Source organism: Streptomyces sp. ISL-10 (assembly GCF_018614575.1).
GTDB lineage: Bacteria > Actinomycetota > Actinomycetes > Streptomycetales > Streptomycetaceae > Streptomyces.
On sequence record NZ_JAGGOJ010000048.1, the window covers coordinates 1 to 56,843 of the forward strand.

The window sequence follows — 56,843 nt, forward strand, 5'->3', positions numbered from 1 at the left end:
CGCCCGAGAACACCCCGTCGGTCTCGCAGACGCCGACCACGCCGGACGAGACGCCGACGCCGACCGACGAGGAAACGGACCCGTCGCAGGAGCCGGACACCTCGACCGGGGGCAACCAGCAGCCGTCCTGGACGCCCTCGTACAGCCAGTCCTACCCGCCGACCACTTCGCAGTCGCCCTCCGGCGATCCGACGTCCGGCAATCCGACGGACGACCCGACGAACGACCCCACGGGCGACCCGACCGGCGACCCGACCGACATCCCGACCGACCCGACGGATGTTCCGACCGACCCGGCGGGCGGCGCCGACGGCGGGAACGGCGACACCTCGGGCCCCGAGGGCGGCTGACGCGGCGGGCACGGGCACACCCGCGGGCCGACGCGCCGGTCGTCCCGCGAGGGGACTCGTTCCGCGGAGGGCGCGGTCGTCCCGCGAACGGCGCCCGATCGTCCCTCTCGAAGGCACCGGTCATCCGGTGAAGGCGTCGCACACCGCCTCGTACTCCCGTGTCCACCAGACCGCCAGGGCCGACGCCGCAGGAAACTGCGGGTCGGCCCTTCGGTCGTGGAGCTGATAGCGCCAGCGCAGTATCCAGAAGTCGTTGAGCCGCTCCCACCACACCCGGTGCACGGCCGCGGCCAGTTCCGCCGCGTCCGCTCCCGCCGCGCGCCGGTAGGCCCGCGCGTACGCCCGGACCTTCGCCAGCTCCAGCTGCCCTGCGGGCTGGACGAAGAAGATCGCCGCGGCCCGTACCGCCTCCTCGGCCCGCGGCTGGACGCCGAGGCGGTCCCAGTCGACGATCGCCGCGGGCTCGGCACCCCGGTACAGCAGGTTCAGCGGATGGAAGTCGCCGTGCACCCAGCCGCCCCCGCCGCCCGGCGGCGGCCTGCGGCCCGCGTGCTGCTCCAGCAGCGCCCGCCGCTGGAGCAGCCGGTGCTCGGCCAGGGTGTCGAACGAGTCGCGCGGACGGCTGCCGCGGGCCAGCTCCAGCAGCTCGTCGATGAGTGCGAACGTCTCCCCGGGGTCGGCGCTGTCGTAGGCGGTCCCCCGGCTCGCCGCCCGGTCCATGACCTGGGCGAGGCAGGTGTGCACGAGCCCCAGCAGGGAGCCGAGCCGCCGTGACTGGGCGGTGCTGAGCTGGGCGCCGTCGCGGTGTCTGCCGTCGATCCAGGGGTGCAGGGCGTAGCAGCGGCCGCCGATGACCGCGACCGTGCCGCCGCCCGTGTCCTGAAGCGGCGGCGCGACCGGGACACCGAGCGCCTGGAGTCTGCGGGTGGCCTTGTGCTGGCGGGAGATGGCGTCCCGGTCGCCGTCGAGGTGGTGCTTGAGGAAGTACGCGCCGCGCGTGGTGGAGAGGCGGTAACCGCGATTGAGGAGGCCCTGGGTGACGGGGCGGCAGGAGAGCGGATCGCCCACGGTGTCGTAGCGGCGCAGAAGGTCGTCGACGGGCGGAGCGGTTGCAGATGAGCGCGGCACCCGCCAGATGTTAGATCACGCTGCGTGGCGCGCCGGTTGCTCCTTCGCGAAGTCGATCGTGTGCACGGCGACGAACCGGGCGGCGATCCGCAGGGGGACCGGCTCGAAGCCCTGGCCGTCGATCCTGGCGGCCGGGGCCCCACCAGCGCCGCCCGCTCGTCCGTGATCTCCACGATCCGCGCCGTGCCGGTGAACCGCACGGACCACAGGACCGGAGGGCATGCCTTCCGCTCTTGGCCACAGGCGGCATCGGCAGAGGTGCCGATGCCCACCGCCAGGGGTCCTGGGTCCCGGCCGACGGTCCCGACGGGTCAGCCCGAACGGGTGAACCGGCGGCCGTGCGCCACGATGACGCGACCCCCGGCAGGCCCCGCCGGCACCCGCGCGTGCCCGCCGGGGAGGCTCGGCGCCGTCCCCCGCTCCGCCTGCATCCGCGCCCCGTACGCGGCCGGCGGTGAGCGCCACTTCAGCCCCGCTCTGACGGCAGGCCGGACAAACATGGCTCTTGATGGCCTTCTCGGCGAGACCAGCCGTCGCCGAGAGCCCGGCTCTGCCCATGCCTTCGCCGGTCAAGTCCGGCGTCCCGCGCTCCCGGTCGGTGAGGTTCGCCTGCCGGTAGTTCCCGCCGGGCTCGTCGCCGTCGCGTAGCCGCTTCAGTACGCGGGCGGTCCCGGCGGGGTCGAGCAGCGAGTCGGGCAGCGACCTGCACGGCCGCCGCAGCGCGAACGGAGCCGATCAGTTCGCTGCCGCGGACGGCCTTGAGGGCATCGCCCGAGGCACCGGCATGATCGCGTCGTAAAGAGCCTCGTCGAGCGCGAACGCGGTGAGCGTCGGACATGTGATTTCTCGTTCTGCGAACGGATCTCGCCGCACACCTTCACGCCGCTCCCGGCGGGCAGGCGCATATCGGAGAACGCCACGTCAGGAGCCCGTCGCGGTGATCCTGACCAGGGAGTCTTCCGCCGTACCCGCCTCGCCCCCGACCTCGATGCCGGGTCCGGCCGAAAGCAGTTCATGGGCATCGCGCCGCACGACCTCGTGGCCGTCGAGTAGGAATACTGTGATTTTTCCTGCTTTGTGCACCTGGCAGTCTCACATATTGGCTCTTCCCGTGCCCGGGGTGTGCGGGATACCGTGCCTTCGTTCCGGCGTCCGCAAGGCCCTGACCAGTGGCGTTCCCGCATTTCCTCGATTTACTTGGAAATCCAAGCAAAATCGCAGGTCAAATGGGGTTTCGCAGTAATGCTGCGCACTGGGTAACGTGCCTTTGACAGGACGTTCGCCGGGGCACCTGTCACGCCTGAATCCGGCCGCGCGGCACACACCCCCGTGCACCGGTTCGGACCCAGGCGAGCCGCACTGGCCACACCGGCGGACCCCGGGGGCCGGACCGACGGAGGAGCACGCACGTGACCGTGGAGAGCACTGCCGCGCGCAAACCGCGACGCAGCAGCAAGCGCGTCAGCGCCGCCAAGAAGCCGCAGAATCCCGAGCCCCAGCTCGTACAGCTGCTCACCCCCGAGGGTGAGCGCGTCCAGCACCCCGACTACGACATCGACCTGAGCGCCGAGGAGCTGCGCGGGCTGTACCGCGACATGGTCCTCACGCGCCGCTTCGACGCCGAGGCCACCGCCCTGCAGCGCCAGGGCGAGCTGGGCCTGTGGGCCTCGCTGCTGGGCCAGGAGGCCGCCCAGATCGGTTCGGGACGCGCCCTGCGCGACGACGACTACGTCTTCCCGACCTACCGCGAGCACGGCGTCGCCTGGTGCCGCGGGGTCGACCCGACGAACCTGCTGGGCATGTTCCGCGGTGTCAACCACGGAGGCTGGGACCCGACCACCAACAACTTCCACCTGTACACGATCGTCATCGGCTCGCAGACGCTGCACGCCACCGGCTACGCGATGGGCGTGGCCAAGGACGGTGCCGACTCGGCCGTGATCGCGTACTTCGGCGACGGCGCGTCCAGCCAGGGCGATGTCGCCGAGTCCTTCACGTTCTCCGCGGTCTACAACGCCCCGGTCGTCTTCTTCTGCCAGAACAACCAGTGGGCGATCTCCGAGCCGACCGAGCGCCAGACCCGGGTGCCGCTCTACCAGCGTGCGCAGGGCTACGGCTTCCCCGGCATCCGCGTCGACGGCAACGACGTGCTCGCCTGCCTCGCCGTCACCCGCTCCGCGCTGGAGCGCGCCCGCCGCGGCGAGGGCCCGACCCTGGTCGAGGCGTTCACCTACCGCATGGGCGCCCACACCACCTCCGACGACCCGACCCGGTACCGGCACGACGAGGACCGTGCGGCCTGGGAGGCGAAGGACCCGATCCAGCGCCTGCGGACGTACCTGGAGAACGAGGGGCACGCCGACGCGGAGTTCTTCACGGTGCTCGACGAGGAGAGCGACGTGCTCGCCAAGCGGGTGCGCGAGGCTGTACGGGCCATGCCCGACCCCGACGACATGGCGATGTTCGACCATGTGTACGCGGACGGGCACGCGCTCGTCGACGAGGAGCGCGCGCAGTTCGCCGCCTACCAGGCGTCGTTCGCCGAGGAGGGCAACTAGTCATGGCGGTACAGAAGCTTCCCCTCGCGAAGGCGCTCAACGAGTCGCTGCGCAAGGCCCTGGAGACCGACCCCAAGGTCCTGATCATGGGCGAGGACGTCGGCAAGCTCGGCGGCGTCTTCCGTATCACCGACGGGCTGCAGAAGGACTTCGGCGAGGACCGGGTCATCGACACCCCGCTCGCCGAGTCCGGCATCGTGGGCTCCGCGATCGGTCTGGCCCTGCGCGGCTACCGGCCGGTCGTGGAGATCCAGTTCGACGGCTTCGTCTTCCCGGCGTACGACCAGATCGTCACGCAGCTCGCGAAGATGCACGCCCGCGCGCTCGGCAAGATCAAGCTCCCCGTCGTCATCCGCATCCCCTACGGCGGCGGCATCGGCGCGGTCGAGCACCACTCCGAGTCCCCCGAGGCGCTCTTCGCGCACGTCGCGGGTCTCAAGGTGGTCTCCCCCTCCACCGCATCCGACGCGTACTGGATGCTCCAGCAGGCCATCCAGAGCGACGACCCGGTGATCTTCTTCGAGCCGAAGCGGCGCTACTGGGACAAGGGCGAGGTCGACACCGAGGCGATCCCCGGGCCGCTGCACAAGGCCCGCGTCACCCAGGCCGGCACCGATGTCACGCTCGCCGCGTACGGCCCGATGGTGAAGGTCTGCGTCGAGGCCGCGGCCGCCGCGGCCGAGGAGGGCAAGTCGGTGGAGGTCGTCGACCTGCGCTCGATGTCCCCGATCGACTTCGACACGATCCAGACGTCGGTCGAGAAGACCGGACGGCTGGTCGTGGTCCACGAGGCCCCGGTCTTCTACGGCTCCGGCGCGGAGATCGCCGCTCGCATCACCGAGCGGTGCTTCTACCACTTGGAGGCCCCGGTGCTGAGGGTCGGCGGCTTCCACGCCCCGTACCCGCCGGCCCGCCTGGAGGAGGAGTACCTTCCGGGTCTGGACCGGGTGCTGGACGCCGTCGACCGCTCGCTCGCGTACTGAGGATGCCGTGACCATGACCGCAGACACTTCCCTGCGCTTCCGCGAGTTCAAGATGCCCGACGTGGGCGAGGGACTCACCGAGGCCGAAATCCTCAAGTGGTACGTCCAGCCCGGTGACACCGTCACCGACGGGCAGGTCGTGTGCGAGGTCGAGACGGCCAAGGCGGCCGTCGAGCTGCCGATCCCCTACGACGGGGTCGTCCACGAGCTGCGTTTCGCCGAGGGCACGACCGTCGACGTCGGCACGTCGATCATCACGATCGACGTGGCTCCCGGGACGGCACCGGTCGAGGAGCCGCCCCCGGCGGCGACCGAGCCCTCGCTCGCCGCCGCCGAGCCGAAGGCCGAGCCGGAGACCGAAGCCGAGGCCAAGCCGAAGGGCCGCCAGCCCGTTCTGGTGGGCTACGGCGTGGCCGAGTCGTCCACCAAGCGCCGCCCGCGCAAGCAGACCGCCGCCGTCCCCGAGCAGGGTGCCGCGGCCGCGATCCAAGCCGAGATGAACGGACACGGCACGGCCGCACTGCCGGCCCCCGGGCGTCCGCTCCCGCTCGCCAAGCCCCCGGTGCGCAAGCTCGCCAAGGACCTGGGCATCGACCTGGAGACGGTCACGCCGACCGGCCCCGACGGGATCATCACCCGCGAGGACGTGCACGCCGCGGCCGCCCCGGCCCCCGCCCCCGCCGTCGCCGTCGCCGTCGCGGAGCCGGCCGCCGAGGCGCCTGCGGCAGCCCCGGCAGCGGCCGGTGCGCGCGAGACCCGCGTCCCGATCAAGGGCGTACGGAAGGCGACCGCCGCCGCCATGGTCGGCAGCGCCTTCACCGCGCCGCACGTCACCGAGTTCGTCACGCTCGACGTGACGCGCACGATGAAGCTGGTCGAGGAGCTGAAGGCCGACAAGGACATGGCGGGGCTGCGGGTCAACCCGCTGCTGCTGATCGCCAAGGCCCTGCTCGTCGCCATCAAGCGCAACCCCGGCGTCAACGCCTCCTGGGACGAGGCCAATCAGGAGATCGTCCAGAAGCACTACGTCAACCTGGGCATCGCCGCGGCCACCCCGCGCGGTCTGATCGTGCCGAACATCAAGGACGCGCACGACAAGACCCTGCCCGAACTGGCCTCGGCACTGGGCGAGCTCGTGGCCACCGCCCGCGAAGGGAAGACCACCCCGGCGGCGATGCAGGGCGGCACGGTGACCATCACCAACGTCGGCGTCTTCGGTGTCGACACCGGCACGCCGATCCTCAACCCCGGCGAGTCCGCGATCCTCGCGGTCGGTGCGATCAAGCTCCAGCCGTGGGTCCACAAGGGCAAGGTCAAGCCGCGCCAGGTCACCACGCTCGCGCTCTCCTTCGACCACCGGCTGGTCGACGGCGAGTTGGGCTCCAAGGTCCTCGCGGACATCGCGGCGATCCTGGAGAACCCGAAGAAGCTCATCACCTGGGCCTGAGGCGCCCGACGCGCCTGACGTCCTGTTCCAGGTGAAACATCCCCGGTGAATCCGCCGGGCACAGGAGCCCCGTCCATATCGCGGACGGGGCTTTCTGGTTGAAGTCTGTTGTATCTATGCTGTGTGCATGCCCGCCTCCGCCTCCGTGTCCACCGTCAGACAGCCCCCCGCCGCCGACCGCGTCTACACCCACATCAAGCAGGCCGTCCTCGACCGGCAGTACGCAGGGGGGACGCTTCTCACGGAAGGCGAACTGGCCGAGGCCGTCGGCGTATCGCGCACCCCCGTGCGCGAGGCACTGCTCAAGCTCGAGGTCGAAGGGCTGATCAAGCTCTACCCGAAGAAGGGCGCGCTGGTCCTCGCCGTCTCCGCACAGGAGATCGCCGACGTCGTCGAAACCCGGCTGCTGATCGAGGAGTTCGCGGTGCGCAAGGCGGTGCCCGCCCCCGCGTCCCTCATCGCCCGCCTCGAAGAGGTCCTCGACGAACAGCATCGCCACGCCGAGACCGGAGACCTCGCCGCCTTCGCCGTCAGCGACCGCTGCTTCCATGCCGAGATCGTCCGGCACGCGGGCAACGAAATCCTCTCCAGGCTCTACGACCAGCTGCGCGACCGCCAACTGCGCATGGGCGTCGCGATGATGCAGGCACTCCCGGACCGGGTCACCAGGAACCACACCGAGCACGCCGAGATCCTCGAGAAGATCAGGGCCGGTGACGCGGACGGCGCCGCCGAGTGCGTGCGTACCCACCTCGGCCGCGTCAAGGTGCTGGCCCGGGGTGAGTCCAGGTGAGCCCGGCGTCCCCCGGGGTGTCGCTTCCCGGCGATCCCCCCGGCGGCCGGCGTGCCGCCGCAGTCTGGGGCATCGGCGTCGCCGTCTACTTCGTCGCCGTCATCTTCCGTACGTCCCTGGGCGTGGCCGGACTCGACGCCGCCGACCGCTTCGACGTGAACGCCTCCGCCCTGTCGACCTTCTCCATCCTCCAGCTGCTCGTCTACGCGGGCATGCAGATACCTGTCGGCCTGATGGTCGACCGGCTCGGCACCAAGAAGGTCCTCACCATCGGCGTCGTGCTGTTCACCGTCGGCCAGCTGGGGTTCGCCCTGTCGCCCTCGTACGGCACGGCCCTCGCCTCCCGCGCGCTGCTCGGCTGCGGTGACGCCATGACGTTCATCAGCGTCCTGCGCCTCGGCACCCGCTGGTTCCCCGCCCGGCGCGGCCCCCTCATCGCACAGGTCGCCGCCCTGTTCGGCATGGCGGGCAACCTCGTCTCCACCCTCGTCATCGCCCGCATGCTGCACGGCATGGGCTGGACCGCCACCTTCGCGGGCAGCGCGGCGGCCGGCCTGGTGGTCCTCGTCCTGCTGGCCCTCTTCCTCAAGGACCACCCCGAGGGCCACGAGCCGCCTCCTGTCCAGCACGCCGGAGGCGCGTTCGTACGCCGGCAGATCGCCGCGTCCTGGCGGGAGCCGGGCACCCGGCTCGGGATGTGGGTGCACTTCACCACCCAGTTCCCCGCCATGGTGTTCCTGCTGTTGTGGGGAATGCCGTTCCTGGTCGAGGCGCAGCACCTCACACGGGAGACCGCCGGCGCCCTGCTGACCCTTGTGGTGGCGTCCAACATGGTCGTCGGCCTCGTCTACGGCCAGATCATTGCGCGCCACCATGCGGCACGCACCCCGTTGGCGCTCGGCACCATTGGCGCCAGCGCCCTGCTGTGGGCCGTCACCCTTGCGTATCCCGGCGACGGCGCCCCGATGTGGCTGCTGATCACCCTGTGCACGGTCCTCGGCGCCTGTGGCCCCGCATCGATGATCGGCTTCGACTTCGCCAGGCCCGCCAACCCGCCCGAACGCCAGGGCACGGCGTCCGGCATCGTCAACATGGGCGGTTTCGTCGCCTCCATGACCACGCTGCTCGCCGTGGGCGTACTGCTGGACGCGACCGGGGACGACTATCGGATCGCGTTCTCGTCGGTGTTCGTGCTCCAGGCGCTCGGGGTCGCGCAGATCCTGCGGCTGCGCGCCCGCACGGTGCGACGCGAGCGGGAGCACCTCGTGGCCAGCCGCGTGGAGGCCGTGCACGTGCCGGTCTGATGCGTCGCCCGGAAGGCGTCGACCAGGGCGTGGGCCGGGACGCCGACCGGGACGGGTCCCGCACCCGTTCCGGGGCCGGGGCCCGCCCGCGGAACGCCGCCGACGTCCCCGTGAGGACCGCGCCTCAGGGCGTGACGGCGATGACCCGCAGGATCGCCTCGGCCATCTCGGCGTCCCCGTCGAACTTGATCCGGTCCGCCACCGCCGCGGGCCGCACCCGTCCGCACGTCAGCCTGTAGAACGTCTCCCAGTCCGTCGCGAACGTCACCAGCGGGCCGAGCGAGGGCGAACCGTCCACCGAGCCACGCCCGTCGGCGTCCACCCGTACGGTCCGCAGGAACTCCACCGGCCCGCTGACGTCGAAGACCACCGCCGAATTCGGTGGCGCGCCCGCGTCCTTGGCCACCGCCTTCGGCAGAGCCTGGAGGAGGCAGTCACGCGTGACATACGCACCGGGCGAGTCGAGGTTGCCCGGCCTGCCGAGCGCGGCGCGCAGATCCTGCTCGTGCACCCAGGTGTCGAACGCCCGCATCCGGTAGGCCAGTTCGAGGGTCTGCTCGGCGCCCAGCGGGGCGCGCACCAGGGTGTCGGGGCTGCGGCTCTCGTTGCGCAGCTGACGGGCCCGGCGGATCAACGTGTACTCGAGCTCGGCCGTCATCTCCGGAGACGTGTGGTGCCGGCGCACATCGACCTGCATCTCCATGTAGCGGGCGAAGTCGCTCTGCACATGGTAGAGATCGCGCGGAAGGGAGTGGATGGGGCGTGGGTCGCCGAGCATCTCGCACTCCATGCCGATGACATGCGACACGATGTCCCGCACCGACCAGCCCGGACACGGCGTGGCGCGGTTCCACGCACCCTCGACGAGCGGCTGCACCAGCTCGGCTATCGACTCGACTGCATGGGTCCAGGCATCGGCGTAGTTCTGGAGGCTGGGATGGACGGTCACGGGACCCCTCGGCGGTCGTACGCGGGCAAACTGGACTGGCAGCGGTCTGTGGGGGTCCGGGGGTGGCCCCCGGTTGAGCACAGTACGCTGCCCGAAGGCACCCCGGCAGTGCTTTCGTGTGACGATCGTAGGCCCGAGTTGACGGCTCGAATGCCAGGACGGTGGTAGTGTGCGCGCCTCCCTCATCCAGATCGCAGTAGACCCGGACGAACCGGTCGATTCCCGCAGGCGCCGCGCCGCCGCGCTGGTACGCGAACAACGAGGCGCCGAACTGGTGATCCTCCCCGAGCTCTGGCCCGTCGGCGCCTTCGCATACCGGGCCTTCGAGGCCGAGGCCGAGACGCCGGCCGGGCCGACGTACACGGTGATGGCCGAGGCCGCGCGCGACGCGGGCGTCTGGCTGCACGCCGGCTCCATCGTCGAGAGGGACGACGACGGCACCCTCTACAACACCGCCCTCGTCATCACGCCCGGCGGCGCACTCGCCGCCACCTATCGCAAGATCCACCGCTTCGGCTTCGACAAGGGCGAGGCGGTGATGATGGGCGCCGGTGAGGACCTGGTGACCGTGCCGGTGCCCGGCGGGCTCACGCTCGGCCTCGCCACCTGCTACGACCTGCGCTTCCCCGAGCTGTTCCGCGGCCTCGTCGACGCCGGGGCCCAGGCGTTCGTCGTCCCCGCCGGATGGCCCGCCCGCCGCCGCGAGCACTGGACCCTGCTGGCTCGCGCCCGCGCCGTCGAGAACCAGGCCTACGTCCTCGCCTGTGGCACCGCGGGTACCCACGCGGACGTCGAACAGGCCGGCCACAGCATCGTCGTCGACCCGTGGGGCGAGGTCCTCGCCGAGGCGGGCCCGGACGAGGAGGTGCTCACCGTGGACCTCGACCCCTCCAAGGTGGACAAGACCCGCGAGGTCTTCCCCGCACTCAAGGACCGCCGCCTCGGCCTGCCCCTCCCGCCCGCGCCCCGCTGAGCCGTGCCCGTCCGGGAGCGGCCCCGACGCCGCCCTCGGACACCACGCCTTCCTCAGCGCGGCGACAATGCCTCCCCTGTGCCGTCGTCGCCTGCCAGAACGAGCTGAGTGACCGTGTGGCCGTCGATCGTGCGCGCAGCGACCCTGTACAGCCCCGGCGCGTCGACGACCACCCTGGCCACGATGTCTCCGTCGCCCCAGCCGAGCTTCACGGGCCGGGCGTTTTGCCCCGTCGTGTCGCTGATCTCGCAGGCGAGCCCAGCCAGCGAATCCGGGCCGCTGAGCTTGACGGTCCACGGGGTTCCGACCCCGATGAAGTCGGGAACCTCCAGGCCGCATCCGGGAGCGCCCTGAGGCGGGCCCAGATGTTCGTCCTCCCGGAGGATCTCCGCGACGGCCTTCAGCACGACGCGGTCGGAGGCGACCGCTCCGTGCTGCAGGGGAAGCGGTGTGACCGCGGGGCCGACAGCCGCCGATTCCTTGTGCACGGTGCCGTCGCCCTTGACGTCGTAGAAGACGAGACGGCCTCGCCGGTCCCGGACGAACTCACCGGTGGTGTGCTGACGGGGTCCGTGGTGGTGGGGCTTTGCGACCCCGTCGCTGACCGTGAGGCTCTGCAGGGTCCGCTGACTGGTCCCGGCGACGGCGCGGTGCCCGGGCAGGACGATCCCTGCCTGCTTCTGATGGAACTCCGCCGCGGCTCTCGCGAGTTCGGCGTCACCTCCGAGGCCGGCCACATCACCGGGCGTCAGACGGCGGACGGTGTCGCTGTCGACGAGGCAGGTGTACATGGGCAGCAGGTCGTGCAGGCCGGGCATCGTCGCCGAGATGGAGCGCAGCTGCCGGTGGGGCAAAGGGACCGGGGTACCGCGCCCCGTATTGAGGATCACCGCCGACTTCACCGCACCGTAGAAGGGCGTACCCAGCGTGAGGACCGCCCGTGTGTCGTCCGCGAGGTCGGCGTCATGGGTCGGGCCGAGTGCGGCCCGGGTGACGAGGCCGCCCATGGAGTGGGCGACGAAGACGAGACGTGCGGGCCGTTCGTCGACCCGGACGCGGCGAACAGCGTCATGGGCGGGGTGCTGTCGCCAAGCGGTCAGGTGCCGACGGGCCGCTTCTGCCAGGAGGCGGCCGTTGGTGCTCACCGGCAGCCGCCAGTCGTAGGCGAACTCGAGGACGGCTGCCGGGTCGGCGACGCACGTGCCGACCGCGCCGACCAGATCGGTGTACGGCTCCAGACCCTGGAGATACGGCGTCCACGACGAGTGACGCATGAGCCGGGTGGCCTTGATGCGGCCGGTCCTTCCTTCCAGCTCCTCCTCGGTCATGCGCAGGGGCTCAAGACCCTTGGGCTGTGTCCACGCCCTGAGCAGCCACGACACCCCGGATAAGCCCCAGACGGTCTTGCGGGCGACGGTGTCGTACAGCTCACTGCCCATGATGCCCGGCACGATGACGACGGCGTCCTGGGTGATGTCGGGAGTCACGACCGGTGGTTGCGCCCCGGATTTCCCGCGATGTGAAGGCCGTTGATTCATGGCCGTGAACAATAGAGAACATGCAGGGGGCGCAGGGCGAGATCAGGTCAGCCGGACCGGCCGGTTCGACGACGCGACAGGAGGGGTGGACGGCGGGCGGCACCGGTTCGCTCGTCATTCTCGCGGTGGAGGACGGCGACCCGGAATTCGCCAAGGCCATCGACGAGCAGCTGTCCGTCGTGACGCAGTGGTGGGGTACGGATCCCACGATGGAGCCCGGGTTCGTTCAGACAATGCTCCGCGCGCCGCAGGAGCGCCATGAAGTGGAGATGTTCCTGCACACCTCCGGCATCCGGGAAACGGCGGAGGACGAGCCGCTGGTCGTGTACATCACCTCACATGGCGCCATCGGCACGTCCAATCGGCACTTTCTGATCCTGCCGGGTACGGACCATGCTCGGCTGCTGGCGACGGCCATGCCGACGAACGAGGTGGTGACGGCCGCTCTCGACTCGTGGGCGCGCCACGTACTCGTGATCGTCAACACCTGCGAGGCGGAAGGCATCGACGTCGAGCTGAAGGCCCTCGTCCGTGACCTGGCACGCACGCGCACCGAAGGAACGCTGAACGTCCTCGCCACGACCTCCGCCCGCTCCCAGGTGATGGGCCGTGAGTTCGCGCTGATTCTTCGCATGGCGTCCGAATGGCTGCAGGATGCGGCCGGGATCACGCGTCCGCATCTGTCCACCATGGAGTTTCTCCATGCCCTCGAACACGCCACGGAACGGCTGAACGAGGAAAGGCGCCTGGCCCTGCCCGGCCCGCGAGCCGTCCAGCAGGCCAGACTGGGCGTGCCCTCCCCGACGCTGCCCAACCCGGGCTACCGGCCGCGGCCGCGCGTGGTCACCGGGGCCCGCGAAGAGGTGTCCGCAGACTATGACGAGCTCGAGTACTGGCTCGACCGGGCGAGCGGACGTGTCGACAGTGACGATCCAAGGTGGTACTTCTCCGGACGGCGGGAGCTCAATCGGCAAGTGGTCCGCTTTCTGTCCGGTCCTGCGGGCGTCCTCGTCGTCACCGGCACCGCCGCCAGTGGCAAGTCCGCCGTCCTGGCGCGGGCCGTGACGCTCAGCGACCCCACCTTCCGCTCCTCACCCCGCTACGCCGGGGCAGTGAGCAACGCACCCGCCGACGGCGTACCGCCCGCCGGGTCCGTGGACGCCGCCGTGTCGGCGAGGAACCGGGGCGCGACCAGCCTCATCGAGGCCATCGGATCCCGGCTTGGCTGTGAACCCGACCGCAGCCGACCCGCGCTGGACCCGTTGCGCCAGTGGCAGGAAGGCCTTCGGGCCTTCTTCCGCGGCGACGGAGACACCGTCACCGTTGTGGTCGACAGCCTGGACGAGTCCTCCGATCCCACCGCCTGCATCCGTGACGTGCTCGCCCCGCTGGCTCGCCACGTCACCCAAACCGCCGCCTCGGGCGCGGCGACGATCCCGGCTCAGGCACCCTGTCCCGCGCCGGACGCCGCCCAACCGACCGGTTTCGCGCCCGACACCCCGGCTGCACCCTGTCGCGGCCTTCGGCTGCTGCTCGGCATCCGCAGCAGTCGCCCCGGCCAACCCGGGATAACCGATGCCGAATCCGGTGGATTACTCGGGGAATTACGACACGCCTTCCCCCGGGCAGAGGTTCTGCGGACTGACGGTGAATCGGCTCTGACCGACGTCGCCGCCTACATCACCGCTCTGCTTTCCGGCACGGCCCTGGACACGGATGCGGCGGCGGTGGATTCGGCCGCCGCCCGCGTGGCCGCCCACGTGGGTCGATCGTTCCTCGACGCCCGCCTGGCAGCGGAGCAACTGCGCCGCAGCGGAGGCGAGGCGCTGTTGAGCGACCCGCTGTGGTTCTCGCAGCTGGACCGCGGCACGGCAGGAATCCTGGAGCAGGATCTCGACATGATCGCCGACGACGGACTGGACAAGGCGGAAGCCGTGGCGCTGCTGCGCGCCACCGCCTTCGGGCTGGGGCGGGGGATGCCCTGGGCCCAGCTCTGGCCGGCTGTGGCGGAGGCGCTGCTCGGCGCGCCGATCAAGCAGGCGGACGAGAAGATCCGGCGGCTTCTGGAAAGCCGCATCGCCGGGTATCTCACTCATGACACCGAGGACGATCGCGTCGTGTACCGGCCGGCGCACGAGCAATTGGCGGCCGTCCTCCGTCGATGGCGGTGACAGCCCAGTACACAGGGGGGCAGGCGAATGAATCCGGACGAGGCGGAAAGACCCGCGGACGCGGAACGGCGGACGCATGCCGTGATCGCGGCAGCTCTGGCCCGGCTCGCCGGTGCCGGGGCGATGACCACGCCGCATCCGTATCTGACTCGGTACCTGGCTCAGCATGCCGCCCTGGGCGGGGTACTGGACGACGGGCATGTGCCGCCCGCACTGCTGCCCTGGAGCACGGGCGATGGCGTCAGAGGGCTGCTGCGGCTGCCGCACCCACGGCACGCGGACCGGCGCTGGCTGACAGCATGGTCGGCTGTCGAACCGTATGTGCAGGAGGCCGATCTGCCGTCCCGGTGCTCCAGCCTGCACTTCGCCTACACAGCCCTGTGGCATGCGGGAATCGGGCACGCCGACCTGCCGCCGGAGGCCGCCGCCTTTCCGGGGTCGCGGGTGCGCGTGCTGTGGTCGCAATGGACGCCCGCCTCCAACGTGTTGGCGACTCTCCGCCACAAGAGCGGGTCACTCGCCGTCATCTCAGGCGCTGACGGCGGCCAACGGCTCGCCATCGGCGGCGAGTCGGGGGCGATCGAGCTGATCGACGCCTTGACCGGCAGCGCCGTCGGAGACCGTGTGCCCGCCCATGACGGAGCCGTACGGAACCTGCTGTTCGTTCCCGACTCCGCCGGCGCAGACGCTCTCGTATCCGGCAGCACGGATGGCACGGTGCGTGTCTGGGACACCGCTGAGGGCACACTCGTCAGCCACGAGCGCCTTCCGGGGAACACCTGGACGGCCGACCTCACGGGATACCGGAAAGACGGGGGCCTGGTGGTCGTCGCGGTCGACGGAGAGGGAGCAGTGACCGAGTGGCGGCAGGGGTCCGGGCAGCGACGCCTCGGCGACATGAGCGCGCACCCACGGGAGCCCGCCGCATTCACCCTCGCTCTCACCACCGGCGTCGACGGTCGGCAGTTGCTGGTGGGAGCGGGCGCCACGCTGAAGGTGTGGGACATCGAAGGCCACCGCCTGCTGCACGAGCATGCCGTCGACACGCCCATCAGGACTCTTGCCGGTACGGCGGTTCCCGGGCGGGTGATCTCCGGCCACAGCGACGGCTCCATCCGCGTGTGGGACGCGGAGGCGGGAGCGGGTGTCACCTTCCCGGGCCAGGGAGACCCCGTGACGTCCATGGCCATGCTGCGCGTCGACGGCGTCGATCTCCTGGCCGCAGTCACCTCCGGCTCGTCGATCGACCTGTGGGACATCGGATCGGAGCAGTGGGCGGGCCGGCTGGACGGCCACGCGGACACCGTCACCGCGCTGTGCACGATGCCTGACGGCGACTCCTCGCGGCTGGTCTCCATCGCCTGGGACAGCACGGTGCGGTTCTGGGACGCACACATGGTGGGGCGGACCCTGGCCGGCTCCCTCTCGGCCCCCGGAGCCGTGACAGCCGCCTTCATCGAGGAGCCGGGGACGGCGGCGCGTCTTGCCGTCAGCTACGCCACCTCTCAGGTGCAGGTCTGGGACATCGGCAGCGCCACGTCTGTCGAGCCGGTGAGCATCTACCCCGAGCCGCCGGTACGGGCACTCGCATGGGCGCCAGGGGCAGCCGGTGGGAATGAGGTGCTCCTCTGGGCGGCGGCGGACCACTCCGTCCGCATGTGGGATCCGGCGAACGGACACCTGACAGACAAGACCCTCACAGGACACGCCCAGCCGGTGCGGGCGCTCGCCGCCTGTCCGACAGGGGACGGACGACGGGTGGCCGTCAGCGGCAGCGACGACTGCACGGCCCGGATGTGGGATCTCGACACCGGGCGACAACTGCGACAGTGGCGCCATTTCCACAGTGTCCGCGCCGTGGCTGCGGCGACCGGGGACGGCAGGGACTGGTTCGCCTCCGGAAGCACCGACGGAACGGTTCGCATCCGGCAAGGACGCGATGAGGCGCCCGTGAGGGTCCTTCCCTGCAGGCAGGGAGTCATCAACGCCCTGGCCCTGAACGCTTCGCAGTCCTCGCTGCCTCCTTACGTGGCGAGCGGCGGCGACGACGGGACTGTGGGCCTGTGGAACCTGGTCACGCACGAGCCCGTGTGCGACCCGCTGCGAGGGCACTCGGACGCCGTCGACGCCCTCGCGACATGGTCCGTCCACCGGGACGACGGCGCACCACGCCCCTACGTGGCGAGCGCCGGCCGGGACGGCACGATCCGATTCTGGGACGCCTGCGCATCGCGGTGCGTGCTGCAACTGGCCACCGGCAGCCGCGTGCGGACACTGTCCGTCCAGGTCTCAGGCCGGGACCACCGGCAGATCGTCGTTGCCGTCGGGGGAGAAGCCGGGGTCGCCGTTCTCGCCCTGTCGGTGAACGATCTGGAAGGACTGGCGGACGGCTGACATGCGTGCGCCCCCTCAGGTCCTTTGTGCGCCCCTGATGGAATGCGCAAGATTGCTGCTGCTTGCTGCCTCGGTAGCAGAGAATGATCGTTCATGCCCTGTGCGGCGGACGGCGGAGTGTTCACGCGTCCCCTGAGACCGCGCGCGGAGGCAGGCACTGTGTGAGACCGGCGGGTGCGCCCCTTCCCAGCCCGTTGGAGTGAGGAGTGACGAATGAACGAGGGCACCGGCTTAGAGGCGTGTCTCATACCGGCCCCCGAGGACGGCGTCTGGCGTCTGGGAAAGGCCAAGGAGCCGCTCAAGTACAACAAGATCAGCCCCGAGGACGATCGGCGCTCCGGCGGCAACAGGTGGAGCCTCGTGAGCTACGGCACCCTGTACTGCGCCTCCGAACTGGACGGCTGCTTCGCCGAAGCCCTCGCGCCGTTCCGTGTGGAGCCCGGACTGCGCGCGATCATCGGGGACGACTGGCAGGAGCCGTACTACATGACACCCGGCAACCTGCCCCAGGACTGGCGCACCCGCCACACTCTGGTGCGGCTCCAGCCCGCCAAGGAGGCCCGGTTCCTGGATGTCGATGACGAGCAGAACCTCCGCATGTTGTCACTGGAACTCAAGCAGCAGCTGGCGGAACTGGGTGTCGACGGTCTGACCGCCGAGCACATCCAGGGGCCGAACCGCAGAGTGACGCGACAGATCGCCGCCTGGGCGATAGCTCAACGGACAGCGGAGCAGGGCCGGCTCATCCACGGCATCGCCTACCGCTCCCGTTTCGGGATGCGTCAGTGCTGGGCCATCTTCAGCGACGTCGATCTGGAAGAAGTCGAGTCCCAACCCATCTGGCCCGAAACGGACGGCCTGCGCAGCGTCGCCGAGGAGTACGGCCTGACCATCCGGTGACCCTGCCAAGGGACCCGTACTCCCCGGCCACCAGGAAACCTCCGTCAAAACCGTGGCCCGAACGGGCGAACTGTCTGCGGCCTGCGCGTGGTCTCAGGCCGCCGACGAGAGGAGAGAACCGCACGTCAGGTTTTGTTCACGCGCAGGGCAGCCTGCCTTGACGAGACGTCAGCACAATGAACACGGCGCAAAAATGGTGGAGTTAGGGGGGGATAATGGGTAGCCTTCACTCATCGACTACTGAGGAGGACCAATGAAGACACTCATGAGTTGCTTACCATCGGCGGCCGACAGCCTCACGATCGCGTTGCTCCAGCCGTTGGGAGCGGCACCCCTGACAAGCTCGCCGGCCGGCCGGTCCCCCGACACGTCGGCGCCCAGCCTGTCGCCTGACAGCAAGCCCTGCACCGGATCTCTGTCCAAGACCGGTATGCAGCCATGCTGACCAGTGGCGCCCAGCGCCTGCAGGATCCGTAGAGGTCACGCTTCCCCCCGGATCCCCCTCTCAGAAGCGTCACATCAGTTCTGCGGCAGTGGGCCCAGCCTGTCCTGGATCAGGCGTGCAAGCGGGCGAACCACCCGCGGTCAAACGCCTGCACCCGCTGTCTGACACGCGACCAGTGCTTCCAAGAGCTCGGCGCGCAGTCAGGACACGAGGGAGACACAGCCATGCCTACCGTCAACAACCCTGCACCCGCGAAGAGTGCGGCCAGCGCCGAACGGGCCCATGCAGCCACCGTGCGCATGTCCATCGCCGACATCGCGCGCTTCCTGCAGGACAACCTCGGCCAGCGCCTCACGGCGCGGATCACCAACATCAGCGATCCGCGGCAGATCGGCAAGTGGGCATCGGGCGAAACGAAGCCCCGTCAGGACGCCGAGGACCGGCTGCGCGCGGCCCTTCAGGTGTTCCAGCTCATTCAGGATGCCGAAAGCCTTTACACCGCCCGCGCCTGGCTGATCGGAATGAACCCTCAGCTGGAGGACGAAGCCCCACTCGTAGTGATCGCGGACGGTCGCTACCGGGATGTCATGGTGGCAGCGCGCGCCTACGTCGATGGTGGCTGAAGGCCGCGGCCATATCCGTTCGGTGCGCAGAAGCGCCGTCCCGCCGTACCGACCGCGGGACGGCGCTTCCCCGCGCAGCTGACCGAAGCTGCGCACACCGCCCCCGCCGGCCCCGTCGGCAAGATCGCTTCGCCAGGCGCTACCCGTCCTCGCGCTCCTTTTCCGCCATCCGGATCACGCACACCGCCACCGCGATCAGCAGCGCCGCGTCGGCGTCCTCCCGTACGACGTCCACGCCGTACGTGTCCCGCAGCGTCAGCCACCTGCGCGAGATGTGCGCCAGGAGTTCGCCCTCGTACTCGACGGCGAACTCCCGGTCGAGGATCCGCCCGCTGACGTCCAGCTCCGTGCCCTCGGCGAGCGTCACCCGGTAGTGGTTGCGCAGCAGCGACAGCCGCTTCCTGCGGATCGTGGCGAGTTCCGCCCCGTCCCGCTCGATCGTCATCGCGCCGCGCAGGCCGAGCAGCTTCCGGCGCAGCGTGATCAGCACGTCCCCGTTTCGATCCTTGAGCTCCAGGGTGTCCCGCAGCCGCAGCGCCTTGCCGTCCACGAGGAACGCGTGCCGGCCGTGCTCGTCGTCGATCCAGTAGTCGTCGCCGACGGCGAAGATCTTGTCCCGCACCACATATTTCATGGCGCAATGAGTACCCCCGCACGTGCTGCTGGATGGGGGTCGCGGCTGCACGTGCACGCGTTCGGGCCCGGAGCTGATCGGCAAGGGCGGCCGGCTGAGCACAGGTGACCGGCATCCGGCACACGGGTTCGGACCGGACACCTGACGGGTCACCCGGCGGGGTGTCAGTCGCCGACCTGGTGTTCCACGCGGTGGCGGAGGTAGTCGTCCGGATGGGACCGGGCTGTCGCCACCGCCGCGTCCACCAGCTCGTGCAGCTCCGGCGGGTATGCCGACTTGCGGAGCGGCAGTCCCGGGAGGATGCAGCGCCGGACGTCCAGGTGCTCATTGCTCACGAACTCGCGCAGAGCGGCCTCGTTCCACTCGGCCACCATGGCCGGGCCGTCTTCGGGCTCCGGCCGGCCGGCGGCGTCGGGATCCTCCGCCCGTACGAGGGGCATCCGCGGGGGCAGGGCCGACCAGTACCAGGCCCGCGCGGCGCCCGCGCGCTCACGGTCCGTGCCCGTCCGCAGGTACCCGAGCAGTGCGGTTCGGACGCGCATGTGCCCGAACGCGTTCAGAGCGGGCTCGACGAACTGACGGTTGAAGCTCGGATCGGGATCGTGGACGGCCGCCTCGATCAGCGCGTCGAAGGACTCCTCGGAGAGGTTCACGCCGTGGCGGCAGGCGTCACGCAGCGCTGCCCGGACACGGTGCACCCAAGTGCGTGGATCACCGGGTCCCGGCTCAGGGGCGACATCGAGCCCGAGGGTCAGGACGATGTCCGCCAGACACCTGGAAAAGGCCGCGTGCCGGTCCTCCGTACGCCCCCGCAGCGCCATGAACCCCTGTACCGTCCGCGCCGTCTCACCAGCAGCCGTCTCGTTCCCGTCCGCAGCCAACTCTCGCTCCCCTGTCGAAGGCCTTGCCGTACGCGTGTGATCGGGCGTTCCTGCCAGGATGGCAAGCTTGAACCATGAACGATGCCGCCTCGGCGCCCACCCCCGCGCCCGCGCCCCGCCGTGCCCGTGTCCGTGCTCCCGAGCTGATCGGCAAAGGGGGGTGGATCAACACCGGCGGCAAGGATCTGAAGCTCGCCGACTTCCGAGGCCGCGTATTGATCTTGGATTTCTGGACATTCTGCTGCATCAACTGCCTTCATGTCCTCGACGAGCTCCGTGAGCTGGAGGAGAAGCACCGCGACACCGTCGTGATCGTCGGGATGCACTCGCCGAAGTTCGTCCACGAGGCCGAGCATCAGGCCGTCGTGGACGCCGTCGAGCGGTACCAGGTCCATCACCCCGTCCTCGACGACCCCGAGCTCGCCACCTGGAAGCAGTACGCCGTGCGGGCCTGGCCCACGCTCGTCGTCATCGATCCCGAGGGGTACATCGTCGCCCAGCACGCGGGTGAGGGGCATGCGCATGCCATCGAAAGGCTCGTCGAGGAGCTGGAGGCCGAGCACGCGGCCAAGGGGACGCTGCGGCGCGGGGACGGGCCCTATGTGGCGCCCGAGCCCGTGGCCACCGATCTGCGTTTCCCCGGCAAGGCGCTGCTGCTGCCCTCGGGCAACTTCCTCGTGTCGGACTCGACCCGGCATCAGCTCGTGGAGCTGGAGCCGGACGGCGAGAGTGTCGTGCGGCGCATCGGGGACGGCGAGTTCAACGAGCCGCAGGGGCTCGCGCTGCTTCCCGACGGTCGCGTCGCCGTCGCGGACACCGTGAACCACGCCATCCGCGTGTACGACCCTGTCTCCGGCGCGATCGAGCTGCTCGCCGGCACCGGGAAGCAGTGGATGCAGGGCTCGCCCACGTCGGGGCCCGCGCGCGAGGTGTCGCTGTCCTCGCCGTGGGACGTGGCCTGGTGGGACGGCAGGCTGTGGATCGCGATGGCCGGGGTGCACCAGCTGTGGACGTACGACCCCGAGGCGGGCACCGTGCAGGTCGCGGCGGGCACGACCAACGAGGGCCTGGTCGACGGGCCGGTGGCTCAGGCGTGGTTCGCGCAGCCGTCCGGCCTCGCCGCGGGCGGGGACCGGCTGTGGATCGCCGACTCGGAGACGTCCGCGGTCCGTTTCGTCGACCGGGACATGCGGGTGCACACGGCCGTCGGCACCGGCCTGTTCGACTTCGGGCACCGCGACGGGGAGGCCGGCCAGGCGCTGCTCCAGCACCCGCTGGGGGTCACCGCGCTGCCCGACGGCTCGGTGGCGATCAGTGACACGTACAACCATGCGCTGCGCCGCTTCGATCCGGCGACGAACGAGGTCACGACGCTGGCCACCGACCTGCGCGAGCCGAGCGGGGCGGTGCTCGTCGGGGACGACATCATGGTCGTGGAGTCGGCCCGGCACCGGCTGACGCGGCTGCGGCTGCCGGAGGAGGCCGTACGGGTGGAGGCGGTCGCGCACCGCACGCAGCGCGCGGCCACCGAGGTGGCGCCGGGGGCATTCCGGCTCGACGTGGTCTTCCAGGCGCCGTCCGGGCAGAAGCTGGACACGCGGTACGGGCCCTCGACCCGGCTGCTGGTCTCCGCCACGCCGGAAGAGCTGCTGCTCACGGGCGGGGGCGCGGGGACGGATCTGACCCGGGAGCTGGAGCTGAACCCGGAGATCACCGAGGGCGTGCTGCATGTCTCCGCGATGGCGGCGTCCTGCGACGACGACCCGGCGAACGAGTACCCGGCCTGCCATGTCCATCAGCAGGACTGGGGTGTTCCGGTCCGGGTGACCGAGGGCGGCGCGTCGCGGCTGCCGCTTGTCCTCGCGGGCCTGGACCAGCAGTAGCGGAGGGGAGAAGTGGGGGCCCGCCAGGGGTGGGCCCACCCGTGCTGCGGCTCAGCCCTCCAGGAACGCCGCCAGCGCGTTCGCCAGCAGGTAGGGGTCGTCCGCGCCGCACAGCTCGCGTGCGCTGTGCATCGAGAGGATGGCGACGCCGATGTCCACGGTCGTGATGCCGTGCCGGGCCGCGGTGATGGGGCCGATCGTGGTGCCGCAGGGCATCGCGTTGTTCGACACGAACGTCTGCCACGGCACCCCGGCCTTCTCGCAGGCCGCGGCGAACACGGCCCGGCCGCTGCCGTCGGTGGCGTAGCGCTGGTTGACGTTGACCTTGAGGATGGGGCCGCCGTTGGTGCGGGGGTGGTGCGTGGGGTCGTGGCGTTCGGCGTAGTTGGGGTGCACGGCGTGGCCGGTGTCGGAGGACAGGCAGATCGTCCCGGCGAGGGCGCGGGCCCGGTCCTCCAGGGTGCCGCCGCGCGAGAACACCGAACGCTCCAGCACCGAGCCGAGCAGCGGGCCCTCGGCGCCGGTGTCGGACTGTGAGCCGTTCTCCTCGTGGTCGAAGGCGGCGAGGACGGGGATGCACGGCAGGTCGCCGCCCGCGGAGACCGCGCTGAGGGCGGCCGTGCCGGCGTGCACGGAGACGAGGTTGTCCAGGCGGGGGCCGGCCAGGAGCTCGCGGTCGCGGCCGAGGTAGGCGGGCGGTTCGACGGCGTGGACCATCAGGTCCCATCCGGTGATCTCGCCCTCGCCGATGCCGGCCTCCTGCTCCAGGAAGCGGATCAGGTCGCCTTCCTCGACGTCGCCGAGGCCCCAGACGGGCTGCATGTGGCGCTGGCGGTCCAGCTTGAGGCCATCGGTGTTGACCGAGCGGTCGAGGTGGACGGCGAGCTGGGGGACGCGGAGCAGCGGTCGGTCGATGTTGACGAGCCGGTGGGATCCTCTCCCAGAGCCTCCGGCCGGGGAGGTGCCCCCGCGCAGGGTCAGTCGGCCGGCCAGGCCCAGGTCGCGGTCGAGCCAGGTGTTGAGGAGCGTTCCACCGTAGATCTCGACGGCGATCTGCCGCCAGCCGTGGGAGCCGGTGTCCGGCAGGGGCTTGACGCGCAGGTTGGGGGAGTCGGTGTGGGCGCCGACGATACGGAAGGGGGTGTGGGGGGAGGCTCCTTCCGGTACGTACCAGGCGATCAGCGCACCGCCGCGCAGCACGTACCTGCCGCCGGCAGCGCCGTCCCAGGCATCGGTCTCCAGCAGTTGGCGGAAGCCTGCCTTCTCCAGCCGCTCGGCGGCCTCGGCCACCGCGTGGTACGGCGAGGGCGCGGCCGTGAGGAAGGACATCAGGTCGTCGGTGTGGCCGCGGTCGAAGCGGGGGGATGCGCTGCTCATGGGTTCACCTTAACGAGGGGTGTCTGTGCGCCGTTTGCCGATGAGCGGCTCCCCAGGTGGGCGGCGCGCCGGGCTCCGCCGCGGCGGTCGACGCGGCAGGGCCGCCGCCCGATGAAGCCGGGCGACGGCCCTGTGCCGAAAGGTGCCGAGGTGGGGCGAACCGAGCCTCGAGAAGAGGTCAGAAAGCGGCCTCGTCCAGGTCCATCAGCGAGCCGTCGACGTTCTCGGCGAGCGCCCGCTCGACGGAGACGCCCGGCAGGACGTTGGCGGCGAAGAACTTCGCGGCCGCGATCTTGCCCTGGTAGAACGGCACGTCCTTGGCGGACGCGGTCTGCAGCTTCTCCGCGGCCACGGCGGCGCCGCGCAGCAGCAGGTAGGCGACGACGACGTCACCGGAGGCCATCAGCAAGCGGGTGGTGTTGAGGCCGACCTTGTAGATGTTCTTGACGTCCTCGCCCGTGGCGATCAGGTCGTTCGTCATGGTGCCGACGATCGCCTCCAGGTCGACGGCCGCCTTGGCGAGCGCTTCGCGGGCCGGGGCGAGCTCGTCGCCGCCGGTGCCGACGGCGAGGAACTTCTTGATCTCCTCGGACAGGGTGTTCAGCGCCTGGCCCTGGTCGCGGACGATCTTCCGGAAGAAGTAGTCCTGGCCCTGGATCGCCGTGGTGCCCTCGTAGAGGGTGTCGATCTTGGCGTCGCGGATGTACTGCTCGACCGGGTACTCCTGCAGGTAGCCAGAGCCGCCGAAGGTCTGCAGGGACTGGGCCAGCTGCTCGTAGGACTTCTCGGAGCCGTAGCCCTTGACGATCGGCAGCAGCAGGTCGTTCAGCGCGACGAGTGCCTTGGCGTCCTCGCCGGCGGCCTCCTTGGCTGCGATCTCGTCCTGGATGGAGGCGGTGTAGAGCACCAGGGCGCGCATGCCTTCGGCGTACGCCTTCTGCGTCATCAGGGAGCGGCGCACGTCGGGGTGGTGGGTGATGGTGACCTTGGGCGCGGTCTTGTCCGCGAAGTTCTTCAGGTCGGGGCCCTGGACGCGCTCCTTGGCGTACTCCAGAGCGTTCAGGTAGCCGGTGGAGAGCGTGGCGATGGCCTTCGTGCCGACCATCATCCGGGCGAACTCGATGATCATGAACATCTGGCGGATGCCGTCGTGCTTGTCGCCGATCAGCCAGCCCTTGGCGGGGTGCTGGTCGCCGAAGGTCATCTCGCAGGTGTTGGAGGCCTTGAGGCCCATCTTGTGCTCGACGTTCGTCGCGTACACGCCGTTGCGCTCGCCCAGCTCGCCGGTCTCCCAGTCGAAGTGGTACTTCGGGACGAGGAAGAGGGACAGGCCCTTGGTGCCCGGACCGGCACCCTCGGGGCGGGCCAGCACGTAGTGAAGGATGTTCTCCTCCATGTCGTGCTCACCGGAGGTGATGAAGCGCTTCACGCCCTCGATGTGCCAGGAGCCGTCCTCCTGCTGGATCGCCTTGGTGCGGCCGGCGCCGACGTCCGAGCCGGCGTCCGGCTCGGTGAGGACCATGGTGGAGCCCCAGCGCTTCTCGACGGCTATCTCGGCGATCTTCTTCTGCGCCTCGTTGCCCTCGTCGAAGAGGACGCCGGCGAAGGCCGGGCCGGAGGAGTACATCCAGACAGCCGGGTTCGAGCCGAGCAGCAGCTCCGCGTAGGACCAGATCAGGGAGCGGGGCGAGACGGTGCCGCCGATCTCCTCGGGCAGGCCGAGGCGCCAGTACTCCGAGTCCATGAAGGCCTTGTAGCTCTTCTTGAAGCTCGCCGGGACGGGCGCGGTGTTGGTGGCCGGGTCGAACACCGGCGGGTTGCGGTCGGCATCGGCGAAGGATTCGGCCAGCTCGTTCTCCGCGAGGCGGGCAATCTCCTCGAGGATCGACTTGGCGGTGTCGACGTCCATCTCCGCGAACGGGCCGGTGCCGTACAGCTTGTCGCGTCCGAGGACCTCGAAGAGGTTGAACTCGATGTCGCGGAGATTCGACTTGTAGTGCCCCATGGCGACGGCTCCGTTAATGATCGGAAGATGGACTTGTCGTCCACGTACCAGTAAGTAGCTTCGATGATGCTACCCGTCGGTAATAAGATGCAACCCCTCTCGGGGCACATGTGACTCGTTACTCTTGCGTGCATGTACGGCTACGACCAGACCCCGGGCGCACAGCAGCAGCAGTACGTGCCGCAGCAGCCCTCCTACGGAGAGCAGCCGCTGTACCCCGAGCCGTCGCCGCCGTCCCTGGCCGACGCGGTGCGGGCCTTCACGACGGGTTCGCTGTCGGCCGAGGACTTCCAGCAGGTCTTCGCGACCTCGAAGGTGTACTGCCCGCGTGGTGACAACCCCGGCTTCCTGGCGCTGCACAACACCCAGCAGCCGGTCATCCCCATGTTCACCTCGCTCAAGGAGCTGCGCCGGTACGCGGGCAAGGACTCCAAGTACTTCGTCATCACCGGCGCCGAGGTGATCGACCTCCTGCCGACGGGGTACGGCTTCGTGCTCGACATGGAGGGTGATCACCGGATGGTCTTCGACGCGAAGGCCGTGGAGCAGATGGTCGATTTCGCGATGCGCCGGATGTACGGGTAAGGGCCGGCGGGCAGGCTGGTGAATCCGGGGCGCCCGGGAGGAATTCCTCCCGGGCGTTCGTCGTTCCCGATGGCAGGAAGTTCAGGATTCAACTAAGCTCGTCGCACAAGGAGGTCCCGCCATGCCCGCAGTGACTGTCGAGAACCCGCTCACCCTGCCGCGCGTCGCCGCGCCCGCCGATGCCGTCCAGCGGCCCGTGCTCACCGTGATCACCGCGCCCAGCGGCTTCGAAGGGGAAGGCTTTCCGGTGCGGCGCGCCTTCGCCGGGATCAACTACCGCCACCTCGACCCGTTCATCATGATGGACCAGATGGGCGAGGTGGACTACGCGCCCGGAGAGCCGAAGGGCACCCCCTGGCACCCCCACCGCGGCTTCGAGACCGTCACCTACCTGATCGACGGGACCTTCGTCCACCAGGACAGCAACGGGGGCGGCGGCACCATCCAGAACGGCGACACCCAGTGGATGACCGCCGGTTCCGGCCTGCTGCACATCGAGGCGCCGCCCGAGCAGCTCGTCCTGTCCGGCGGGCTGTTCCACGGGCTCCAGCTTTGGGTGAACCTGCCCGCCAAGGACAAGATGATGAACCCCCGTTACCAGGACATCCGCGGCGGTCACGTCCGGCTGCTGACCTCGGCCGACGGAGGTGCACTGCTGCGGGTCATCGCCGGTGAGCTGGACGGCCATGAGGGACCCGGCATCACCCACACCCCGATCACGATGATCCACGCGACGCTGCGCCCGGGCGCGCAGGTCCGGCTGCCGTGGCGCGAGGACTTCAACGGCCTGGCCTACGTGCTGGCCGGCCGCGGCGCGGTCGGCGAGGAGCGGCGGCCGGTCCACATGGGCCAGACCGCGGTGTTCGGCGCCGGGGGTGCGCTCACCGTGTGGGCCGACGACACCCAGAACGGCTCGCACAGCGGGGACCTGGAGATCGTGCTGCTGGGCGGGGCGCCGATCCGGGAACCCATGGCGCACTACGGGCCGTTCGTGATGAACACGCGCGAGGAGCTCCAGCAGGCCTTCGAGGACTTCCAGAAGGGCCGGCTCGGCACCGTCCCCGCCGTCCACGGCATGCAGGAGTCCGGGCCGACCGTCGCCTGACGGCTCCGCCGACCGGGGGGCTGACGCAGCGCCACCCCCCTGGCCGGTCCCGGCAGGACGCGGCACCGGTGCCGTGATCGGCTGGGTGGCGTGCAGACCCCTCACGTCCGGCCCGTCCTCCCCGACCCCGTGCGCCGACTCGCGGCCTGGTGCGTGGTTGTGCTGCTGCTGACCGGGGTCGGCGCGGTGGCGGTCTGGCTGATCGTCACGCTCAAGACGGCCGTCACGCCGGTCCTGCTGGCGCTGCTGGGCACCGCACTGCTGGGACCGCTGTACCGGCGGCTCCTGCGCATGAAGGTGCAGCGCTCAGTCGCCGCAGGGCTGACCTGCGCCGCCGTGCTCGCGGTCGTCGGCGGCGCGGTCTACATCGTGGTCAACGCGCTGCTGGAGACCGGTGACCAGATCGTCGCCTCGCTCCGGCGGGCCGCCCAGGACCTCGCGGACCACTTCGGCGCGGCGGGCACCTCCCTCGACGACCTGGCGAGCAACGCCAAGGAGCTGCTGGGCAAGTTCGGCGCGACCGCCGCGTCCGGCGTGATCTCCGGACTGAGCGTGGTCGGCGAGATGATCGCCATCGCCGTGCTGGCGCTGCTCCTGGTCTTCTTCTTCCTGCGTGACTCCGATCGCGCCGTGCTGACCCTGCGCTCTCTCGTGCCCCGTTCCACCGGCGACACCGTGGAGGCGATGGCCCGCCGCGCCTTCGAGGCCGTCGAGGGCTTCATGCGCGGGACCACGTTCATCGCGCTGATCGACGCCCTGTGCATCACCGTCGGACTGCTCGTCCTGCGCGTCCCCGGCGCGGTCGGCCTCGGCGCGCTGGTCTTCGTCGGCGCCTACATCCCCTACCTGGGCGCCTTCATCTCCGGCGCGGTCGCCGTCCTGGTCGCGCTCGCCGACCGCGGATTCGTGATCGCGCTCTGGGTGCTGGGCGTCGTGCTCGCCGTGCAGGTGCTCGAAGGCCATGTGCTCCAGCCGCTGATCCAGAGCCGTACGGTCCAGATGCATCCGGCCGTCGTGATGCTGGCGATCACGGCGGGGGCCGGCCTCGCCGGCATCCTCGGGATGCTGCTCGCCGTTCCCGTCACCGCCGCCGTGTTCGGGGTGATCGGTGAACTGAGGTCCCGTTACGCCGCGGGCAGCGCCGGGTCCGGTCCGCCGTCGGGCCCACCGTCCGGTTCCGCGCCCGCGGCCGGCTCGTAGAGCTCGAACCAGATCGACTTGCCCTCGCCCCTCGGATCCACGCCCCAGGCATCCGCCAGCACCTCCATCAGCACCAACCCGCGCCCCGACGACGCCATCTCGCCCGGCCGGCGCTTGTGCGGCAGCTCGTCGCTCGGGTCGGTGACCTCCACGCGCAGCCTGCGGCTCTCGTCCCCGTGCGCGATCTCGGCGGCCAGCAGGGCGTTGCCGTCGGTGTGGACGAGCACATTGGTGACCATCTCGGAGACCATCAGCACGGCGGAGTCGACCTGCTCCGCGTCCGACCAGTCGTGCAGCAGCTCCCGCAGATGCTGCCTGGCCGCCGCGATCCGCTCCGGCTCGGCCTGGGCGACGCTCATCGCGGTGCGCCGGGTGGGCCGCCGGACGGGCGCGCCCTCCCGGGTGAGCAGCAGGACCGCGATGTCGTCCTCGCGCCGGTCGGCGAGCGGGCCGGTCGTGTGGTGCGAGGTGGGTCCGTGGACGGCCTGGACGAGGGTGTCCGCCAGGTCCTCCAGCGGACGGCCCGCGTTCTCCTCGAGAACGCCCCGCAGCCGCGCCCAGCCGGTGTCCAGATCGTGCCCGCCGGTCTCCAGGAGCCCGTCCGTGCAGATCATCAGTGTCTCGCCGGCCTCCAGCACGAACCGGGTCGTCGGATAGTCCGAGTCCGGGTCGACACCGAGCGGGAGCCCGCCCTCGGTGGCCCGCAGCAGCACGGTGCCGTCGGCGGTGACCACCACGGGATCGGGGTGGCCCGCGCGGGCGATCTCCACCAGGCCGGTGGCCGGCTCGACCTCCAGGTACAGGCAGGTGGCGAACCGGGGGCCCGAGTGGTCGCCGTTGTCGTGGGCGTCGGTGACGCCGTGCAGGAAGCGGGAGGCGCGGGAGAGCACCGCGTCCGGCCGGTGTCCCTCGGAGGCGTACGCGCGCAGGGCGATCCGCAGCTGGCCCATCAGCCCGGCGGCGCGCACGTCGTGGCCCTGGACGTCGCCGATCACCAGTGCCATGCGTCCGGACGGCAGCGGGATCATGTCGTACCAGTCCCCGCCGACCTGGAGCCCGCCGCCGGTGGGCACGTACCGGGCGGCCACGGTCATGCCGGGGATGTCCGGGCCCAGCGTCGGCATCATCGAGCGCTGGAGGCCCAGCGAGAGCTCCCGCTCGGACTCGGCGACGCCCGCGCGGGCCAGCGCCTGGGCGAGCATGCGGGCCACCGTGGTCAGCACCGAGCGCTCGTCGGGCGTGAAGGCGACCGGATGGCGGAAGGCGGCCATCCAGGCGCCGATGGTGCGTCCGGCCACGATCAGCGGCAGGAAGGCCCAGGACTGGCGGCCGAACCGCTGGGCGAGCGGCCAGGTGACGGGAAAGCGGCGGCGGTAGTCGTCGGGCGTGGGCAGATAGATCGCGCGCCCGGTGCGGATGACCTCGGAGGCCGGGTAGTCGGTGTCCAGCGGCAGGTCGGTGAACGGCTCGTCGTCGCCCGCGCTGTGCCCGTGGTGGCCGATGATGGTCAGCCGGTCGCCGCCGACGCCGAAGACGGCGAGCCCGTCGGGAGAGAAGCCGGGCATGGACAGGGACGCGGCGACGCGCAGCACCTCGGCGGTCGACCGCGCCTCGGCCAGCGCGCGGCCCGCGTCCAGCAGGAACGCCTCGCGCGAACGCCGCCAGTCGCCGGTGATCGACGTCTGGGCCGCCGTCGCGCTCGGCTTCGGCTCGGCGACCTCCTGGATCGTGCCGATCAGCTGGTAGCGCTCCCCGACGAGGACGGGCTTGCTGCGGCTGCGGACGGTGCGTACCACCCGGCCCGACCCGTCGACGATGCGCAGCCGCGCCTCGGCGAGGGTGTCCTCGGCGATCGCGAGGGCGACGATCCCGTTGACCTCGTTCCAGTCGACCGGGTGGAAGCGGGAGCGGACGGCGGACTCCGAGTGGTCCCCGGGCCCCGCGGGCAGCTCCATCAGCCGGGCGGCCTCCGCGTCGAGCGTGACCGTCCCGGACGCGTCGTCCCAGCGCCACATGCCGGTCGCGATGGCGGCCAGAACGTCCTCCGTACGCATGGGGCTCACCCTATTCCGGCGCCGAGGATCATGACGCGCGGAGCGTGCGGGGCGCTTCGGCCGGAAGGGCGCCTGCGAACTCCGGCCCGGAGGGCCTCGGGTGCGTCAGACGGGCAGCCGGGCGCGGCGGGACGGCCGATGTGACGCGCCGGGCCGGCAGATGTGACGGTGTCGCGTCTATGTCAATGAGTCGCGGGGGAGCCGGGCGGTAACCTTGCAAAGGTTGCCCACCTTCGAATCTCCAAGACTGGATGAACGACGATGCATCGGTACAGGTCCCACACCTGCGGCGAGCTCCGCGCCTCTGACGTCACAGCCGACGTCCGGCTGAGCGGCTGGCTGCACAACCGCCGAGACCTGGGCGGCATCCTCTTCATCGATCTGCGCGACCACTACGGCATCACGCAGCTCGTCGCCCGCCCGGGCACCGCCGCCTACGAGGCCCTGGACAAGGTGAACAAGGAGTCGGTCGTCCGCGTCGACGGCCGGGTCGTCTCGCGCGGCGCCGAGAACGTGAACCCCGAGCTGCCGACCGGCGAGATCGAGATCGAGGTGTCCGAGGTCGAGCTGCTGGGCGCCGCGCAGCAGCTGCCGTTCCAGATCAACACCGACGACGGTGTGGGCGAGGAGCGCCGCCTGGAGTACCGCTTCCTCGACCTGCGCCGCGAGCGCATGCACCGCAACATCATGCTGCGCACCGCCGTCATCTCCGCCATCCGGCACAAGATGACCGCTCTCGGCTTCAACGAGATGGCCACGCCGATCCTGACGGCCACCTCCCCCGAGGGTGCGCGCGACTTCGTGGTGCCGTCCCGGCTGAACCCCGGCAAGTTCTACGCACTGCCGCAGGCGCCCCAGCAGTTCAAGCAGCTGTTCATGATCTCCGGCTTCGACCGTTACTTCCAGATCGCGCCCTGCTTCCGCGACGAGGACGCCCGCGCCGACCGTTCGCCGGGCGAGTTCTACCAGCTCGACGTCGAGATGAGCTTCGTCGAGCAGGAGGACGTCTTCCAGCCGATCGAGAAGCTGATGACCGAGCTCTTCGAGGAGTTCGGCGCCGGCCGCCACGTCACCTCCCCGTTCCCGCGCATCCCGTTCCGCGAGGCGATGCTGAAGTACGGCAACGACAAGCCGGACCTGCGCGCCCAGCTGGAGCTCGTCGACATCACCGACGTCTTCGAGGGCTCGGAGTTCAAGGCGTTCGCCGGCAAGCACGTGCGTGCGCTGCCCGTGCCGGACGTCGCGTCGCAGAGCCGCAAGTTCTTCGACGGTCTGGGCGACTACGCGGTCGAGCAGGGTGCGAAGGGCCTGGCCTGGGTGCGGGTGGGCGAGGACGGCGGGCTCACCGGCCCGATCGCCAAGTTCCTCACCGAGGAGAACGTCAAGGTCCTCACCGAGCGCCTCGGCCTCGCCCCCGGCCACGCGGTCTTCTTCGGCGCGGGCGAGTTCGACGAGGTTTCCAAGATCATGGGCGCGGTCCGCGTCGAGGCCGCCAAGCGCGCCGGCCACTTCGAGGAGAACGTCTTCCGGTTCTGCTGGATCGTCGACTTCCCGATGTACGAGAAGGACGAGGAGACCGGAAAGATCGACTTCTCGCACAACCCCTTCTCGATGCCGCAGGGCGGCCTCGAGGCTCTTGAGACCCAGGACCCGCTGGACATCCTGGGCTGGCAGTACGACATCGTCTGCAACGGTGTCGAGCTGTCCTCCGGCGCGATCCGGAACCACGAGCCCGAGATCATGTTCAAGGCGTTCGAGATCGCGGGGTACTCCCGGGAGACCGTCGAGCGCGAGTTCGCGGGCATGCTGCGCGCGTTCCAGTACGGCGCCCCGCCGCACGGCGGCATCGCCCCGGGCGTGGACCGCATCGTCATGCTCCTCGCCGACGAGCCGAACATCCGGGAGACCATCGCGTTCCCGCTCAACGGCAACGCGCAGGACCTCATGATGGGCGCGCCCACCGAGCTGGAGGAGTCCCGCCTGCGCGAGCTGAACATCGCGCTGCGCAAGCCGGTCGCCAAATCCGGCGAGTAGGCACCCACAGCATGTGGGGAGGGCCCCGGAACCGGACGGTTCCGGGGCCCTCCCCATGCGCCCGGCGGCTCCGCCGCGCAGGGCGGCGGCAGCGGGAGCGGGGCTCCGGCCGGAGGTGGTGATGGGGTGCGCGGGATCGCCGGCGGCTGAGCGCACGCCGGAGCCGAGCGCACGCCGGAGTACGGCGAGGGACCGGGGACCTGCCAGCGCGGCGGGCACGGCGAGGGGCCCGGAACCCAAGCCGTGGTTCCGGGCCCCTCGCCGTGCCGGGGTCAGTCCTTCTTCGGCTCCTCCAGGCGCGGGAACAGCACCGCGCCCTTCGTCACCGTCGCGCCCGCGGGGAGCTTGCCCCACTCGCCCGCTTCCTGGACCCGCTGATCGGCCAGCGCACCCAGGACCGGCTCGGCGCCGAGCGACTCCCACAGCTTCTGGGACGTCTCCGGCATCACCGCGTTCAGCAGGACGGCGACCGCGCGCAGGGACTCGGCGGCGGTGTAGAGGATCGTCGCCAGCCGGGCGCGGCCCTCGTCAGAAGTGTCCTTCGCGACCTTCCACGGCTCCTGCTCCGTGATGTAGCCGTTGACCTGCTTCACGAAGTCGAAGATCGCCAGGATGCCGCCCTGGAAGTCCAGTTCCTCGCCGATCTTCCGGTCGGCTTCGGCGACCGCCTTGGCCAGACCGTCCTGGACGGCCTTCTCGGCGTCCCCGGAGACATCGGCGGCGGGCAGGGAGCCCGCGAAGTACTTGCCGACCATCGCCGCCACGCGTGAGGCCAGGTTGCCGTAGTCGTTGGCGAGCTCGGAGGTGTAGCGGGCGCTGAAGTCCTCCCAGGAGAACGAGCCGTCCTGGCCGAACGTGATCGCACGCAGGAAGTACCAGCGGTAGGCGTCCACGCCGAAGTGCGAGGTCAGGTCCTGCGGCTTGATGCCGGTCAGGTTGGACTTCGACATCTTCTCGCCGCCGACCATCAGCCAGCCGTTGGCCACGATCTTCCCGGGCACCGGCAGACCCTGGGCCATCAGCATCGCGGGCCAGATGATCGCGTGGAAGCGCAGGATGTCCTTGCCGATGAGGTGGACGTTCGCCGGGAACGTCTCCTCGAACTTCGCCGGGTTCTCGTTGTAGCCGACCGCCGTCGCGTAGTTGAGGAGCGCATCGATCCACACGTAGATCACGTGCTTCTCGTCCCACGGCACGGGGACGCCCCAGTCGAAGCTGGAGCGCGAGATCGACAGGTCCTGCATGCCCTGCTTGACGAAGTTCACGACCTCGTTGCGCGCGGACTCGGGCTGGATGAAGTCCGGGTTCGCCGCGTAGAAGTCGAGCAGCTTCGGGCCGTACTCGCTGAGCTTGAAGAAGTAGTTCTCCTCCTTGAGGATCTCCACCGGCTTCTTGTGGATCGGGCACAGCTTGGTGCCGTCCTCGGCCTCGATGAGGTCGCCGGGGAGCTTGTACTCCTCACAGCCCACGCAGTAAGGGCCCTCGTACCCGCCCTTGTAGATCTCGCCCTTGTCGTACAGGTCCTGCACGAACTCCTGCACACGGTCCGTGTGCCGCTTCTCCGTGGTGCGGATGAAGTCGTCGTTCGCGATGTTCAGGTGCTCCCAGAGGGGCTTCCACGCCTCCTCGACGAGCTTGTCGCACCATGCCTGGGGCGTGACGTTGTTCGCCTCGGCCGTGCGCATGATCTTCTGACCGTGCTCGTCCGTGCCGGTGAGGTACCACACCTTCTCGCCGCGCTGACGGTGCCAGCGGGTGAGCACGTCGCCTGCGACGGTCGTATAGGCGTGGCCCAGGTGAGGAGCGTCGTTGACGTAGTAGATGGGGGTCGAGACGTAGTACGCCTTCGCCCCCTGCTTCTCGGATCCAGTGGCCGCCATGGTCGAAATCCTATCGGCCCGCTGGAGATCAACTCACACGTATAAGGCGTGGGGGCGAGAGCCGGACGCCGACGGCCGGGCCGCGCGGTGTGCGCGGCCCGGCCGTCGGGCGTGGCGTGTGCTGCCGGTTACTCAGGGGCGCCAGGTCCCGAGGAGCCCCTGGAACACCTCGGCGTCCGGCAGGTCGGCGGGCGCCGGGCCCGCGTGGAAGAAGGCGGCGTTGTCGGCCTGCATCTTGCGGAGGTAGTCGAACGCCTTGGCGTCGTGCTCGCCGAACGCCACGAACTGCCAGAAGACCGGCTGAACGGCGGCTGCCGCGAGGGCGGCGGTGGCGGCGGTCTTGGACTCGGGCGCGCCGTCGGTCTGGAAGATCACGAACGCGGGAGCGTCCGTGGCCGCCTTGGCGTGCAGCGCGAGGACCTCCTCGACGGCGAGGTGGTAGTTCGTACGTCCCATACGGCCGAGCCCGGCGTGCAGCTCGTCGACGCGGCCCTCGTGGGCGTCGAGGGTGAGCTCGCCGGTGCCGTCGATCTCGGTCGAGAAGAACACGACGTCGACCGTGGCGCGCTCGTCGAGATGCGCGGCGAGGGCGAGCGCCTGCTCGCCGAGGTGCTGGGCGCTGCCGTCCTTGTAGAAGGGCCGCATGGACCCGGACCGGTCGAGCACCAGATACACCCGCGCGCGGGCACCGGTGAGGCCGGCCTTCTTGAGGGCGGCGCCGGCGGTCTTGTACGCGTCGACGATCCGGGGAGCGCGGGCCTTGACGCGCGCGAGCGCGGTGGCGGCCTTGCCGCCTTCGGCGGCGGTCCCGCTGCCCTCGTCGGCCGAGTTCTCCGACGCGGCGGCGGCCTCCGGCTCGGGGGTGGTCCGCGGCGCGGCGGCGGCGTCGGCCTCGGGCTCAGGGGCGGCGGCCTCCGGCTCGGGGGTGGCCTCGGGCGCGGCGGCCAGGGGCGTCTCGTCGGCCTGCTCGTCGAGGCCGACCTCCGGCTCAGGGGCAGCCTCGGCCTCGGGGGTGGCCTCATCCACCGGGGCAGCCTCGGCCTCGGGGGTGGCCTCGTCCGCCGGGGTTTCCTCCGCGGCGGCGTTGGCCTCGGGGGCGGCCTCGTCGGCCTCCGGCTCGGGGGTGGTGGCGGTCTCGGCAGTGACGGTCTCGGCCGCGGAAGTGTCGGCGGCGGCCTCAGGTGTCTCGTCGCCCTGCTCGTCGAGGCCGGCCTCGGGCTCGGGGGTGGCCTCGTCCACCAGGGTTTCCGCCACGGCTGTGGCATCCGGCTCGGTGGCGGTCTCCGGGGCAGCGCTCTCGGCCGGCTCGGCCTCGTCGGCCTCCGGCTCGGGGGTGGTGGCGGTCTCGGCAGTGACGGTCTCGGCCGCGGAAGTGTCGGCGGCGGCCTCAGGTGTCTCGTCGGCCTGCTCGTCGAGGCCGGCCTCGGGCTCGGAGGTGGCCTCGTCCGCTGGGTTTTCCGCCACGGCTGTGGCGTTCGTGGCGGGGGCCTCGTTCTGAGGCTCGACCGCGTCGGCCTCCGGTTCCGGGGCGGTCTCCGGCGCGGCGGCGCCGGCCTCCGGCTCGGAGGTGACCTCGGGCGCGGCGGTGGCCGTCTCCGCAGCGACGCTCTCGGCCGGCGCGACCGGGTCGGTCTCCGTGGCAACGACATCCGCAGGCTTCGCCGGCTCCGGCGTGGACTGGGACGGGACCGAGGCGCGGCGTGAGGGCGGGTTGTCGAACGCCGCCGAGACCAGGTCCGACACCCGGTCCACCGGCGCCTGCGCCGGCACCGTGGCGGTGGCCGGTTCCTTGCGCTCCTGGGCCGGAACGGAGGTCGCCACCGACTCCTCGTGCTCGGCGCCGTCAGCGCGATCGCGGCCGAACACCTTGCGCAGCAAGCTCCGAATACCCATGGGCGGGCCTTTCGCATGAGTTGGGTGCGGTGACTGTCCGCTCCTGCAGACGTTCCGCCCGGGCAACGCAGGACAGGGCGGACACGTAAGGTTAGCGGCAGCCCGCGGCGGCTTTGGGGAGGGCACCCGCAAGCCTCCCCCACACACACCAACCGCGCCTCGTCCGTGCCGCATTCATCGCCCGTTCACCCTGTGTCCGCCGCCGGGCAGCGGTGCGCACCTAACGTCACGGCCGGAATCATTCCGACACCATGTCGGCGCAGGTTGCGCCGAAGGAGGACGAAGTGCGCAAACTGCTGCCGCTGTTGAACGCCGCCCCCCACGCGGGCGGGCGTTCCGCGCTGACCTGCCGCTACCGATGCGGCGACGCCTGCTTCCACGAGGTCCCCAACACCAGCGACAACGAGTACGTCGGTGACGTCATAGCGAGCGCACTGTCGCGCCGCTCGATGATGCGCGCCGCCGCCGTCGTCACCGTCGCGGCCGCGGCGGGCGGCGCGGCCGTCGTGCACGGCGCCGCCCCCGCCGCAGCGGCCGGAACCGGCCACCCGCACAAGCCCGGCACGGCCGACGGCGCCCGCGGTCTCCGCTTCGCCCCCGTCGCCCCGAACAAGGACGACAAGGTCACCGTCCCAGCGGGCTACGAGCAGAGCATCGTCATCCGCTGGGGCGAGCCCATCCTGCGCGGTGCGCCCGCCTTCGACCCGGACAGGCAGACCGCCAAGGCGCAGGCCGGGCAGTTCGGCTACAACAACGACTTCCTGTCCCTGCTCCCGCTCAAGGGCGAGCGCGGCCGCCAGGTGCTCGTCGCGAACCACGAGTACACGGACGAAGTCCTGATGTTCAAGGGCTACGACCCCGAGAACCCGACCCGCGAGCAGGTCGAGATCGCCTGGGCCGCGCACGGTCTGTCCGTCGTCGTGGTCCAGGAGGAGCACCGCAACGGCAAGCTGACCCCGCTCACGCGTCACCCGCTCAACCGCCGCCTCACCGCGACGAGCGAGTTCGAGCTCACCGGCCCCGCCGCGGGCTCGCCCCTGCTGCGCACGTCCGCCGATCCGTCCGGCACCACCGTGCTCGGCACGCTGAACAACTGCGCCGGCGGCACCACCCCGTGGGGCACCACGCTGCACGGTGAGGAGAACTTCAACCAGTACTTCGCAGGCGGCTCCAGCGCGACCGACAAGCGCTACGGCATCGCCTCCGGCCCCACCGAGCGCAAGTGGGAGCGTTTCGACAAGCGCTTCGACGCGGCGCAGGAGCCGAACGAGTCGCACCGCCACGGCTGGGTCGTCGAACTGGACCCGTACGACCCCGAGTCGACGCCGCGCAAGCGCACCGCGCTCGGCCGCTTCAAGCACGAGGCCGCGCAGCCCCGTCTCACCGACGACGGCCGTCCGGTCGTCTACATGGGTGACGACGAGCGCTTCGACTACTTCTACAAGTTCGTCTCTTCCAAGCGGATGATGAAGGGCGGCAGCCGCGCCGCCCGCGAGCACAACCTCACGCTGCTCGACGAGGGCACCCTGTACGTCGCCAAGCTGACCGGCGACAGCCCGGCCGCGGAGATCGACGGCACGGGCAAGCTGCCGGACGACGGCGAGTTCGACGGCTCCGGCGTGTGGATCCCGCTCGCCACCAAAGACGTCTCGCACGTCCCGGGCATGACCGCCGAGGAGGTGTACGTCTTCACCCGCCTCGCCGGTGACAAGGTCGGCGCCACCAAGATGGACCGCCCCGAGGACGTCGAGCCGAGCCCCCGCACCGGCCGGGTCTACGTCGCGCTCACGAACAACAAGGACCGCGGCGCCGCCGGCAAGGCGGGCGCGGACGAGGCCAACCCGCGCACCAACAACAAGCACGGCCAGGTCCTGGAGCTGGCCGAGCACTGGGACGACCCGGCGAGCGACGGTTTCGCCTGGCGTCTCTTCCTGGTCGCGGGCGACCCGAACGACCCGGCCACCTACTTCGCCGGTTTCCCCAAGGAGAAGGTCAGCCCCATCTCCTGCCCGGACAACGTCGCCTTCGACCCGTACGGCAACCTGTGGATCTCCACGGACGGCAACGCCCTCGGCTCGCACGACGGCCTGTTCGGTGTGGCGACCCATGGCGAGCGCCGCGGTGAGCTCAAGCAGTTCCTGACCGTGCCGACCGGCGCCGAGACCTGTGGCCCGATCATCCAGGACCGCCGCGTGCTGGTCGCGGTCCAGCACCCGGGCGAGGTCGACGGCGCTTCCGTCGAGAAGCCCGCGAGCGCCTGGCCCGACGGACCGGGCAGGCTGGTGCGCCCGTCGGTCGTCGCCGTGTACCGCAAGGACGGCCGCGGCATCGGCGCGTGACCGCGTGGCGGTTCAGGGGGTGGCCCCCACCTGGGTGCGCCACCTCGTGAACTGCTCGGCCGCATCTCCCGTGTACGTCCACGGGAGATGCGCCGCCCGTGTGCCCAGCAGCTGGAAGAGGCCGCAGGCCTCCTGCCGCAGCCCCGCGTAACAGGCGGCGTGCGTCAGGTAGTTGAGTTCCCCGATCTCCTGGGGTGCGACCGGTCCGTCCGTCCGCCACAGGATCCACCGCTCCCAGGTGCGCCGGATCTCCACGACCGCGAGCTCGTGCTTCCAGTGCTGGTCCAGGCCGCGCACCACCCGTCCCTGGGCGGCGTCGAAGACATGGCGGTACTCCTCCGCGCGCGCGATCTGCACCAGTACCGGCAGCGGCGACCCGGGAGGCGACGCCCCCGCCGCGTCCCGCGCGAAGTCGTACATCCTGCCGTGCGTGCCGTGCCAGCGCGCCGAGTGGTAGCGCAGCAGCTGCACATGCCCCTCGACGTTGTACGGGTCCCGCCCGCGCATCTCGTCCCACCAGCGCCGCAGTTCGCGGCGCGGCACCCCGCCCTCGTACAGCCGCGCCACCGTCAGCAGCGACACCCAGGGCATGGGGTCCGCGGGGTGCAGGTCGGCGGCCGCCAGGCAGGTCCGCACAGCGAGGTCCAGCCGGTCGCGGTCGACGCCACCGCCCCGCCCCGCGGCGATGGCCCGGTGGAAGACCCGTACGACCTCCGTCGCCGCGGCGAGGACCGCCGCGTCGGGGTCGGCGGGCTCGGCGGCCCGCCAGATCCCGGTGGCGGACGAGCCGGCCGCGGCGTGGGCCAGCAGCCGTATCCGATGGGTGCGCAGCCCCCAGTCGTCGCCGGTGTCGCGCAGCAGGTCCCGGACGCCCTGCCAGCGGCCGATAACGATGTCGTCGAGGGCGTCCGAGAGCGCTCGGTCCCCGTAGGAGGGATCGAAGTCGGGGACGAAGCGGCGGCGAGCGGCCATGGGCGGCACTTTCCTCGGCGGTTCAGGGGCGATCTGGGGGATCCGAGGCGACTGCGGGGATCCACAGGCTCTACGGGGGGCGACGGCCGGTCCGGCGCGGCGATCGGGGAAGGTGGGGGGAGCGGTCAGTAGTCGGTGGCGAGTGCCTTGTCGGCGTAGTCGGTACGGCGGCCCGGCCCCCGGTCCCCGTCGTGGTCGTCCGGATCGATCGGCCGTGTCGCGTCGAGGGGGGCGGGCCGGTAGTAGGAGCTGCCCTTCCGCCAGTAGTGGACCATCGGGACGAGGCCGGTGGCGAGCCCGCCGAGGCCGATCGCGATCGACGCCCCGCTCAGCTCGCCCAGCGACTCGAAGAAGATCCACAGCATGAACAGCGCGCCGAACAGCGGCCAGACGCCGCCGAGGACGAAGTCGCGCACCGAGCCGAGCAGCGTCCTGCGGTAGGCCACGACAGCGGCGATGCCCGCGAGACCGTAGTAGAAGGCGATCTGCAGTCCTATGGCGGCGACCGCGGCGGCGAGCACGTCGCCGACCGAGCCGAGCGCGGCGGACGCCGCGAACATCGTCAGCGCGACGGCGCCGACGACGGCGACCGCGGCCCACGGGGTGTGCCAGCGGCGGTGCGTCCGCCCCAGGACCGGGGGCATGGTGCGGTCCCTGCCCATGGCGAACAGCGACCTCGTCACCTGGATGAGCGTCGTCTCCAGCGTGGCCACGGTGGACAACAGCACGGCGACCACGAGGAGTCTGCCGCCCACTCCGGGCCAGACCGCCTCGCCCAGCGCACCGAGCACCTGGGCACCGGAGGCCCGGATCTCCTCGGCGGAGAGGAACATGTTGACCGCGACGGTGAACGCCTCGAAGAGGACGAAGACGACGCCCACACCGATCAGCGCGGCGAGCCCCGCGGTGCGCCGGCTGTCGCGGGTCTCCTCGCTCAGGTTGCTGGTGACGTCCCAGCCCCAGAAGTAGAAGGCGGCGACCAGGGCGCCGGAGGCGAATCCGCCGGTCCCGTCGAAGTGTGAGAAGCCGAACCACGACCAGTCGAAGGCGACATGGCTGCCGCGGTGCACGACCGCTGCGGCGATGAACAGGACGAGGATGCCCAGTTCGACGCCGGAGAGCAGCAGTTGGGCGCGTACGGTCAGCCGCGCACCCCCGAGCACGACCAGCAGCATCGCGACGAACCAGGCCGCGCCCACGACCGTCGCCAGCGCCGTGTCGTCGGCGAGGTCCTCGTCGATCAGCGCCAGGGTCATCGCGCCGGCCGGCAGCGATCCGGCCACCATGAAGATCGTCGTGGAGACGACCAGCGCCCACCCGGCCAGGAAGCCGAGAAAGGGGTGCAGCGCGCGTCCCACCCATGAGTATCCGGCGCCCGCGTTCACGTCGAGGCGGCCGAGCCTGCCGAAGGCCAGAACGATGCCGAGCATGGGAATCGCGCAGTACAGCAGGGCCGCCGGGCCCGCGAGACCCACGGTGGCGACGAGGACGGCGGTGGTCGCCGCGATCGAGTAGGCCGGGGCGCTGCCCGCGACCGCCATGACGACGGTGTCGAACGTCCCGAGGACTCCTGGCCGGAGCCCTCTGCCGGAGCTGCTGCGCATGGAAATCTCCGAATGCCCTTGTGCCGCGCGGGAGATGCGGGCACGACAGAAGCGAACACCCGCGTTCGAAGGAGAACCCTCCGTCAAGGGGAGATGGTGCGCATCGTAGTCGGATGGCTGCGCTGTGGTGAGGGGGTGGGGTGCCGTCCCACCCGTGCGAGTGCGCCGCCTTGTGCGAGTGCCCCGCGGGGACCCGGAGCCGTAGAGTCGGTGGCATGGCTGCAGAGGTGGCGAACGAGGGAACCGTACGGGTCGACGTCTGGGTCTGGTCGGTACGGCTCACCAAGACCCGCTCGCAGGCCGCCGCGGCCTGCCGGGCGGGCCATGTGCGCGTCAACGGCGAGCGGGTCAAGCCCGCGCAGTCCGTGCGGGTCGGAGACCAGGTGCGGTTGTTCCACGCGGGGCGGGAGCGGCTGGTGGTCGTCTCGAAGATCGTGCGGAAGCGGGTCGGTCCGCCGGTCGCCGTGCAGGCCTACGTGGACAACAGCCCGCCGCCCCCGCCGAAGGAGTTCACCGCCCCCGCGGCCGTACGGGACCGGGGCGCCGGACGCCCGACCAAGCGGGACCGCCGCGAGCTGGAGCGTCTGCAGGGCAACCGGCCGGGATCATGACCTCGGCGCGGGCGAGGCGATCGCCCGCGCCGCCCTGACCTCCTGGCGGAGCGGCTCCAGCACGCCCTTGTCGTCGCCCGGCAGGTCGGCGCGCACCTCCACCAGCTCCTCGCTGGAGCGCAGCCCGTCGGCGAGTTCGCGCAGTTGCCGCTCGATGCCGGTGATCTCCGCGTCGCGCGGCGGCGTGGCCCCGTGGTCCACGCGTACCCGGGCCGCCGTCGTGGCGTCCACGATCCGCTCGACGGCCACGACCAGCGGCCACCAGGCTGCCGCCCTCGCACCCGTCGGCGGCGGCTCGGTCAGCGCCCGCTGGAACTCGGAGCGCACGTTCGACAGGTCCCGGTACAGCCGTCGCCGGCGCCGCACCCGTTCGCCCTGGTCGCCCGGGGCCGCCGCGCCGACCCTGCCGAAGGCGCACGCCACATAGTCCGCCGCGTCCTCCACGGCCTGCGCCAGCCGGTCGCCGATGCGGGTGTGCCAGCTCTCCGGCCACAGCAGGTAGCCCGCCACCAGGACGATGGCGCAGCCGATGAGGCTGTCCACGAGCCGGGGCAGCACCAGGTGGAAGCCCTGGTGGTTGAGGACGTCCGACAGCAGGAGGATCACCGGGGTGATCGCCGCGGTCTGGAAGGCGTACCCCTTCGCCGAGAACGCAGGGATCAGCGCGGCGAGGACCATCATCACCGGTACGTCCGCCCAGCCGCGCGGCACGGCGGCGAGGACCGCGGTGGCGACGAGCAGGCCCGCGGCCGTGCCGAGCGCACGCAGCACCGCGCGGGAGAAGACCGAGCCGAAGTCGGGCTTGAGGACGAACGTGACCGTGAGCGCGACCCAGTAGGAGCGGGTCAGCGGCACCACCGAGACGAACGCCTGGGCAAGGCCGATGCACAGCGCCAGCCGCAGCCCGTACCGCCAGGACTGCTCGGACAGCAGCACGCTGCGCGTCGCCCGGCGGAGGCGGACCCCGAGCGCCGCGGGCCGCCCGAGCCGGTCGTCGGCACGGGCGGGATCGGCGTCGGGCCGGTGGACGACCGCGGACGCGTGGCGCACGGCGCGGTCGACGGCGCGGTCCGCCGGGCCCTCGGGGGTGGGCAGCACCAGCTCCGGCGCCGTGCTGCGGCCGTGCTCCACGGCGTCCGCCAACTCCCCTACCGCGGCGGCGATCTCGGGGCGGCGGGAGGCCCGTCCGTAGCGGTGTGCCGCCGCGGCGGCCTCGACGAGCGGGATGACGACGTTCAGCTGCGCGAGCAGCCGCACCAGCGGGCCGCGCCGGCCGTGGTCGCGGGCGCGCCGCGCAAGGATCAGGTCGTAGGAGGTGTTGAGGGACTGGGTGACGTCCTGGCGCCGGGCGTCGTAGTCGCTGGCGCCCGCCGCGGCGAACAGCGCGGCGACGCTGCGGTAGGTCGCGGCGACCGCGGCCACTTCCGGCGCCCGGCCGCGCAGCGGCCAGCCCAGCAGGGTCAGCACGAGCACGAACAGCCCGCCGAGGGTGATCAGCAGCGGGGCCTTCCACCACGGTCCCGGCATCGGCAGGCCGGCGCCCACCACGGCGTTCAACAGGAGCAGCAGTCCGGACACCGAGGCGACCGCGCCGATCGACGAGATCATGCCGGAGACGAGCGCGACCAGCGTGAGCGCGCCGACGGCGGCCCAGCCCTGCCCGTACACGAGCGCGCCGAGCATGATGCCGACCGCGCCGAAGAGCTGGGGGACGGCGATGTTCAGCAGCCGCATCCGGTAGGCGTCGGCCGTGTCGCCGATGACTCCGGACAGCGCACCGATCGACGCCAGCGCCCCGTACGCGGGCTGTCCGGTCGCGAGGCCCATGGCCAGTGGCGCCGAGAGGGCCACGGCGGCGCGGGCGACGGCGGCCCGAGGGACAGGCGCGTCCTGCGGGCGCAGACCGCGGATCAGCCACTCGGGCGGGGCCAGCGTCAGACGCCCCGCGCGCCGGCCCGCCGCTTCTGCCCCGCCCTCGTGCTCCGCCATGGAGTCAACAGACCTCGAAGGACCCGCCGTGCGCAAGTGTGCGGTCGTCCCCGGCCTGTACGTCAGCTCTCGTAGTTCTCGATCTCGTCGGGCGGCTGCACCTGCGCCGTGTCGGGGTCGTCGCCGAACTCCGACTTCGCCCGCCGCCGGCGCAGCAGGTCCCAGCACTGGTCGAGGCGGATCTCCAGCTCCTTGAGCCGGGCCTGCTGGTCCGCGTCGAGTCCGCCCTGCCGGGTCGAGTGGTCGCGCAGGGCCCGCTCCTCCTCGACGAGTGAGCCGATGTCGTCGATGATCTGCTCGTCGTCCATGCCCACCACCTCCTGGTCACAGGACGAGGACGGCCTCGCCGCGTGCTCCTGCGGCGCGGCTCCGGGCGAGCGCGTCGGGCGCCTTCTCCAGAGGGAGTTCGGCCTCCAGGGGGCGTCCGCAGCGAACCGTCGGCCGCCGCGGCGGCGAGCACGTCGAGCAGCGTCGACGACGGTGCAGCCGGAAGCCGACCTCTTCCCTGTCACCGGCGGCCGCCCCGTGGTGCCTCGCACCACGTCCCCACTCTCACCCCGCGGGCAGGTCAGCGCACGTCGTGCAGTTCCAGCGCGACGAGCAGGGCGCGGTGGTCGGTGCCGCCCAGGTCGAGGAAGCGCGCGGAGCGCACGGAGAAGTCCTCGCTGACGAGTACATGGTCGATCTGGGTGCCGAGCGGGCGGGGGAGGCCGGCCGGCCAGGACGGGGTACGGGAGGCGCCCGCGAGGCGGGTGCTGTCCCTCAGACCGCCCGCCCGGAGGATGCCGCGGAAGGCGGCGTGGTCCTCGGTGGCGTTGAAGTCGCCCGCCACGACGGCCGGGCGGTCCCCGGTCGCCGCCGCCCGCTCGCGCAGCAGGCCCAGTTCCCTGCGCCAGTCGGCCACGGCGTCCGGAACGGGTGGCAGCGGGTGCGCGAGCTGGAGGTCGACGGAGCGGCCCGCGATGTCGGCGGTGGCGGCGGGCATGGCGAGCACTGAGCGGACGCCGGGGGCCGGGGCCAGCGGGTACCTGCTGAGGATCGCCGAGCCCGCGGCGCCGCCCGCCTCGACGACACGGCGGTACGGATAGTCGGCGCGGGAGACCCCCGCCGCGAGCGCTTCGGAGCACCCGGCCGTGCATTCCTGGACGAAGACCAGGCCGGGCCGCTCCCGGGCGAGGGTCGCGAGCAGTGCGTCGGTGGCCCCGCCGAACTCGAGGTTCGCCGTGAGGACGTCGACGCGGGCGACGGCCGGTCCCGGCGGCTTCTCGGTCAGGCCGACGTCGTAGGGCCTGACGAACCAGCCGGTCACGGCGAGCACCGCCGCCGCCCACGCCATGAGCGCGAAGTGGCGGCCAGCCAGGGCCGCCGCCAGCGCGACACCGGCCGGGACCAGCAGCCACGGCAGGAAGGCGAGCAGCTGCGGCACGGGGGTGATGGCGTCGGTGTCCGCGGCACGGCAGGCGACGACGCCGGTCGGCACGATGAGGAGCAGCCCCGCGAACCACGCGCCGCCACGCCGCCGGCCGCCTGCGGGGCCCGGCCCGGCATCGTACGGCCCTGCCGCCTGATCGCGGCCGTCCCCGGGCCCCTGGGTCCCACAGGTCTCCTGGTCCACGCAGACCTCCGTGCCGCGAGATGTGTCGTCGAAACGGGCTTGCAGTTCCGTCTGTCGTGAGGACGCCAGTCTCGCCGACCGCGTTGCCGCTGTCCGGCGATCACGGGAGGAGGCCGACTTGCCGCCCGGCGCGCGCGGGTGTGCCCTGAGAGGAGGACGGGGGTCGGGGTCAGAGGGAAGGAGCTCTGCGCCATGGCCACACAAGCAGCGACGCCGGAGCGACGGCGTCGCCACCGGGCGTCCGGACGACAGCACCACAGCCCGCTCGGTCTGGTACTGCCCGCAGTGCTCGCGGTGACCGTAGGCATCTGGGCCGCGTCCATCCAGCGCTTCGAGAACGGCGGCGTCGCCACCGGCGGTCAATGGGTCCTCGGCGTGGTCACCGCTGTGGTGATCGGCGTGCTCGCGTTCGGTCTCGGCCGCATCCAGCACGCGCTGCCGCGCGAACTGCGAGCCCTGGCGTACGGGGTGCTGACCGCGGTGACCATCGGCTTCCTGACCAGTCTGGCGGAGGGGAGCGTGCTCCGGGCGGCAGGCATCGGCGTCGCGGTCGGCGCGGCGGTGGGGCTGGTGATGTTCTATTACTACTACACCCATGAGTGAGCCTGAGCGGACCTCATGATGGTCATCTTCCCGATGACCTTCCTGAGCAATGTCTTCGTCGACCCGGGGACGATGCCGGGCTGGCTGCAGGCGTTCGTCAACAACAGCCCTGTCACCCATGTGGCCACGTCCGTACGGGAGTTGATGGCGGGCAACTGGCCCGCCGCGGACATCGCCTGGTCGCTGGGCTGGTCCGCCGTGCTCGTGGTCGTGTTCGGCTCGGTGACCATGCGGCTCTACAACCGCAAGTGAGCGCTCCTGCCGTCCTGCCTTGACCTTCCTCGCGGGGGAAGCTCCAGCATCGGTGCAGCCGGGCGTTCCCGCCCGGTACGAGGAGGAAGGTCAGGGCAGGCATGGGTTTGCTGACCATCGGTGCGTTCGCCCGTGTGTCGCGGCTGTCCGCGAGGGCATTGCGGCGCTACGACGAGCTGGGGCTGCTGGCGCCCGCACGCGTCGACCAGTTCACCGGCTACCGGTACTACGACGACGCCCAGGTGGAACGGGCCCGGCTCGTGGCGTGGCTGCGGGGGATCGGGATGCCGCTCGCCCGCGTCGGGCGGGTCTGCGATCTGGCGGAGACGGACACGGCTGCGGCGGCCCGGGAGATCCGGGCGTACTGGACCCAGGTCGAGTCGGAGACCTCCGCACGCCGGGACCTGGCCGGCTTCCTCGTGGACCAGCTGTCCGGGAAGGACACCGACACGATGGATCGGATCATCATGCCCCTGGGAATGCACTGCGCGGCCCGCTCGGACCGCGGCCTCGTCCGGGAGACCGACCAGGACGCCGTGTACGCCGGGACACGGCTGCTCGCGGTCGCGGACGGCTTCGGCGTCGCGGGCGCCGCCGCGAGCGCGGCGGCGATCGACGCGCTGAAGCCGGTGGAGGCCGCAGCGGCGTCGGGGGCCTCGCGGCCCGGCGATCTGCTCAACGCGCTTGAGGACGCGGTGCACCGGGCGGATACCGCGGTACATGGACTCCCCGAGTCCGGCACGACGCTGACCGCACTGCTGTGGATGGGCTCCGGCCTGGCCCTGGCGCACATCGGCGACACCCGGGCGTACCTGTTGCGCGGCGGGACGCTCCGGCGCCTCACGCACGACCACACGGTGGTGCAGTCGATGGTCGACGAGGGCAGCCTCGACGAGGCGGAGGCGGCGGAGCATCCCCAGCGGGCGATGCTGCTGCGCGCGCTGGACGGCGGCGACGGCCCGCCCCGGCCGGACCTGCGCCTCCACGAGGCGAAGGCCGGCGACCGCCTGCTGCTCTGCTCGGACGGCCTGTCCACAACGGTGCCGGAGGCGACCGTACGGCACTGCCTGGCGGCCGCCGCCGCGCCTGAGGCAGCCGTCGACGCTCTGATGGCCCTGGCACACGACGGGGGCGGCGCGGACAACATCGCGTGCGTGGTGGCCGACGTGATCAGCACGTAAGGGCGGGCAGGGGAGGGGACCGGCCCCTGCCCCGGCCAACTTGACCGGGAAGCCCTGTCAGGCCGCGCCCCGCAGGCTCCGTCAGGCCGCGTCCTGCTCGCCCCGCACCACCACGACGGGGCAGGGGGCGTGCTGGGTGAGATGGAGACCGACCGAGCCCAGCAGCGCCGCCTTGAAGCCGCTGTACCCGCGGTCCCCGACGACCAGCAGCGTCGCCCCCTCGGCGCGGTTCATCAGGGCCTGCGCCGCGTTTCCGATCATCACCTTCCGCGCGATCGCCGCGGCTGCCTCGGCGCCGAGCGTCTGCTCCAGTGTGTCGTCGAGGATCTTGGCGGCCATCGCCTCGGGGTCGAAGTCGGTGGGCAGGGCGGGCACCATGGCCGCCCAGCCCGCCGCCGGGTACTCCCAGCTCATGACGGCCTCCAGGGGCTCCCCCGTGAGCCCGGCCTGCCGTACGGCCCAGCGCAGGGCCCTGATGGACGGCTCCGAGCCGTCCACCCCCACGACGATCCTGCCCGCCTTCGCCATACCGCCACCTCCGTGGTTCAAGAGCTCGGACTCGCCTCCAGCCTACGGAGAACCACGCAAAGAGCTGGTAACTAGGCGAAAAGCCCCGCGATGGCCGTTTCCTCGGATGAGCCCTGGGCCGGGACGTCCCCAGTCGAGGCCAGCATGCGGGCCAGCTCGCGCCCCGCCCGTGCGATGCGGTCCGGCAGAGTGGCGGTGAGCGAGTCGCCCGTGCCGCCCCAGTCCTCCGACGCCGCGTACACGGCCGTCGGCACGACCGCGGCCCGCAGGTAGGCGAAAAGCGGCCGCAGGGCGTGGTCCAGCACCAGGGAGTGCCGGGCCGTCCCGCCGGTCGCCGCGATCAGGACGGGCCTGCCGTCGAGGGCGTCCGGCTCGATCAGGTCGAAGAAGGACTTGAACAGACCGCTGTACGAGGCCGTGAACACCGGCGTGACCGCGATGAGGGCGTCCGCCCGGGCTACCGCCTCGATCGCCTCGTCGAGCGCGGGCGCGGGGAAACCCGTCACGAGGTTGTTGGCGATCGGTACGGCGAGGTCACGCAGCTCCACCACCCGGACCTCGACCGGCCGTATGCCGCCCGCGAGTTCGCGGCGTACGGACTCGGTGAGCCGGTCGGCGAGGAGCCGGGTGGACGACGGCACGCCGAGCCCCGCCGAGACGACCACCAGGTGCAGCGGCGCGGTGGTACGGGTCATGACGACTCCTTCGTGTCCTTCGTGTCCTTCGTGTCCTGGGTGTCCTGGGTGTCGCGGGCGTTCGTGGCCTGCGTGTCGCGGGCGGCGACAGCGGGGTGCAGGGGCGCGGACTCGGGTACGCCGTTCGGCCGCAGACGGGCGAACTCCTTGCGCAGCACCGGCACGACCTCCTCGCCGAGGATGTCGAGCTGCTCCAGCACCGTCTTCAGCGGCAGCCCCGCGTGGTCCATCAAGAACAGCTGGCGCTGGTAGTCGCCGACGGCGTCGCGGAAGCCGAGGGTGCGCTCGACGACCTGCTGCGGGGAGCCGACGGTCAGCGGCGTCTGCTCGGCGAAGTCCTCCAGCGACGGGCCGTGACCGTAGACCGGCGCGTTGTCGAAGTAGGGACGGAACTCCCTTACGGCGTCCTGCGAGTTCCTGCGCATGAACACCTGGCCGCCGAGGCCGACGATCGCCTGCTCGGGTGTGCCGTGCCCGTAGTGGGCGTACCGCTTGCGGTAGAGCGCGACCATCTTCCGGGTGTGGGACATGGGCCAGAAGATGTTGTTGTGGAAGAAGCCGTCGCCGTAGTACGCGGCCTGCTCGGCTATCTCGGGGGAACGGATCGAGCCGTGCCAGACGAACGGCGGGACGCCGTCCAGGGGGCGCGGGGTGGCGGTGAAGCCCTGGAGCGGGGTGCGGAACTTCCCCTCCCAGTCGACCACGTCCTCCCTCCACAGTCTGTGGAGGAGCGCGTAGTTCTCGATGGCGAGCGGGATGCCCTGACGGATGTCCTTCCCGAACCAGGGATAGACCGGGCCGGTGTTGCCGCGGCCCGTCATCAGGTCGACGCGGCCGTCCGCGATGTGCTGGAGGTAGGCGTAGTCCTCGGCGATCTTCACCGGGTCGTTGGTGGTGATCAGGGTGGTGGAGGTGGACAGGATCAGCCGGTCGGTCCGGGCCGCGAGGTGCCCGAGGAGGGTGGTGGGGGACGACGGCACGAAGGGCGGGTTGTGGTGCTCGCCCGTCGCGAAGACGTCCAGGCCGACCTCCTCCGCCTTCTCGGCGATGGCGATCGTGGCCTTGATCCGCTCGTGCTCGCTCGGCGTGCGGGCGGTGGTCGGGTCGGTCGTGACGTCCCCGACCGTGAAGATGCCGAACTGCATGGAGCTCACCTCTCGGGCTGGTGGTTGAATGTTGAACCATATCCGCCAACCGAGGCCCGCCCCTCCTTATTCCGCGCACGTCGACCCGCCCCCGTACCCTGGGGACGGCCCCGCGGGGGCCGGGACCGAAGGCCGGAGGCGGACATGGGCGGGCACGAGAGCGAAGAGTGGAAGGAACGCGGCGTGGCGCTGCGCGTCTTCGTGTACGTGTTCGCGACCCACCTCTTCGCGGGTTTCGTCTGGCTCCTCTTCTACGTCGGCGAGCACGCCCAGAAGTGACCCGGCCCGGGCCGGTGTGCGCCGCCGTGCGGCGGTCAGCCGGTGCCGGCCGCCCCCGGGAAGAGCCGGCGGAAGGCGTCCGCGGACTCCGTGCCGGAGCGCCCGAACGGCGCGTCGAAGTCCCACACCAGGAACAGCAGGAACGCGATCAGCGCGCTGAACAGCCCCGCGAGCAGCAGCTCCCGGAACGAGCGGCCGATCTGCATCGTGAAGATCAGCCCGATGGTGACGACGGCCCCGCTGATCAGGCCGAACCAGACGATGCCCGGCAGCGTCTCCCCGGCGCCCGAGGCCCGGGCGTCGCGCGCGTCCTCGGCGGTGGCCACCCGGTCGAGCATCGGCTGGTACGCCTGCGCCTGGAGCTCGTTCGCCGGCTCGCGCTCGGCCACTTCGGTGCGCACGATGGCCAGCAGCTCCGTCCCGCGCGGCGACAGCTCCTCATGGTCGATCATCCGCGGCCACTCCTCCTCGACCACCTCCGTTACGTAGGCCTCGACGTTCGTCCGCAGTTCCTCCCGGAAGTCCGCCGGATACACCTGGGCGCGCTGGGTGACCTCGTGCAGCGCCTGCGCCTCGGCCTGTACGGCGTCCTGGGCCGCCCCGCGGGCCTCCCAGACGCCGGCGATGGCGAGGCCGAGCACGATCGCGTACACGACGCCGACCATCATCACCATGTACTCCAGGACGTCGGGCGTCTCCGGCGCCCCGGCCTCCGCCATGCCGTCCGGCGCGCTGCGGATCCTTCGTTGGCCGAGGAGCGTGACGACGAGGACGACGGCGCAGGCGGCCGCCATCACGGTGGCCAGGACCAGCCATTCGGACATGGGGATCTCCGGGGTGCGGTGAGGGGCTTGCGGGGCGATGGGCGGATCAGGTGCGGCCGCGCCGTGCGGCGGAGCCGGACCGGGGGCGCAGCATGGCCGCGGCGAGCACCGCCGGGATGGTGGTCACCAGCATCAGGACGGTGAGAGGCGTGCCGGTGTCCTCAGGTCCCTGGGAGGCGGGCCGGTAGGTGCGGATGACGACCGCCTCCGCCCGCTGCGGCGGGGCGGCGGCGGGCGGCTCCGGCGGCTCGGGTGGTGCCGGTGGCGCGGGTGGCGTCGCGGTGGGTGACGGGGGTTCGCCCGGAGGCGCGGGCGTGGGCGCGACAGGCGGCGGCTGGGGGGACGGCGGCCGTGGCGAGGGTGCAGGGCGTGTTGTCGGGGAGGGCGGCTCGGGGACAGGCGAAGGCGCGGGTGGCGGCGTCGCCTCGGTGGGTGATGGTGTCGGCGGCGGGCAGTCGCCCACGCCGATCGTCACGCCGAGGTGGACCCCCACGGGTCCCGGGAGGGAGACGGACACCGACACGAGGGGCGGCGGCTCGCCCCCCTTCGCCTCGCGTGCCGGCACCGACACCCCCGCCGGTCCGGACCCTTTGGGCTCCTCGGACAACAGGGACCCGAGGTCGGCTCCCTGCGTGCCGAGAACGGCCGCGATCCCCAGTGCGCTCACCTGCTGCCAACCCACCACGGCCGACACGGTAGAGGTCCTGAACGCGGTTGTATGCCCAAGATCACCCGTATGGCTGATGAAAGCACTATTCGACCGCGAGTGCGACCGCGAGTGCGACCGCGAGTGCGACCGCGTCCGGCCGAGCGTGACCGAGCTCATTTTGCACTTTGTTGCAAAAGGGTCGTGGCGGCCGCTAGAACTGGGACCGACGAGTCCGCGCGAGGAGGCGACCCGATGAGCACGAGCACAGCCCGGCCGACCCTTTACCCCCATCTGCTGAGCCCGCTCGACCTCGGGTTCACCACGCTGCCCAACCGGGTGCTGATGGGGTCCATGCACGTCGGCCTCGAGGAGGCCGAGAACGGCTTCGCACGCATGGCTGCCTTCTATGCCGAGCGTGCCCGCGGCGGCGTCGGCCTGATCGTCACCGGCGGCATCGCGCCCAACGACCGCGGCCGTCCGTACGAGGGCGGGGCCAAGCTCACCACCGAGGACGAGGCCGCCCGGCACCGTGTCGTCACCGACGCCGTGCACGCCGAGGGCGGCAGGATCGCCATGCAGATCCTCCACTTCGGCCGGTACGCCTACCACCAGGACCTGGTCGCCCCCAGCGCGATACAGGCCCCCATCAGCCCGTTCGTCCCGCACGCGCTCACCGACGCGGAGGTCGAGGAGACGATCGAGGACTTCGTCCGCGCGGCCGTCCTCGCCAGGTCCGCCGGGTACGACGGCGTCGAGATCATGGGTTCCGAGGGCTACTTCATCAACGAGTTCATCGCGAGCTCCACCAACCACCGCACCGACCGCTGGGGCGGCTCGTACGACAACCGCATCCGACTGCCCCTGGAGATCGTCCGCCGCACCCGGGAGGCGGTCGGCCCCGACTTCATCCTGATCTACCGGCTCTCCATGCTCGACCTGGTGCCCGGCGGCTCCTCGCTGGACGAGGTGATCACCCTCGCCAAGGCCGTCGAGGCGGCCGGCGTCACGATCATCAACACCGGTATCGGCTGGCACGAGGCCCGCATCCCGACCATCGCGACGTCCGTGCCGCGCGGCGCCTACACCTGGGTCACCAAGAAGCTGATGGGCGAGGTGTCCGTCCCGCTGGTGACCAGCAACCGCATCAACACCCCCGAAGTGGCCGAGCAGTTGCTCGCCGACGGGCGCGCGGACATGGTCTCGATGGCGCGGCCCTTCCTCGCCGACCCCGCGTTCGTGGCCAAGGCGCGGGCAGGCCGGCCGGAGCAGATCAACACCTGTATCGGCTGCAACCAGGCCTGCCTCGACCACACCTTCAGCCTCAAGATCACCTCCTGTCTGGTCAATCCACGCGCCTGCCACGAGACCGAGCTCGTCCTCGCCCCCACCCGGCGGGCCAAGCGCGTCGCCGTCGTCGGCGCCGGCCCCGCCGGCCTGGCCTGCGCCGTCTCCGCCGCCGAACGCGGCCACACCGTGACCCTGTTCGACGCGGCCGACGAGATCGGCGGCCAGCTGAACGTCGCCAAGCGCGTACCCGGCAAGGAGGAGTTCGACGAGACCCTGCGCTACTTCCGCACCCAGCTGGAGCTCCGCGGTGTCGAGGTGCGCCTCGGCACCCGTGTCGCCGCGGCCGACCTGTCGGCGCAGGACTACGAGGAGGTCGTGGTCGCCACCGGTGTGACTCCGCGGACCCCGGAGATCGAGGGAATCGACCATCCGAGCGTCGTCAGCTACCTCGACGTCCTGCGCGACGGCGCGCCGGTCGGCGAGCGCGTCGCGGTCGTCGGCGCGGGCGGCATCGGCTTCGACGTCGCCGAGTACCTGACCGACGGCGGCGAGGGCGCGAGCCTGGACGCCGAGACATACTTCCGCCAGTGGGGCGTCGACACGGCCTACGCCGCCCCCGGCGGCTTGACCGCACCCAAGCGCCCGGCCCCGCCGCGCGCCGTGCACCTGCTCCAGCGCAAGACGAGCAAGGTCGGCGCCGGACTCGGCAAGACGACGGGCTGGATCCACCGCACGGAGCTCAAGCACCGCGGGGTGACGATGACGGCCGGTGTGACCTACGAGCGGATCGACGACGAGGGTCTGCACATCAGCGTCGACGGCACGGCCTCCGTCCTGCCGGTCGACACGGTGGTGCTCTGCACCGGCCAGGAGCCGCAGCGCTCGCTGTACGAGGAGCTGTCCGCGGCCGGCCGCAGCGTGCACCTCATCGGCGGCGCGGACGTGGCCGCCGAGCTGGACGCGAAGCGCGCCATCGACCAGGGCACCCGGCTGGCCGCCGCCCTGTGATCACCCGCGTCGGGGGCTGACCTGGGATGCGGCGGCAGCCTTGTCACAGGGCTCGCATACGATGCGCACGACATTTATAAGGCTCACGTAAGAGGATGTACGCGTCATGGCAGTTCGCACCTCGTTCCGTCCCCTGCGCGGCATATCCGCCGTCGTCGCCCTGCTCGCGGTCGGTGCGGTGGGCTGCTCCGATGTCGTGGAGAGCGCCAAGGACGGCGCGGAGAAGGTGGCTCGCCAGCGGTCGGTGTTCCAGCTCAACACCGGGGACTGCTACAACCCGAACGGCAAGGCGGCCGAGGGCGAGACGTTCAGCATCGAGATGGTGCCCTGCGGCGAGGCGCACCAGGGTCAGGTCGTCGGCGAGTTCACCCTCGACGAAGGGAAGGCGTTCCCCGGCAACGACGCGATCTGGGCGATCGCCGACGAGCGGTGCCCGGCCGAGGCGGCGAAGTTCGCCCCGGACACCTGGGCGCTCCCCAAGGGCGTCGAGATCTTCTACTACACGCCGACCAAGGAGAGCTGGTCGACGGGTGACCGCGCCGTGAGCTGCACCTACACCAAGGAGAAGGGCACCTTCGCCGGCTCGCTGAAGGCCGGCGCGGAAAAGCCCGAGCAGATCGCGTACCTCACGGGGGCGAACGCCGTCTACGAGGCCCTGTGGACGAACCAGCCCGAGGCGGAGAACGTCGAGGACGACCTCGACGGCTACAAGGCGCAGGCCAAGGCGGTCGCCGCTGCTCTCGACGCGCACCTCAAGGGCCTTCAGGGCATCGAGGGCACGGAGACCGGCAAGCTCCGCGCGCAGTTGGAGAAGACCGCCGGCCACTGGAAGAAGGCCGCGAACGCGGCCGACTCCGACGCGTTCTACATCTCCTACGACCCGGCCTTCACCGGCCTCGACCCGAACAAGACGGTCGCCGCCCGCAAGGAACTGGGCCTGGCCACCACCGTCCCGGCCGACGACGCCGAGGTCTGGGCGGGCTGACGCCCCGCGGAGCGCGGCGCGGGGCCCGCGTTCACCGAGACACCCCTCCCGCCGCCCGGTCCGTACGCAGGCCGGGCGGCGGAACCCCGCGGCGACGCGAGTCCTACGATGCGGCCATGTCCCTGCCGCATGCCATCCTCACGGCCCTGCTCGAAAAGCCCTCGTCGGGCCTGGAGCTGACGCGCCGGTTCGACCGGTCGATCGGCTACTTCTGGTCGGCGACCCACCAGCAGATCTACCGCGAGCTGGGAAAGCTGGAGAAGGCCGGCCACATCAGGGCGCTGCCGTCCGTCCAGCCGACCCGCGGGCAGAAGAAGGAGTACGAGGTCCTGCCCGCGGGCCGCGAGGAACTGGCCGCCTGGACGGCCCGCCCCGAGGACCCCAAGACGGTGCGCGACCCGCTGCTGCTGCGCCTGCGCGCGTCGGCGGTGGTGGGCGGGGCGGGTATGACGCAGGAGCTCGTCCGCCACCTGGAGTTGCACCGCGCCCAGTTGGCGGACTACGAGACGATCGAGGAGCGCGACTTCCCGCCGGAGCGCCGGATCACCCACGAGGACCGGCTGCGCCATGTCGTCCTGCGGGCGGGCATCGAACTGGAGACGTTCTGGACGAAGTGGCTGACGGACACCCTGGCGGAACTCTCCCCGGGCCCCGACCGGCCCCCGTCCCGAGGCGACGCGTCCGGCCGTCCCACGTCCTGAGACCGGACCGCGCGGCGGGTGGTCCCGTGCCGCGACCGGCCGGTGCCCCCGTCCCGACACCTCGCCTGGCTGGGCTGCCCCGTGACCGGAGGCCGCGCCGCGCGGCGGGCGTTGACCGCCTCCCGTCCCGCGTCCGCCCCCGTCCCGTCCCGCGTCCGCCCCCCGCCCGTCCCGCGACTGCTCCGCTCGGACGCGTTGCGGATGCGGGGCCCTGGCACCCGTGAGAGCGTCGCCGCGTGGCTGATTCACTGATCGCCGCCTGCTGTGCGGCAGCGCTCGTCCTGCTCGCGAGGTCCGTCCTCGGCCTGCGCCGCGCCGGCGGCACCGACCCTTCAGCCGAGGCGCGCTCGGTGACCCTCGCCCTCTACGGCGGCGCGGTCGCCCTCGTAACGCTCGGGCTGTTCATCACGCTGACCTGAGGCGGGCCGGACCGATCACAGCCAGCCGTTGCGGCGGAAGCTGCGGTGGATGACCACGCAGGCGACCGCCATCACGGCGAGGACGAGCGGATAGCCGTAGGTCCAGCGCAGTTCCGGCATGTGCGTGAAGTTCATGCCGTACACCCCGCAGACCATGGTCGGTACGGCGATGATCGCCGCCCAGGCCGTGATCTTGCGCATGTCCTCGTTCTGGGCGACGGTCACCTGGGCGAGATGCGCCTGGAGGATCGAGTCGAGCAGTCCGTCGAAGGCGTTGATCTGCTCGCACGTACGGGCCAGGTGGTCGGCGACGTCGCGGAAGTAGGGCCGGATGCTCTCCCCGATCGGCGGCAGAGGAGCGGTGGCCAGCGTCCGCAGGGGTCGCTCCAGCGGTGTCACGGCCCGCTTGAGCTCCAGGAGCTCGCGCTTGAGCTGGTAGATGCGCCCGGCGTCGCCCCGGCCCGCGTGTTCGCTGAAGACGGCGGTCTCGACGGCGTCCACGTCGTTCTGCAGCGCGTCGGCGGCGGCCAGGTAGTCGTCGACGACGTGGTCGGCTATCGCGTGCAGTACGGCCGCCGGGCCCTTGGCCAACTGCTCGGGCGCGGCCTCCAGTTCCTCCCGCAGCGGACCCAGCGAGCCGTGCCCGCCGTGCCTGACCGTGATCACGAAGTCCGCGCCGGTGAAGACCGCGAGCTCGCCCGTGTCCACGACCTCGCTCGTGGCGGTCAGTTCCTCGTGCTCGACGTAGCGGCAGGTCTTGAACACGGCGAACAGCGTCCCCGGCCCGTCCGGGTCGTCGTAGCGCTGCACCTTGGGGCGCTGATGAGGGCGGACCGCGTCGTCGACGGCGAGTGGATGGAGCCGGAACCGCTCGGCGAGGGAGGCGAGTTCGGCCTCGGTCGGCTCGTGCAGGCCGATCCACACGAACCCGCGGCCGGACGCGCGCGCCTGGCGCAGTGCCTCGTCGGCCGTGTACGGGCCGGGCCGGCGTCTCCCGTCCTCGTACAGCACGCAGTTGACCACCGCGCTGCCGAGCGGCGACCTGGCGGGGTGGCTGAGGTCGACGGTGC

46 protein-coding genes and 3 pseudogenes (1 of these 49 running past the window's edge) are annotated in these 56,843 nt (G+C 71.3%); 26 read left to right on the forward strand and 23 right to left on the reverse strand.

What is annotated here, in order from left to right; all coding sequences use genetic code 11:
- A pseudogene (locus J7E88_RS36905) lies at positions 1-350 on the forward strand (serine/threonine protein kinase); the annotation flags it as partial.
- Positions 351-470: 120 nt separating this feature from the next.
- On the opposite strand, the gene J7E88_RS34345 reads toward J7E88_RS36905, so the two are convergent.
- The 3 genes and pseudogenes from J7E88_RS34345 to J7E88_RS36620 form a co-directional block, all read right to left on the reverse strand.
- Entirely contained in the window at positions 471-1,478 is a 1,008-nt protein-coding gene (locus J7E88_RS34345) for a phosphotransferase (RefSeq protein WP_215187417.1), read from the reverse strand.
- 15 nt (positions 1,479-1,493) lie between these two features.
- Positions 1,494-1,700 carry a hypothetical protein gene (locus tag J7E88_RS34350; RefSeq protein WP_215187418.1) on the reverse strand — a complete coding sequence of 69 codons (207 nt, stop codon included), beginning with the start codon at positions 1,698-1,700 and terminating at the stop codon, positions 1,494-1,496.
- A 191-nt stretch (positions 1,701-1,891) separates the two neighbouring features.
- Positions 1,892-2,561: pseudogene (locus tag J7E88_RS36620) on the reverse strand (response regulator transcription factor); the annotation flags it as partial.
- Between the two features lie 326 nt (positions 2,562-2,887).
- Here J7E88_RS36620 and pdhA point away from each other — a divergent pair.
- From pdhA to J7E88_RS34375, 5 genes are all read left to right on the forward strand, one after another.
- Positions 2,888-4,036, forward strand: coding sequence for a pyruvate dehydrogenase (acetyl-transferring) E1 component subunit alpha (gene pdhA / locus J7E88_RS34355; RefSeq protein ID WP_215187419.1), 1,149 nt, complete (start codon positions 2,888-2,890; stop codon positions 4,034-4,036).
- A gap of 2 nt (positions 4,037-4,038) precedes the next feature.
- Positions 4,039-5,019: an alpha-ketoacid dehydrogenase subunit beta gene (locus tag J7E88_RS34360; protein ID WP_215187420.1), complete on the forward strand. Its 981-nt coding sequence runs from the start codon at positions 4,039-4,041 to the stop codon at positions 5,017-5,019.
- Between the two features lie 13 nt (positions 5,020-5,032).
- Positions 5,033-6,466, forward strand: a complete 1,434-nt coding sequence (locus J7E88_RS34365; RefSeq protein WP_215187421.1) for a dihydrolipoamide acetyltransferase family protein — start codon at positions 5,033-5,035, stop codon at positions 6,464-6,466.
- Between the two features lie 127 nt (positions 6,467-6,593).
- Positions 6,594-7,259 (forward strand): GntR family transcriptional regulator, encoded by a 666-nt coding sequence (locus tag J7E88_RS34370; RefSeq protein WP_215187422.1) that lies wholly within the window; start codon positions 6,594-6,596, stop codon positions 7,257-7,259.
- Positions 7,256-8,563: a nitrate/nitrite transporter gene (locus J7E88_RS34375; protein WP_215187423.1), complete on the forward strand. Its 1,308-nt coding sequence runs from the start codon at positions 7,256-7,258 to the stop codon at positions 8,561-8,563. The genes J7E88_RS34370 and J7E88_RS34375 overlap by 4 nt, the downstream gene beginning before the upstream one ends.
- Before the next feature lie 124 nt (positions 8,564-8,687).
- On the opposite strand, the gene J7E88_RS34380 is transcribed toward J7E88_RS34375, so the two are convergent.
- Positions 8,688-9,512: a maleylpyruvate isomerase family mycothiol-dependent enzyme gene (locus tag J7E88_RS34380; protein ID WP_215187424.1), complete on the reverse strand. Its 825-nt coding sequence runs from the start codon at positions 9,510-9,512 to the stop codon at positions 8,688-8,690.
- Between the two features lie 169 nt (positions 9,513-9,681).
- Between J7E88_RS34380 and J7E88_RS34385 the strand changes: the two genes are divergently transcribed.
- Positions 9,682-10,485 (forward strand): carbon-nitrogen family hydrolase, encoded by an 804-nt coding sequence (locus tag J7E88_RS34385; RefSeq protein ID WP_215187425.1) that lies wholly within the window; start codon positions 9,682-9,684, stop codon positions 10,483-10,485.
- A 53-nt stretch (positions 10,486-10,538) separates the two neighbouring features.
- Here the strand turns inward: J7E88_RS34385 and J7E88_RS34390 are convergent, their stop codons facing one another.
- A complete protein-coding gene (locus tag J7E88_RS34390) occupies positions 10,539-11,972 on the reverse strand; it encodes a hypothetical protein (protein ID WP_308307733.1) in 1,434 nt (477 codons plus the stop codon).
- Between the two features lie 71 nt (positions 11,973-12,043).
- Here J7E88_RS34390 and J7E88_RS34395 point away from each other — a divergent pair, with 71 nt between their 5' ends.
- The 4 genes from J7E88_RS34395 (at position 12,044) to J7E88_RS34410 (ending at position 18,556) form a co-directional block, all read left to right on the forward strand.
- The gene (locus tag J7E88_RS34395) at positions 12,044-14,194 is read left to right on the forward strand and encodes a hypothetical protein (protein ID WP_215187426.1); all 2,151 of its coding nucleotides are present in this window, start codon (positions 12,044-12,046) and stop codon (positions 14,192-14,194) included.
- Positions 14,195-14,221: 27 nt separating this feature from the next.
- Positions 14,222-16,588, forward strand: coding sequence for a WD40 repeat domain-containing protein (locus J7E88_RS34400; protein WP_215187427.1), 2,367 nt, complete (start codon positions 14,222-14,224; stop codon positions 16,586-16,588).
- Positions 16,589-16,801: 213 nt separating this feature from the next.
- On the forward strand, positions 16,802-17,488 hold the full coding sequence (locus J7E88_RS34405; protein WP_215187428.1) for an RES family NAD+ phosphorylase: 687 nt from the start codon (positions 16,802-16,804) through the stop codon (positions 17,486-17,488).
- A 669-nt stretch (positions 17,489-18,157) separates the two neighbouring features.
- Entirely contained in the window at positions 18,158-18,556 is a 399-nt protein-coding gene (locus J7E88_RS34410; protein ID WP_215187429.1) for an XRE family transcriptional regulator, read from the forward strand.
- A gap of 139 nt (positions 18,557-18,695) precedes the next feature.
- Here the strand turns inward: J7E88_RS34410 and J7E88_RS34415 are convergent, their stop codons facing one another.
- Together J7E88_RS34415 and J7E88_RS34420 are read right to left on the reverse strand one after the other, a co-directional pair.
- A complete protein-coding gene (locus J7E88_RS34415) occupies positions 18,696-19,190 on the reverse strand; it encodes an LURP-one-related/scramblase family protein (protein WP_215187430.1) in 495 nt (164 codons plus the stop codon).
- A 164-nt stretch (positions 19,191-19,354) separates the two neighbouring features.
- Positions 19,355-20,071 (reverse strand): hypothetical protein, encoded by a 717-nt coding sequence (locus J7E88_RS34420; RefSeq protein WP_251023636.1) that lies wholly within the window; start codon positions 20,069-20,071, stop codon positions 19,355-19,357.
- Positions 20,072-20,145: 74 nt separating this feature from the next.
- Between J7E88_RS34420 and J7E88_RS34425 the strand changes: the two genes are divergently transcribed.
- Positions 20,146-21,954 carry an NHL domain-containing thioredoxin family protein gene (locus tag J7E88_RS34425; protein WP_215187431.1) on the forward strand — a complete coding sequence of 603 codons (1,809 nt, stop codon included), beginning with the start codon at positions 20,146-20,148 and terminating at the stop codon, positions 21,952-21,954.
- Between the two features lie 51 nt (positions 21,955-22,005).
- Here J7E88_RS34425 and J7E88_RS34430 read toward each other — a convergent pair whose 3' ends face one another.
- Positions 22,006-23,331, reverse strand: coding sequence for a M18 family aminopeptidase (locus tag J7E88_RS34430; protein ID WP_215187432.1), 1,326 nt, complete (start codon positions 23,329-23,331; stop codon positions 22,006-22,008).
- 178 nt (positions 23,332-23,509) lie between these two features.
- Positions 23,510-25,336: an acyl-CoA dehydrogenase gene (locus J7E88_RS34435; RefSeq protein ID WP_215187433.1), complete on the reverse strand. Its 1,827-nt coding sequence runs from the start codon at positions 25,334-25,336 to the stop codon at positions 23,510-23,512.
- Positions 25,337-25,468: 132 nt separating this feature from the next.
- Between J7E88_RS34435 and J7E88_RS34440 the strand changes: the two genes are divergently transcribed.
- The 3 genes from J7E88_RS34440 (at position 25,469) to J7E88_RS34450 (ending at position 28,226) form a co-directional block, all read left to right on the forward strand.
- Positions 25,469-25,921, forward strand: a complete 453-nt coding sequence (locus J7E88_RS34440) for an SseB family protein (protein ID WP_215187434.1) — start codon at positions 25,469-25,471, stop codon at positions 25,919-25,921.
- Between the two features lie 121 nt (positions 25,922-26,042).
- Positions 26,043-27,026: a pirin family protein gene (locus tag J7E88_RS34445; RefSeq protein ID WP_215187435.1), complete on the forward strand. Its 984-nt coding sequence runs from the start codon at positions 26,043-26,045 to the stop codon at positions 27,024-27,026.
- A gap of 90 nt (positions 27,027-27,116) precedes the next feature.
- Positions 27,117-28,226, forward strand: coding sequence for an AI-2E family transporter (locus J7E88_RS34450; RefSeq protein ID WP_215187436.1), 1,110 nt, complete (start codon positions 27,117-27,119; stop codon positions 28,224-28,226).
- On the opposite strand, the gene J7E88_RS34455 is transcribed toward J7E88_RS34450, so the two are convergent.
- The gene (locus J7E88_RS34455) at positions 28,151-30,280 is read right to left on the reverse strand and encodes a SpoIIE family protein phosphatase (protein WP_215187437.1); all 2,130 of its coding nucleotides are present in this window, start codon (positions 30,278-30,280) and stop codon (positions 28,151-28,153) included. The two genes, J7E88_RS34450 and J7E88_RS34455, sit on opposite strands and share 76 nt — an antisense overlap.
- A gap of 261 nt (positions 30,281-30,541) precedes the next feature.
- On the opposite strand from J7E88_RS34455, the gene aspS reads away from it, so the two are divergent.
- Positions 30,542-32,314: an aspartate--tRNA ligase gene (gene aspS / locus J7E88_RS34460; protein ID WP_215187438.1), complete on the forward strand. Its 1,773-nt coding sequence runs from the start codon at positions 30,542-30,544 to the stop codon at positions 32,312-32,314.
- Positions 32,315-32,586: 272 nt separating this feature from the next.
- On the opposite strand, the gene metG is transcribed toward aspS, so the two are convergent.
- Together metG and J7E88_RS34470 are read right to left on the reverse strand one after the other, a co-directional pair.
- The gene (metG, locus tag J7E88_RS34465) at positions 32,587-34,194 is read right to left on the reverse strand and encodes a methionine--tRNA ligase (protein WP_215187439.1); all 1,608 of its coding nucleotides are present in this window, start codon (positions 34,192-34,194) and stop codon (positions 32,587-32,589) included.
- Between the two features lie 132 nt (positions 34,195-34,326).
- Positions 34,327-36,087, reverse strand: coding sequence for a VWA domain-containing protein (locus J7E88_RS34470; RefSeq protein WP_215187440.1), 1,761 nt, complete (start codon positions 36,085-36,087; stop codon positions 34,327-34,329).
- Between the two features lie 284 nt (positions 36,088-36,371).
- On the opposite strand from J7E88_RS34470, the gene J7E88_RS34475 reads away from it, so the two are divergent.
- Entirely contained in the window at positions 36,372-38,426 is a 2,055-nt protein-coding gene (locus J7E88_RS34475; protein ID WP_215187493.1) for a PhoX family phosphatase, read from the forward strand.
- A gap of 12 nt (positions 38,427-38,438) precedes the next feature.
- Here the strand turns inward: J7E88_RS34475 and J7E88_RS34480 are convergent, their stop codons facing one another.
- Both J7E88_RS34480 and J7E88_RS34485 read right to left on the reverse strand, forming a co-directional pair.
- Positions 38,439-39,398: a hypothetical protein gene (locus tag J7E88_RS34480; RefSeq protein ID WP_215187441.1), complete on the reverse strand. Its 960-nt coding sequence runs from the start codon at positions 39,396-39,398 to the stop codon at positions 38,439-38,441.
- A 125-nt stretch (positions 39,399-39,523) separates the two neighbouring features.
- Positions 39,524-41,002 (reverse strand): APC family permease, encoded by a 1,479-nt coding sequence (locus J7E88_RS34485; RefSeq protein ID WP_215187442.1) that lies wholly within the window; start codon positions 41,000-41,002, stop codon positions 39,524-39,526.
- A 215-nt stretch (positions 41,003-41,217) separates the two neighbouring features.
- On the opposite strand from J7E88_RS34485, the gene J7E88_RS34490 reads away from it, so the two are divergent.
- The gene (locus J7E88_RS34490) at positions 41,218-41,613 is read left to right on the forward strand and encodes an RNA-binding S4 domain-containing protein (RefSeq protein ID WP_215187443.1); all 396 of its coding nucleotides are present in this window, start codon (positions 41,218-41,220) and stop codon (positions 41,611-41,613) included.
- On the opposite strand, the gene J7E88_RS34495 is transcribed toward J7E88_RS34490, so the two are convergent.
- The 3 genes from J7E88_RS34495 to J7E88_RS34505 form a co-directional block, all read right to left on the reverse strand.
- Positions 41,608-43,602, reverse strand: coding sequence for an FUSC family protein (locus J7E88_RS34495; protein ID WP_215187444.1), 1,995 nt, complete (start codon positions 43,600-43,602; stop codon positions 41,608-41,610). The genes J7E88_RS34490 and J7E88_RS34495 overlap by 6 nt on opposite strands.
- 62 nt (positions 43,603-43,664) lie before the next feature.
- Positions 43,665-43,910, reverse strand: coding sequence for a DUF2630 family protein (locus tag J7E88_RS34500; RefSeq protein WP_215187445.1), 246 nt, complete (start codon positions 43,908-43,910; stop codon positions 43,665-43,667).
- Between the two features lie 260 nt (positions 43,911-44,170).
- A complete protein-coding gene (locus J7E88_RS34505) occupies positions 44,171-45,217 on the reverse strand; it encodes an endonuclease/exonuclease/phosphatase family protein (RefSeq protein ID WP_215187446.1) in 1,047 nt (348 codons plus the stop codon).
- A 192-nt stretch (positions 45,218-45,409) separates the two neighbouring features.
- On the opposite strand from J7E88_RS34505, the gene J7E88_RS34510 reads away from it, so the two are divergent.
- The 3 genes and pseudogenes from J7E88_RS34510 to J7E88_RS34520 all read left to right on the forward strand — a co-directional run bounded on the left by J7E88_RS34510 (position 45,410) and on the right by J7E88_RS34520 (position 47,253).
- Positions 45,410-45,820, forward strand: coding sequence for a hypothetical protein (locus J7E88_RS34510; protein ID WP_215187447.1), 411 nt, complete (start codon positions 45,410-45,412; stop codon positions 45,818-45,820).
- Positions 45,821-45,835: 15 nt separating this feature from the next.
- Positions 45,836-46,072, forward strand: a pseudogene (locus J7E88_RS34515) (ABC transporter permease); the annotation flags it as partial.
- A 101-nt stretch (positions 46,073-46,173) separates the two neighbouring features.
- On the forward strand, positions 46,174-47,253 hold the full coding sequence (locus tag J7E88_RS34520; protein ID WP_215187448.1) for a MerR family transcriptional regulator: 1,080 nt from the start codon (positions 46,174-46,176) through the stop codon (positions 47,251-47,253).
- Between the two features lie 81 nt (positions 47,254-47,334).
- Here J7E88_RS34520 and J7E88_RS34525 read toward each other — a convergent pair whose 3' ends face one another.
- The 3 genes from J7E88_RS34525 to J7E88_RS34535 all read right to left on the reverse strand — a co-directional run bounded on the left by J7E88_RS34525 (position 47,335) and on the right by J7E88_RS34535 (position 49,621).
- Positions 47,335-47,781: a universal stress protein gene (locus J7E88_RS34525; RefSeq protein WP_215187449.1), complete on the reverse strand. Its 447-nt coding sequence runs from the start codon at positions 47,779-47,781 to the stop codon at positions 47,335-47,337.
- Between the two features lie 71 nt (positions 47,782-47,852).
- Positions 47,853-48,476, reverse strand: coding sequence for an FMN reductase (locus J7E88_RS34530; RefSeq protein ID WP_215187450.1), 624 nt, complete (start codon positions 48,474-48,476; stop codon positions 47,853-47,855).
- Entirely contained in the window at positions 48,473-49,621 is a 1,149-nt protein-coding gene (locus tag J7E88_RS34535) for an LLM class flavin-dependent oxidoreductase (RefSeq protein WP_215187451.1), read from the reverse strand. Before J7E88_RS34535 ends, J7E88_RS34530 begins: the two co-directional genes overlap by 4 nt.
- Before the next feature lie 144 nt (positions 49,622-49,765).
- Here J7E88_RS34535 and J7E88_RS36625 point away from each other — a divergent pair, with 144 nt between their 5' ends.
- Complete coding sequence (locus J7E88_RS36625) at positions 49,766-49,900, forward strand: DUF6126 family protein (RefSeq protein ID WP_251023638.1); 135 nt, start codon at positions 49,766-49,768, stop codon at positions 49,898-49,900.
- Positions 49,901-49,935: 35 nt separating this feature from the next.
- Here J7E88_RS36625 and J7E88_RS34540 read toward each other — a convergent pair whose 3' ends face one another.
- Both J7E88_RS34540 and J7E88_RS34545 read right to left on the reverse strand, forming a co-directional pair.
- Positions 49,936-50,724, reverse strand: coding sequence for a DUF4239 domain-containing protein (locus J7E88_RS34540; RefSeq protein WP_215187452.1), 789 nt, complete (start codon positions 50,722-50,724; stop codon positions 49,936-49,938).
- A 46-nt stretch (positions 50,725-50,770) separates the two neighbouring features.
- Positions 50,771-51,409, reverse strand: a complete 639-nt coding sequence (locus J7E88_RS34545; RefSeq protein ID WP_215187453.1) for a hypothetical protein — start codon at positions 51,407-51,409, stop codon at positions 50,771-50,773.
- A 216-nt stretch (positions 51,410-51,625) separates the two neighbouring features.
- Here J7E88_RS34545 and J7E88_RS34550 point away from each other — a divergent pair, with 216 nt between their 5' ends.
- The 4 genes from J7E88_RS34550 to J7E88_RS34565 all read left to right on the forward strand — a co-directional run bounded on the left by J7E88_RS34550 (position 51,626) and on the right by J7E88_RS34565 (position 55,773).
- Positions 51,626-53,668 (forward strand): NADPH-dependent 2,4-dienoyl-CoA reductase, encoded by a 2,043-nt coding sequence (locus tag J7E88_RS34550; protein WP_215187454.1) that lies wholly within the window; start codon positions 51,626-51,628, stop codon positions 53,666-53,668.
- Positions 53,669-53,774: 106 nt separating this feature from the next.
- The gene (locus J7E88_RS34555) at positions 53,775-54,653 is read left to right on the forward strand and encodes a septum formation family protein (RefSeq protein ID WP_215187455.1); all 879 of its coding nucleotides are present in this window, start codon (positions 53,775-53,777) and stop codon (positions 54,651-54,653) included.
- A 116-nt stretch (positions 54,654-54,769) separates the two neighbouring features.
- Positions 54,770-55,354, forward strand: a complete 585-nt coding sequence (locus J7E88_RS34560; protein WP_215187456.1) for a PadR family transcriptional regulator — start codon at positions 54,770-54,772, stop codon at positions 55,352-55,354.
- Positions 55,355-55,590: 236 nt separating this feature from the next.
- Positions 55,591-55,773: a hypothetical protein gene (locus tag J7E88_RS34565; RefSeq protein ID WP_215187457.1), complete on the forward strand. Its 183-nt coding sequence runs from the start codon at positions 55,591-55,593 to the stop codon at positions 55,771-55,773.
- Positions 55,774-55,788: 15 nt separating this feature from the next.
- Here the strand turns inward: J7E88_RS34565 and J7E88_RS34570 are convergent, their stop codons facing one another.
- Positions 55,789-56,843: the 3' portion of a magnesium and cobalt transport protein CorA gene (locus J7E88_RS34570; protein WP_215187494.1), read on the reverse strand. Its footprint extends 43 nt past the window's final position; 1,055 of the gene's 1,098 nt are visible here — the last part of the coding sequence; its start codon lies beyond the right edge, outside the window; the stop codon is at positions 55,789-55,791.

Excerpts from the sequence above, each read along its gene's own strand:
- J7E88_RS34350 (WP_215187418.1), bottom strand. The coding sequence starts at position 1,700 with ATGCCCTCCGGTCCTGTGGTCCGTGCGGTTCACCGGCACGGCGCGGAT.
- J7E88_RS34360 (WP_215187420.1), top strand. The coding sequence starts at position 4,039 with ATGGCGGTACAGAAGCTTCCCCTCGCGAAGGCGCTCAACGAGTCGCTG.
- J7E88_RS34365 (WP_215187421.1), top strand. The coding sequence starts at position 5,033 with ATGACCGCAGACACTTCCCTGCGCTTCCGCGAGTTCAAGATGCCCGAC.
- J7E88_RS34370 (WP_215187422.1), top strand. The coding sequence starts at position 6,594 with ATGCCCGCCTCCGCCTCCGTGTCCACCGTCAGACAGCCCCCCGCCGCC.
- J7E88_RS34395 (WP_215187426.1), top strand. The coding sequence starts at position 12,044 with ATGCAGGGGGCGCAGGGCGAGATCAGGTCAGCCGGACCGGCCGGTTCG.
- J7E88_RS34400 (WP_215187427.1), top strand. The coding sequence starts at position 14,222 with ATGAATCCGGACGAGGCGGAAAGACCCGCGGACGCGGAACGGCGGACG.
- J7E88_RS34405 (WP_215187428.1), top strand. The coding sequence starts at position 16,802 with ATGAACGAGGGCACCGGCTTAGAGGCGTGTCTCATACCGGCCCCCGAG.
- J7E88_RS34410 (WP_215187429.1), top strand. The coding sequence starts at position 18,158 with ATGCCTACCGTCAACAACCCTGCACCCGCGAAGAGTGCGGCCAGCGCC.
- J7E88_RS34415 (WP_215187430.1), bottom strand. The coding sequence starts at position 19,190 with ATGAAATATGTGGTGCGGGACAAGATCTTCGCCGTCGGCGACGACTAC.
- J7E88_RS34425 (WP_215187431.1), top strand. The coding sequence starts at position 20,146 with ATGAACGATGCCGCCTCGGCGCCCACCCCCGCGCCCGCGCCCCGCCGT.
- J7E88_RS34430 (WP_215187432.1), bottom strand. The coding sequence starts at position 23,331 with ATGAGCAGCGCATCCCCCCGCTTCGACCGCGGCCACACCGACGACCTG.
- J7E88_RS34435 (WP_215187433.1), bottom strand. The coding sequence starts at position 25,336 with ATGGGGCACTACAAGTCGAATCTCCGCGACATCGAGTTCAACCTCTTC.
- J7E88_RS34440 (WP_215187434.1), top strand. The coding sequence starts at position 25,469 with ATGTACGGCTACGACCAGACCCCGGGCGCACAGCAGCAGCAGTACGTG.
- J7E88_RS34445 (WP_215187435.1), top strand. The coding sequence starts at position 26,043 with ATGCCCGCAGTGACTGTCGAGAACCCGCTCACCCTGCCGCGCGTCGCC.
- J7E88_RS34455 (WP_215187437.1), bottom strand. The coding sequence starts at position 30,280 with ATGCGTACGGAGGACGTTCTGGCCGCCATCGCGACCGGCATGTGGCGC.
- aspS (WP_215187438.1), top strand. The coding sequence starts at position 30,542 with ATGCATCGGTACAGGTCCCACACCTGCGGCGAGCTCCGCGCCTCTGAC.
- metG (WP_215187439.1), bottom strand. The coding sequence starts at position 34,194 with ATGGCGGCCACTGGATCCGAGAAGCAGGGGGCGAAGGCGTACTACGTC.
- J7E88_RS34470 (WP_215187440.1), bottom strand. The coding sequence starts at position 36,087 with ATGGGTATTCGGAGCTTGCTGCGCAAGGTGTTCGGCCGCGATCGCGCT.
- J7E88_RS34480 (WP_215187441.1), bottom strand. The coding sequence starts at position 39,398 with ATGGCCGCTCGCCGCCGCTTCGTCCCCGACTTCGATCCCTCCTACGGG.
- J7E88_RS34485 (WP_215187442.1), bottom strand. The coding sequence starts at position 41,002 with ATGCGCAGCAGCTCCGGCAGAGGGCTCCGGCCAGGAGTCCTCGGGACG.
- J7E88_RS34490 (WP_215187443.1), top strand. The coding sequence starts at position 41,218 with ATGGCTGCAGAGGTGGCGAACGAGGGAACCGTACGGGTCGACGTCTGG.
- J7E88_RS34495 (WP_215187444.1), bottom strand. The coding sequence starts at position 43,602 with ATGGCGGAGCACGAGGGCGGGGCAGAAGCGGCGGGCCGGCGCGCGGGG.
- J7E88_RS34500 (WP_215187445.1), bottom strand. The coding sequence starts at position 43,910 with ATGGACGACGAGCAGATCATCGACGACATCGGCTCACTCGTCGAGGAG.
- J7E88_RS34510 (WP_215187447.1), top strand. The coding sequence starts at position 45,410 with ATGGCCACACAAGCAGCGACGCCGGAGCGACGGCGTCGCCACCGGGCG.
- J7E88_RS34520 (WP_215187448.1), top strand. The coding sequence starts at position 46,174 with ATGGGTTTGCTGACCATCGGTGCGTTCGCCCGTGTGTCGCGGCTGTCC.
- J7E88_RS34525 (WP_215187449.1), bottom strand. The coding sequence starts at position 47,781 with ATGGCGAAGGCGGGCAGGATCGTCGTGGGGGTGGACGGCTCGGAGCCG.
- J7E88_RS34530 (WP_215187450.1), bottom strand. The coding sequence starts at position 48,476 with ATGACCCGTACCACCGCGCCGCTGCACCTGGTGGTCGTCTCGGCGGGG.
- J7E88_RS34535 (WP_215187451.1), bottom strand. The coding sequence starts at position 49,621 with ATGCAGTTCGGCATCTTCACGGTCGGGGACGTCACGACCGACCCGACC.
- J7E88_RS36625 (WP_251023638.1), top strand. The coding sequence starts at position 49,766 with ATGGGCGGGCACGAGAGCGAAGAGTGGAAGGAACGCGGCGTGGCGCTG.
- J7E88_RS34540 (WP_215187452.1), bottom strand. The coding sequence starts at position 50,724 with ATGTCCGAATGGCTGGTCCTGGCCACCGTGATGGCGGCCGCCTGCGCC.
- J7E88_RS34550 (WP_215187454.1), top strand. The coding sequence starts at position 51,626 with ATGAGCACGAGCACAGCCCGGCCGACCCTTTACCCCCATCTGCTGAGC.
- J7E88_RS34555 (WP_215187455.1), top strand. The coding sequence starts at position 53,775 with ATGGCAGTTCGCACCTCGTTCCGTCCCCTGCGCGGCATATCCGCCGTC.
- J7E88_RS34560 (WP_215187456.1), top strand. The coding sequence starts at position 54,770 with ATGTCCCTGCCGCATGCCATCCTCACGGCCCTGCTCGAAAAGCCCTCG.